Origin of the sequence: Rhizobium cauense (assembly GCF_019511525.1) — a bacterium.
Taxonomy (GTDB): domain Bacteria; phylum Pseudomonadota; class Alphaproteobacteria; order Rhizobiales; family Rhizobiaceae; genus Rhizobium; species Rhizobium cauense.
In genome coordinates, this window is sequence record NZ_JAEUAT010000024.1 from 56372 (window position 1) to 97014 (window position 40643).

A 40643-nucleotide genomic window follows, 5' to 3' on the forward strand; every position below is an offset into this window, starting at 1 on the left:
TCCTCTTGCATCGCGCGGGGGTATTTTGCATGGTCGCACTCTCAAGCGAAATGGACATGTCATGCAACGCGTTACCTCCTATCTCCCTGCCGGCACGCCATCATCCAACCCGATCGGCAAAGTCGTCCTGCCACACGATCTGCGACACTTGCGCAGGAAGCTGCTTCATCTCGAGAACGGCGAGATGGTAATGCTCGACCTCAAGGAGCCGGTTCTTTTTGCAAGTGGCGATATGCTGGTTCTCGACGACGGCGAGCTTATCGAAATCGTGGCCGCCGACGAGAAGCTCTTCGAGGTCAAAGGCCGGAACCGCCTGCACCTGATTGAACTTGCATGGCACCTCGGCAACCGGCATCTCGGCGCACAGATCGAGGAAGACCGCATTCTCATCCTGCGAGATCATGTCATCCGCTCCATGCTTGAAGGGCTCGGTGCGACGGTACGGGAAGTTGCCGAGCCGTTCCAGCCGGCTCGCGGCGCCTATCATTCGCATGGTCATGACCACGGACATCATCATCACTCGCACGACTGAGCCGATATGACTGATGATGCTGATCTGCAGGCGTTGCTGCGGCTGATGGCCTGGCTGTCGCCGGCCTTCCCGGTCGGGTCTTTCGCCTATTCAGGCGGTTTGGAGCGCGCCGTTCACGATGGGCTGGTCACCGATGCTCATTCCCTTGCGAGTTGGGCATCGAACCTGATCGAGCGTGGGGCTGTCTGGAATGACGCCATTCTCCTCGCGGAGAGCCATCGCTGCCTTGGGCAGCAAGGGCGCCTTGGCGAACTCGCGGAACTCGCGGAAGCGCTTGCGGGATCGCGTGAACGTCATCAGGAAACCATGCTGCTTGGCGACGCGTTTCTCTCCGCTGCCCGCGCGTGGCCGGATGAGGTGTTCGATCGATTGCCGCGGCACGTGGCATATCCGGTCGCCATCGGCGCCGTTGCGGGCGCGCATGGCGTTGCGGCGGAAAGGGCGATCGCGGCATTCCTGCATGCCTATCTTTCGCAGTTGGTTTCCGCGGGGATCCGTCTCGGCGTTGCCGGGCAAAAGGATGGCGTTGCCGTTCTTGCGGGCCTTGAGCGCGACATCGCCGATGTCGCCAAACGGGCAGCCGCTTCAACTGCGGACGATCTTGGCTCGGCAACGATCCAGGCCGACATCATGTCGCTGCGCCACGAGACGCAGTCGACGCGGCTCTTTCGGTCGTGAGCCGTCACGATCTGCGCTATTTGCCGGTGGTCGCTCCGGAAGCGGCGCGCTATCATCAGCTGCTATTGGAGTTCAGAACATGAAATCAGGAAACGGACCCCTGCGTGTGGGTATCGGTGGGCCGGTCGGCTCCGGCAAGACAGCGCTGACCGAGAAGCTCTGCAAGGCTATGCGTGACGAATACTCGGTCGCCGTTGTTACGAACGACATCTATACGACTGAGGATGCCGAGGCGCTGATGCGTATGCAGGCTTTGCCATCGGATCGGATTGTTGGCGTCGAGACAGGCGGCTGCCCGCATACGGCAATTCGTGAGGATGCGACCATCAACCTTCAGGCTATCGCTGGCCTCAGCGAACGGATTCCGGATCTTGATGTCGTTTTCATCGAGTCGGGCGGCGACAATCTGGCTGCGACCTTTTCTCCAGACCTCGCTGATATCACGATCTACGTAATTTCCGTGTGCCAGGGTGAGGAGATCCCGCGTAAGGGCGGCCCGGGCATTACGAAGTCCGATCTTCTGGTTATCAACAAGAAGGACCTGGCTCCCTATGTCGGCGCGGACCTGGATGTCATGGACCGCGACGCGACCAGGATGCGCCAGGCACGGCCTTTCGTGTTCTCCGACATGAAGCGTGGCGATGGAGTGAACTCCATCGTCAGCTTCCTGAAGGAGCAGGGCGGCCTCTAGGCTAGAAGACCTGCCTGAGAGTGTCGACGTCGGCGATCGCTATGGCGCGGCCGCTGACCGTGACACCCGAGCCGCGCAGCGCTGAGAAGGCGCGCGACAGCGCTTCTGGTGCCAGCCCGAGCTTGCGCGCCAGAAGACTCTTCTGGAATGGCAGGCGCAGAGTTGCCCGAGCACCTTCGTTGGTGCAATGCGTCAGCAGGTAGTGTGCGACGCGCTGCTGGCTGGTCTGCATACGATCTCGCGCCAGGCAATCCATAGTCGCCAGCAAATGTTGCGTGAGGCTGCGTGCGATCGCGCTGCCGATTCGCGGTTGCGCGTCTAGCAGAGCCTTGACCTGCGTGAGATCAAACCGGGCGAGGATGGCGTGTTCCATCGCCTGGGCGCTGTAATGGTATCCTTGTCCTTCAAGCACGAGGCATTCGCCGAAGCTGTCGCCCGGCTCGCAGATTCGGATATCGGCTTCTTGGTCTTCCGACCCACGATAGAGGCGGACATAGCCGCTCAGTACGCAGTAGAAATAGCGTGCTTTGTCGTGTTCGTAGAAGAGAACGTCATGCGGCTCATAACGCACCGCGACCGCGCAAGACATGAGAGCGTCTTGCTCCTGCCGATCAAGGCCGGAAGCGATCGAGGCACCACCAAGCACCGCACGCTGCGCGCCGCTCAGTTTCAAAGCTCTGGTCATTTGTTTCTCCCTGTGGCGCGGCGGGTGCCGCCCCTACCTGATGTTGGCAAGGGTAACCGGGAGATGCGGTTCAGAACTTGATCTCGATCAAATGTGGATCAATAAAAAAGCCGGGCTGAACCCGGCTTTTGATTGGCGGCTATTCCGCTGCGAAAGGCGGCAGGCGAACGACATTGCCCGATTTCCCGCGCTTTCCTTCCGGGGTCTCGATCGCCGTCACGCGGCCTTCGAGAGCACCAACGGCCTGCGTCAGTTCTTCGCGGGAAAGCGCCAGATCTTCCTTGTCCTTCCTGCCCACGAGGCGACCGAACATCCAGGCAAGCAGGCGGGACAGGTCGTCCATGATGAGGAAGAACGAGGGCACGACGACCAGCGAAAGCACGGTCGACACGATAATGCCGCCGATCACTGCGATCGCCATCGGCGCACGGAACGAGCCACCTTCGCCAACGCCGAGCGCCGACGGCAGCATGCCTGCGGACATCGCGATAGAGGTCATGATAATCGGTCGGGCGCGCTTGCGGCCTGCCTCGACCATGGCTTCCACCCGCTCCATGCCGCGATGGCGCATCTCGATCGCGAAGTCGACCAGCAGGATGGCGTTCTTCGTCACGATACCCATCAGCATCAGGATGCCGATCATGACCGGCATTGAGAGCGGGTTCTGTGTGAGCAGCAGTCCGACGGCAACGCCCCCGATCGCAAGCGGCAGCGAGAACAGGATGGTAAAGGGCTGGATCACGTCCTTGAAGAGAAGGATCAGCACTGTCAGTACCAGCATCAGGCCCATCAACATGGCGTTGACGAAGCTCTGCTGCATTTCGGTCTGGACCTTCGTATCGCCGCTTTCTGCCAGCTGGACCGTCGGAGGGATCTTGGCCTCATCGACAATCTGCCGGAACCGAGCGGATGCCGTATCGAGTGCCACGCCTTGCGGCAGATCGGACCCGATCGACACGACACGGTAGCGATTGTTGCGCTTGATCGAGCTGACGCCTTCTGAATAGTCGATATCGGCGACCGTGGAGAGAGGCACAGTACCCCCGCTCGCGGTCTGGATCTTCAGCGCTCGGAGGGCGGCAAGATCACGGCGCATGTCCAGCGATGCCTGCACGCGGATCGGAATCTGGCGATCGTCCAGGTTTATCTTGGCAAGGGCCGCATCGATATCGCCGATGGTGGCGACGCGGATCGTTTCGGAGATCTGCTGCGGCGTGATGCCGAGACGGGCAGCCTGGTCCTTGCGTGGACGGACCTGCAGTTCCGGACGCGGCAGGGCGCCTTCTGCACTGACGTTCGCCAGCAGCGGGTCGGCACGCAGTTTCGATTCAAGAATGCCGACAGCATCGTTCAGATCCTTCTCGTTCTTCGAGAGGAAGTTGAACGACAGGTCACGCTCGCCGCGATCGTTGAGTTTCAGGATACGTACGTCAGGGATATGGCGAAGTTTGGTGAACACCTCCTTCTCGATATCCCACTGTGGGCGAACGCGGCCATTCGGTTCCACCTTCGGCAGATAGGGGCCGATGATCGGCAGTTTCCCAAGGAAATCATCGACAAGCTTTTTCGAAAGCCTCTGGTCTAACTTGTGGAGCGTGAGCGTAACGGTCGCACGGCGCAGCTCGAGGTCTCCCTTCGGAGACGCCCCGCCGAGGACGAAGACGCTTTCAACGCCGTCGATATCCTTGACGTCCTTGTAAATCGCATTCGTCGTCGCGTCGGTATCGTCGAGCGTCGCGTTCGGCGGCAGCTCGACGGACAGCACGATGCGCGATGCATCTTCCGGCGGGAGGAAGCTGCCGGGCACCTGCGCAAGCAACATGACGGAGCCAACGAGGAAAGCGATCGCCGCAAGCAGCGTCGCGTAACGGGTCCACCAGCGCCGGGTCGTGGCACGCACGAGGCGAGTATAGCCGCGGAAGAAAAGGCCATCATTGTCGTGATGGTCTTCCATGCCATCTTCCGCACGCATGAGATAGGCAGCCATCATCGGTGTGATGAGGCGTGCCACCATGAGCGAGAAGAAGACGGAGAAGGCAACCGTCAGGCCGAACTGAATGAAGTACTGGCCGGGAATGCCGGGCATGAACGACACCGGCACGAAGACGGCAATGATCGTGAATGTCGTGGCAATGACCGCGAGGCCGATTTCGTCCGCGGCCTCAATGGCGGCGCGATAGGGCGTTTTGCCCATCTTGATATGACGGGCAATGTTCTCGATCTCGACGATCGCGTCATCGACGAGAATACCTGTCGCGAGCGTCAGGGCGAGGAAGCTGACGAGGTTCAGCGAGAAACCCATCAGGTCCATGATCCAGAACGTCGGGATCGCCGACAGCGGTAGCGCGACGGCTGAAATCAGCGTTGCGCGCCAGTTCCGGAGGAACAGGAAAACGACGATGATCGCAAGCACAGCGCCTTCGATCAGCGTGTCGATGGCCGCTTCATAGTTGCCGTAGGTGAAGTAGACGGAGTCGCTGATCAGCTCGATGCCGACGTTGGGGTTTTCAGCGCGCACCTTCTCGAGGCTCTTTGCGACGGTTTCCGCAACGCTGACTTCGCTGGCGCCCTTCGAGCGGAACACGCCGAAGGTAACGACAGGGGTGTCGTCGAAGCGCGAAAAGGATTTCGGCTCCTGATAGGTGTCCTTGATGGCGCCGAGGTCGGACAGCTTGACGAAACGGCCATTCGGCAGGGCGATCGTGGTATTGGCGAGTTCCGCGACGTTGCGGGCATCGCCAAGCACGCGGATTGCCTGCTCGCTACCTGCCACCTGACCACGACCGGAACCGAGGTCGACGTTGGTGCCTCGCAGCTGCTGGTTCACGCTTGCGGCGGTGATACCGTGGGCATTCAGCTTGTCCGGGTTGAGTTCGATGCGCACTTCACGCTCGGCGCCGCCGTAACGGTCGACGCGACCGATGCCGGCCTGGCCCTGGAGGGCGCGCTTGATCGTGTCGTCGACGAACCAGGAGAGCTCTTCGAGCGTCATGTCGGGCGACGAGACAGCGAAAGTCTGGATCGCCTGGCCCTCGACGTCGATCTTCGAGACGATCGGCTCTTCGACGTTTGCAGGCAGATCGCTGCGAATGCGGTCGATGGCGTCCTTGGTGTCCTGAACAGCCTGCTCTGTCGGCACTTCCATACGGAACATGACGACGGTCTGCGACTGGCCGTCTGTCACCGTCGACTGGATCTCGTCGATGCCGTTTATGCTGGCAACAGCGTCCTCGATTTCCTTCGTCACCTGCATCTCAAGTTCGGCAGGCGAAGCGCCGCTTTGCGTGACGATGATGGAAACGAGCGGAACGTCGATATTCGGGAAGCGCGTGATCGGCAGCTTGTTAAAAGACTGGATGCCGACGAAAAGCAGAAGCGCAAACACCAGAAGCGGTGCTACTGGATTTCTGATAGACCAAGCTGAAAAGTTCATCGGTCGTCTCTCAGTTGGAAGCCGGTGGCTGTTCACGGACCGGCGTGATGCGGTCGCCATCACGGACATAGGCGCCCGCCTTGGCTACGACCTCGTCGCCAGCTTTCAATCCCTTTACGATCTCGACATAGGCACCGTCCTGGATGCCCGTCTCAACCGCTGCGAATTTCACGACGCCGTCCTCGACCTTGCGCGAAGAGGAGCCCTCGCTGCTCGTCAGCACGGCCGATACGGGCAGGGCCACATTCTCGGTCGTGCGCACGACGATATCGGCGCTGCCATACATGCCGGAACGGGCCTTGCTGCTGTCGTCGATCAGGATGTGGACCAGGCCGAGGCGCGTGACGGGATCTACGGTCGGCGAGACTAGCCGCACCGAACCGGTGATCTTCTCACGGCTGCCGGAGAGCGAGAGCGTTGCCTTCTGGCCAGGTTCGATCTTGACGATGTCGCTTTCGCCGACTTCCGTCACCAGCTCGATCTTGTCGTCGCGAATAATCGTAAAGAGCGGATCGCCGGTGCCGAGCGCAATGGCTCCAACCTTGGCATTCTTTGCAGCCACGGTGCCGCCAACCGGCGTCTTGACGTCGGTGCGCGCCAACTTGAGATCGGCATCGGCAATCTGGCTTTCGGTGACCTTGATATCGGCAATTGCGACCTGGATTGCCTGCTGTGCGGAATCGACGCGTGCGTTTGCCGAAGCGGCGGCAGCGTCCGCCTGCTCGACTGTCGCGGTCGATACTGTTCCCTTCTTGCCCATTTCCTGGGCGCGCGCTTGCTGTTGGCGCGCCTGCTCAGCATTGGCCTGCGCTTCGATCAGCTGGGCGCGAAGCTGCGCAAGGCTAGCTTCGTTCTTGGCCTTCGTGGCCTGCATCTGGCTTTTCTGCAGGATGAGCGCGTCGTCATTCAAGGTCGCGAGTGTGCTCTCCGCCTGCACCCGGTCGCCGACATCGGCGTTCAAGGCACGGATCGACAATCCTTCGACTTGCGGCTGAATGTAGACTTCCTCGACGGCCTTGACGGTGCCCGTTGCAACGACGCGGTCGACGAGTGTGCGGGTTGACGCCTTGGTCACGACGATAGCAGGCAGGTTCTGTTGTGGCTTTGCAACCGGCTGTTCCTGGGCAAATGCCACTGAGGCAACAGCTGCCGCGATCAGCAGGGTGGAGGCGCGAAGTATTTTAACAGGCGTGCGTGCCATGCGTCGTCATCCAGTTTTGCTCGGCCAGACTCGCGCGGTGTCATCAGCTCGCGAATGGCCGGTTCCCGTATAGGTGTTCTCAGAAGTATTTCCGCATCCCCTGCCGACCTTACTTAAGAAGTCCCTCGTTCGGCAAACTCGACTTGTACGTGGTAGCGATTTGCCCATCGCGCAAGTCCGGCGGAAAATAATTCCTCATTGGAACACAATAATTACCATTGTGATGCAGATCAATCACTGTGCGGTTATGCAAGCATTCCGATAGTTGATCCAGCATCCCTTCCATATGACGTGCGAGCCACGTCCGATACGACATGGAACGCGAACTTTTCGTCAAAAAAGCAAAACGCGCGGAAGCTCCGCGCGTTTCATCCCTTGTCATCGCCGATTACTTGGAAGCAGCGTCCGTGATGTCGTGCGTCCAGGCGCCCGTCGGCTCCTTGTTGATGATCTTCTGGTCGAGGAGAGCCTTGGCCGTACGATCGTAGAGCGTCGTGTCGAGCTTGCCAGTGCCGTCACCGATCAGCTTGGCGACTTCGCCCATCATGCGCTTCTGGTGGTTTTCGTCCTGGCCGCCAGCGTCGACGACGATTTCGGCGGCTTCATCCGGGTTGTCGGTTGCGTACTTCCAGCCCTTCATCGAAGCCTTGACGAACTTGACCATTTTTTCCTTGAAGGCCGGGTCCTTCAGCTTGTCTTCCATGGCGTAAAGGCCGTCTTCGAGAAGGTCGTTGCCCATGGCGGTGTAGTTGAAGACCAGCAGTTCTTCCGGCTTGAAGCCTGCATCGATCGCCTGCCAGTATTCGTTATAGGTCATGACCGAGATGCAGTCGGCCTGCTTTTGAAGCAGCGGCTGCACGTCGAAGCTCTGCTTCAGCACGGTCACGCCATCGGCGCCGCCTTCGGTCTTCAGGCCGAGCTTGTTCATCCAGGCGAAGAACGGGTACTCGTTGCCGAAGAACCAGACGCCCAGCGTATGGCCCTTGAAGTCTGCTTCGCTCTTGATCGGGCCGTCCTTGCGGCAGATCATTTCCATCCCCGACTTCTGGTAGGGCTGGGCAATGTTGACGAGCGGAACGCCCTTTTCGCGGGCAACCAGCGCGCCGCCCATCCAGTCAACGATGACGTCAGCGCCACCGCCGGCGATCACCTGTTCCGGCGCGATGTCGGGGCCGCCCGGCTTGATCGTGACGTCGAGGCCTTCCTCGTCGTAATAGCCCTTTTCCTTGGCGACGTAGTAGCCGGCGAACTGCGACTGCGTCACCCACTTGAGCTGCAGCGTCACCTTGTCTGCAGCCATTGCATGGGCTGCCGCGAGCGACATCGCGCTCGCCATCATTGCAACAATCAGTTTTTTCATTTTCTTGTTCCCTCTGAAGTTATGCCCCAATCCCATTCGCGGGAATAAAGCGACGCCTAGCCACCACGGATAGACGGATGCCAGAAAGTCACCGCCCGTTCTGCGAGGGCGACGACGCCGTAGAAGATCGAGCCGACGAGCGCCGCAACGGCGATTTCGGCCCAGACCATGTCGACATTCATGCGCCCGATCTCCGTGGAGATACGGAAGCCCATGCCGACGATCGGCGTACCAAAGAACTCCGCGACGATGGCACCGATCAGCGCCAGCGTCGAGTTGATCTTCAATGCATTGAAAATGAAGGGCATCGCCGCCGGAAGCCGGAGCTTCAGCAGCGTCTGCCAATAGTTGGAGGCGTAGGTCTGCATCAGGTCGCGCTCCATCGGACCGGATGCGGCGAGGCCGGCGACTGTGTTCACCAGCATCGGGAAGAAGGTCATGATGGTAACGACCGCCGCCTTCGACTGCCAGTCGAAGCCGAACCACATCACCATGATCGGCGCCACACCGATGATCGGCAGCGCCGACACCATGTTGCCGATCGGCAGCAATCCGCGACGCAGGAAGGCGACACGATCGGCAAGGATGGCGACGGCAAAGCCTGCGCCGCAGCCGATGATGTAACCGGCGAATACTGCCTTGAAGATGGTCTGACGTACGTCGTCTGCCAGGATTGGCAGCGAACCGGCGATCCTGGCGCCGATGGAGCTCGGCGGCGGCAGCAGAACGAAAGGTATGCCGGCGCCGCGTGTCAGTGCTTCCCAGATGATCAGGATCCAGGCGCCGAAGATCGCCGGGATCAGCAGCCGCAGGAACGACCGGCCGAAACTGGAACCTGGCGTCATTGCCGAAAGCTCGGTAACGCAGCGCCATGCAAGCAGCCAGCAGGCTGCTATCAGCAGGAAGAAGGATCTGGTGGCCAGACCTTCATTTCCGGTCACATCCGCGAGCAGCACCCATGCCGCCCAATGTGCGCCGACCAGCAAGACGGCGGCAATGTATGGCTTCGGCAATCGTGCGAAGGAAACGAAGGCAAGGGCGACGATCAGGGCGATCGTCAGACCGACAGTCAGCGGTGACACGGGGTCCGGCGCGCCTTCGGCCATGAGCGGCAAGGTGATGATTGCGATCGCGGTCAGCAAGAGGGCAAGAACGCCTTGCCAGGAGAAGGACATCTTCTTCATGCCGGCCTCCCGCCCATCGAGCGATCGACGATCTTCGCAATAAGACCAACGACGGCGACAAGACTTGCGGCCAGCACCGAGCCTGCGACCAATGCCGCCCATATGTCGATCGTCTGGCTGTAATAGGAGCCGGCGAGCAGCTTCGAGCCGATACCGGCGACGGCGCCGGTCGGGAGCTCGCCGACGATGGCGCCGACCAAGCTTGCCGCGATCGCGACCTTCATCGAGGTGAAAAGGAACGGCACGGAGGCCGGAACCCGCAGCTTCCAGAAGGTTTGCGCTGACGTCGCGTTATAGGTCCGCATCAGGTCAAGGAACATGACCTCGGGCGAGCGCAGCCCCTTCACCATGCCGACCGTGACCGGGAAGAAGGAGAGGTAGGTGGAGATCAGTGCCTTCGGGATCAGGCCGGTGATGTTGATGGCGCCGAGGACGACGATGACCATCGGCGCGATCGCCAGGATCGGTATCGTTTGCGAGGCGATCACCCAAGGCATGAGGCTGCGGTCTAGCGCCTTGATATGAACGATGCCGACGGCGATCACGATGCCGAGCAATGTGCCGAAGCCGAAACCGAGCAGCGTTGACGAGAGCGTGACCCAGCTGTGATAGACGAGGCTGCGATTGCTCGAGAGCTTGCGCAGGAAGGTGTTCTCGAAGACGTTCTGCACTACCTGATGCGGCGCAGGCAGCAATGGCTTCGGCTGCGACAGCGTCTTTTCGATGAATTCCATGGTGCCGGGCGTCTGGTTTGCCCGCTGATCCATGTCGCGCTGGAAGGAGGCGTTCATCAGGACTGCCGCGACGTACCAGACTGCGATCAAGACCACGAGGATTGTCAGGACGGGAACGATTCTGTCTTTCAGAGAGTCCGCCTTCATGAGCACCCCCGCGCACCGGTCTTGGTGTTCAGCACCTCAATGCTCATAGCTGTGCCCCGCTCTCAGACCGTCGCGCACGCGATGGGCGATTTCAAGGAACTCGGGCGTCTCGCGAATATCGAGCGGGCGTTCGCGTGGCAGCGTTGAATCGATGATATCGGTCACGCGGCCGGGCCGGGGGGACATGACTACGATCTTCGTGGAAAGATAGACCGCCTCGGGGATCGAGTGGGTGACGAAGCAGATCGTCTTGTTGGTGCGCGCCCAGAGCTTCAGGAGTTCTTCGTTCAGATGGTCGCGGACGATTTCATCTAACGCGCCGAAGGGTTCATCCATCAGCAGCAGGTCGGCGTCGAAGGCCAGCGCGCGGGCGATCGAGGCGCGCTGCTGCATGCCGCCGGATAGCTGCCAGGGGAATTTCTTTTCGAAGCCGGAGAGGTTCACCAGATCGAGCGCGCCGGCGATGCGCTTCTTCTGGTCGGCCGAAGCGTAGCCCATGATCTCGAGCGGCAGGGCGATGTTCTTCTCGATCGTGCGCCATGGGTAGAGTGCCGGCGCCTGGAAGACATAGCCGTAGGCGCGAGCCTTGCGGGCTTCCTCCGGCGTCATGCCATTGACGGTGATTTCGCCCGATGTTTTCTTTTCGAGATCGGCGATCACGCGCAGGAAGGTCGTCTTCCCGCAACCGGATGGCCCGATGAAGGAGACGAAGTCACCCTTGCGCACGTCGAGATTGACGTTTGTCAGCGCGTGCACGGGAGCATCGCTGGCATCATAGGTCAGACAGAGGTCCTTGGCGGATACTACGGAGGCAGCTTGCGTCAATGCTTGTGTATCCTGTTTTCCCCGCGCTTCTGCGCTTTGCATGATAGTATGAGTAGCTGTTTTCATTGTTCCGGCAAGGTCCATGGAGGATGACGATGGACGCGACATCAAAGCCCACCTGTCACATTGTGCGTCCCAGTCATGCCTACGACGGCAAGCAGGGGCTGAGTTACTTCGAAGGCATCGCGGCCGAGACGGTCGGCGCCAAGGGCATCTGCATGCATCTGCTGACGATTCCGCCCGGCGTTCGCGCCAAGGCGCATCTGCACGAAGCGCATGAAACGGCGATCTACATGCTCTCCGGCGAGGCTCACACCTGGTACGGCGATGAGTTGGAGCATCATGTCGTCGTGCACACCGGCGAGTTGTTCTACATCCCCGCCGGGGTGCCGCATCTGCCCGCCAATCTCAGCAGTACCCCTTGCACCGCGATCATCGCCCGCACCGATCCGAATGAGCAGGAAAGCGTCGTTCTGCTTCCTGAGCTTGATCGGCTGGTGCAGGAGTGATGCCAAGGATCAGACCCCCGTCGCCGGAATGCCCGAGCGCTCGACCTTGCGGGGCGCGACGAGTTCCTTCCATGTCGACAGCGCCTTGTTGACCGCCTGGAACGGCTCGCGCTTGACGAACTGGCCGTGCCCTTCCTTGGTCTTGACGGTGCTCTCCTCGATCGCGACTTCGCCGCGTGTCAGCGTGTAGCGCGGCAGGCCGGTGACCTCTTTGCCTTCGAAGACGTTGTAGTCGATCGATGATTGCTGCGACTTGGCCGATATCGTCTTCGAACGCTTCGGATCCCAGACGACGATATCGGCATCGGCGCCGACGAGGATGGCGCCCTTTTTCGGATAAACGTTGAGGATCTTGGCGATGTTGGTCGAGGTGACGGCAACGAACTCGTTCATCGTCAGGCGGCCGGTATTGACGCCATGGGTCCACAGCATCGGCAGCCGGTCTTCCAGGCCGCCGGTACCGTTGGGGATCTTGGAGAAGTCGCCGACGCCGAAGCGCTTCTGGTCGGTGGTGAAGGCGCAATGATCCGTCGCCACGACCGAGAGCGAGCCGGATTGGAGGCCGGCCCAGAGGCTGTCCTGGTGCCGCTTGTTGCGGAAGGGCGGAGACATGACGCGGCGGGCGGCGTGGTCCCAATCCTTGTCGAAGTATTCGCTTTCGTCGAGCGTCAGATGCTGGATTAGCGGCTCGCCATAGACGCGCATACCTTTCTGGCGGGCGCGGCGGATCGCTTCGTGCGCCTGCTCGCAGGAGGTATGCACGACATAGAGCGGGACGCCAGCCATGTCGGCCAGCATGATGGCGCGATTGGTTGCCTCGCCTTCCACCTCGGGTGGGCGGGAGTAGGCGTGCGCCTCAGGGCCGTTGTTGCCTTCGGCTAGAAGCTTTGCCGTCATCGACGCGACGACGTCGCCGTTTTCGGCATGGACCAGCGGCAAGGCGCCGAGTTCCGCGCAGCGCTGGAAGGAGGCGAACATCTCGTCGTCGTTCACCATCAAGGCGCCCTTGTAGGCCATGAAGTGCTTGAAGGTGTTGATGCCCCTGTCCTTGACGACGGTCTCCATCTCGTTGAAGACGCGCTCGTTCCAGCCGGTGATCGCCATGTGGAACGAGTAGTCGGCGTTGGCGCGACTGGTCTTGTTGTCCCACATCTGCAGTGCTTCGAGCAGCGACTGCTCCGGTCCCGGCAGGCAGAAATCGACGACCATGGTCGTGCCGCCCGCAAGGCCCGCGCGCGTGCCGCTCTCGAAGTCGTCGGAGGAATAGGTGCCCATGAAGGGCATTTCGAGGTGAACGTGCGGGTCGATGCCGCCGGGCATGACATAGCAGCCCGTCGCATCGAGCGTCTCCGAGCCGGAAAGGTTCGGGCCGATCTCGACGATCCTGCCGCCCTCGATCTTCACGTCCGCCTTGTAGGTCAGGTCCGCGGTGACGATGGTACCGTCCTTGATGACTTTGCTCATGATCAGTTCCCTTGCATTGATTGCTCGCGGCTCTTCGTCCGCTGGTAAAAGAAAAGGCGGGGATGACCCCGCCCTTGATTATGCAACGATTTCAGCGGTCTCGACGACGGCGTGGAAGAGGACGTCAGCTCCAGCCGTTGCCCACTCCTTGGAGATGTCCTCCGCCTCGTTGTGCGAGAGGCCGCCGACGCAGGGGCACATGACCATGGTCGTGGGGGCGACTTTTGCCGTCCAGCAGGCATCGTGGCCGGCGCCGGAGATCAGGTTCATGTGGCTGTAGCCGAGCCGATCGGCAGCGTTCCGTACGCGGGAAACCAGCGTCGGGTCGAAGGTGACGGGTGCAAAGTGGCCGATCGCCTCGATCGCGCAGCCGACGCCGAGCGCTTCACAGATGGCAGGCGCTTCGGCCTCGATCCGGGCGCGCATGCCGTCGAGCTTGGCTTGATCCGGTGAGCGGATGTCGACGGTGAAGACGACCTTGCCCGGCAGGACGTTGCGGGAGTTCGGGGTAAAGAACACCTGGCCTACGCCGCCGACGGCGCCCGGCTGGTTCTCCATCGCCACGGTCTGCACCATTTCCATGATGCGCGACATGGCAAGCCCGGCGTTGACGCGCATGTTCATCGGCGTTGAGCCGGTGTGCGCTTCCCTGCCGGTCAGCGTGAATTCGAGCCACCAGAGGCCCTGACAGTGCGTGACCACGCCGATCTGCTTGTTCTCGACCTCGAGGATCGGGCCCTGCTCGATGTGATACTCGAAATAGGCGTGCATCTTGCGTGCGCCGACTTCTTCATCGCCGACCCAGCCTATGCGCTTCAGTTCCTCGCCGAAGGTCTTGCCTTCGGGATCCTTGCGGTCATAGGCATATTCCAGCGTATGAACACCGGCGAAGACGCCGGAGGCGAGCATGGCAGGCGCAAAGCGCGCACCTTCCTCGTTGGTCCAGTTGGTGACGACAATGGGGTGCTTGGTCTTGATGCCGAGGTCGTTCATCGTACGGACGACTTCGAGCGCGCCAAGCACGCCGAGGACGCCATCATACTTGCCGCCGGTCGGCTGCGTGTCGAGGTGCGAGCCGATATAGACGGGCAGGGCGTCTGGATCGGTGCCGGGACGGGTTGCGAACATCGTGCCCATCTTGTCGATGCCGAGCGTCATGCCTGCGTCTTCGCACCATGTCCTGAAGAGGCTGCGCCCCTCGGCATCGGAATCCGTCAACGTCTGGCGGTTGTTGCCGCCAGCAATGCCCGGGCCGATCTTTGCCATGTCCATGAGGCTGTCCCAAAGACGGTCCCCGTTGACGCGCATGTTCTCGCCTGGTGCTGCCACCATGTCCAAAATCCTCACCTGTTTTCTGCGGCCATGTTATTCACATGTCCGCCTGTTCCCGTGGTCAGTATCCGTGCGCGCTTGTTTGTTTTATTAGCGCCGGAAAATCGCCAGTTGCCTTTGTTTAGCATCTGATCGATAATTTGACCGATTGGTAAACATTACAACTTCCGGCGCTGGGCTCAAGACGAAAATCAGGAAAAATACAGACAAAATTACCGGCATCTGCTGATTTTTGCGGCAAGGTGTCATGCTTGCCCAATCTTGAGTGAAACGGTTGAATTTGAAGGGGAAAACAAGGTCGACATGACAATCCCGAGAGCAGCCAAAACCCAGCGGCGCACGCGCATTCAGGAAGAGAAGGAAGAGCAGATTCTCGAAGCCGCGCTCGATGTGTTTTCGGTCAGCGGTTTTCGCGGTTCCACGATCGACCAGATCGCCGAAGTCGCCGGCATGTCGAAGCCGAACCTGCTCTACTATTTTCGCACCAAGGAAGCGATGCATCGGGCGTTGATCGACCGTGTGCTCTTCACCTGGCTTGAGCCGCTGAGGGCCTTCGACGCCGACGGCAATCCTGAGAGCGAGATCCGTAGCTACATAAGGCGCAAGCTCGAAATGGCGCGCGATTTCCCGCGCGAAAGCCGGCTCTTTGCCAACGAGATGCTGCAGGGGGCGCCGCATGTCGAGGACGAGCTGAAGGGGCCATTGAAGCAGCTGGTGGATGAGAAGGCAGAAGTCATCCGGGCCTGGGCGAAGGCTGGCAAGATCGCCAAATGTGATCCTTACCACCTGATCTTCTCGATCTGGTCGACGACACAGCACTATGCCGACTTCGATGTTCAGGTGAGAGCAGTGCTTGGACAGGAGCACGCAGGCGCCGGCCGCTTCGAGGACGCTGCGCGCTTCCTCGAGCAGCTGTTCATCGACGGGCTGAAGGTCAAGCCGGTGCCGAGCGCTTCATGATGTGGCGGCTGGCATGATCCGGCCGAGCAGGGAAGCGACACTTTCGATCGTGTAGGGCTTTTGAAGCAATTCAACGTCAGCCGCGCTGCCGGCCCGGACCATGGCTTCGCCGTATCCTGTCGCGAAGATCAGACGTATCGATTTCGCCCTTAGTTTTGCCGCCACGGGCTCGCTGGTCTCGTCACCGAGATGCACGTCGAGCACTGCAAGGTCGAAATTCCGCTCTTCGATGAGCTCCAGTGCGTGGGCGACATTCGACGCCAGCGCCACCTCGGCAGCACCGAGCTGGAGGAAAATATCCTCGCCATCCATTGCGATAACCAGATTGTCTTCCACCAGCAGGATCTTCATATCAGCGAGCGGTTGCTTGGCGATCTGTGTCAGGACCTCCTGGGTGCGCTCGTGATGGCGACTGGGTACGGTGGAAACCGGCCCGGTGGCAAAGGTTACGAATTTCGCCGGAATGGTGAAATGCGCGCGCAGTCCGGCCGGATCGTAAATTACGTCGGCCTTGCCGCCGAGGTCGTAGGGGATCGAACGGCGGATAATGGTCGTGCCGAAGCCTTGGCGTTTCGGTTCACGAACCGGTGGGCCATCGCTTTCCTGCCAGTCGACCAGGAGATTTCCAGCTTCGTCCTTTCTCCAGGACGCTGCAACGGTGCCGCTGTCGCTGAGGCTGCCGTACTTGGCGCTGTTTGTCACAAGCTCGTGGACGACCAATGCGGTCGTTGAGAAAGCCTGTGGCGCCAGAAGTGCTTCGCCGCCATGCATGACAATACGGGCGGCATTCTTGCCGAGATAAGCGGCCGCCTCTGCGTGAAGCAACGAGCGCAGCGAAGCGGGCGCCCAGTGGTCGCGGGTGATCTGGTCGTGCGCTCGCGCAAGCGCCTGTATACGGCCCTCAAGGTGGTCGACGAAATCGGACACGTGCTCTGTCGTGCCTCGCGACTGGCGGACCAAGCCGTTGATGAGGCCGAGAATGTTGCGGACACGGTGGTTCAGTTCCGCGATCAGGATTTCCTGCCGCTCACTGGCCTGCTGGCGAACGGCGTTGGCTTCGTCGGTCAGCCGAAGCACGACCTCTATCAACGTCACGCGAATGGTTTCGGCGACGCTGCGTTCGGCTGGTGCGAAGGGCAGGGACCGACCGCGGACCAACTCCGACCAGGTCTCGAAGCTCTTTCTCGGTGTTAGCCGAGGGCCATTTGGGCCATATTCCAAGGGCTTGTGCGGATCGCCTGCCCAGCGAACGGTGCGGACAATCTCCTGCCGGAAAAGAACGACGTAATCCCGGGGTGATCGGGAGATCGGAATGGCAAGGAAGCCGGCGACGATGCTGTTGGGGTCAGCATCAGACCAGAAGCTCGCAATGTGGTCGGTTGCAAAAACACGGCCGGAAGCATTGCGATTGAGCAGCCGAACCAAAGCCGCGAACTGGGTTTGTGACGGCGTGATCCCCGTCAGTGCTGAGCGGCCGTTGATCCAGACGCCGATGCCATCGGCAGGGATGGCATCGGCAAGCGCTTCGATGAGCCAGGTCGGATCGTCAAGCAGGCTTGCATTGTCGGCAACGGAGGTCAGCAACCTGTCTGAAATGCGCCGGGCCTTGGTCTCGAAGTCCAGCGCCAGGCGACGCTCGCGGCTTTCCAGCCGCGATGCAAACATCTGACCGAACAGTTCCGCCGTCGTGCGCCGCTCGAAGGAGGGCAGGCGAGCGGAGTAGTGGTGGCAGGCGAACAGTCCCCACAGCTTGCCGTCGACCACAATCGATATCGAAAGGGAGGCGCCGACCCCCATGTTCTTGAGATACTCGATGTGGATCGGGGAGACCGAGCGCAGGATCGACATGGAAAGGTCGAGCGGTCGGCCATGTTCGTCCAGTTCGGGCAGGATGGGTACGTTCGGTGCATCAATGTCGGCGATGATGCGAAAGAGATTGCGGATGTAGAGCGCGCGGGCCTGAACCGGGATATCCGAGGCCGGATAGTGAAGGCCGAGGAATGAGCCGATCCCTGCGCGAGCCGCTTCAGCAACGACCTCGCCCGATCCGCTGTCATCGAAACGGTAGACCATGACGCGATCGAAGCCGGTCAGAGCTCGCGCCTGCCGGGCGCCCTCTCTGAAGAACGCCTCCAGTGTGTCGGCCTGGTCGAGCCGCGCCATCATGCTGCGGATCGACATCGTCGAACCACCCTGAGTGCCATCCTGCGACGGCTCGGCCTCGATCACAACCTGACCATCACTGATGTGAATTGCTATGTCGAAGATCGGCCCATTTTCCGACAGTGTCACCCCGAAGAGCCGCTCCACGACGTCAGGGCCGCGCATGATCGTCAGGCGGTTACGCAGGACGTGCATGGTTGGGGAATGAATGATCTTCGATATCGGCTGACCGAGCACGTCATGGTGAGAGATGCCGATGAACTGCTCCAGATTTGCGGATGCTCGCACGACCAGCCAATCAGTGGAGGCAACGATCAGAAATCCGAATGGCTGAATCGCCCCCAGTCGGTGAATGGGTTCGCGGTCGCAGTTGGTCAGATCGACCTTTTCACTGGGCTCGCTCACGAAGCAACGGGCTCCAGTTCCAGCTCCGCTGCACGGCGAAACAATCCAAATACCCTGCGGGCGGTGGAGATGGCGTTTTCTGGATCGGCGAGCTCGGCTAAATCGAGGCGGTCCATGAAGACCTTGATACTGCCGCGCGGACCATTCGGCGTCAGATATCGAGCGGGCAAGCCCCCCGGCACTGCCTTGGCGAGCATGGCGCCGCCGAGCTTGGATCCTTCCAGCACATAGGCGGCGCCCCAAAGCTGGGCGTCCCCGTGGAGAGTAAATTGCTGCAGCAGTACCGGTGGTCTTGCCCTGAGGTCAGTCAGGTCTGCCATCAACAGGTCGCGCCGACTGCGCTCTTTCCAATCCGGAAGATGTTTGTGGATTCCGGCACGCTCCAAGGCAGTCTCCACCACCGGAACAATCCGCGCATGAGCAGACAAGAAGGAAGCGTACTGCTGCGGATTTGACAGATCGAAGCGGCCAAAGATTGTGTCTACTTCAGCGTGGCAATCGCTGGTCTGTGCGCGAAGCGCGCTGCGTAGGGGCATACTGTCGAATTTCCAATGTGTGACGGCCTAAACCTTTGGCAATATTGGAGATATGCTGCACCGTGTCGGTAAATCCAGCCATGGTGAGAATTTTCTTTGCCCGTGTCACCGATGCCAATCGAAGACCGCGCTGGCTGCGGCGCGGGCTTTGGCGTGGCGGTCGCGATAAGCCTGCCGGATCGCCTCTCGTCGTGGTTCCCGCGCAGGTTCCGGCAAAAGAGCTGATAGCCAGGCCAGCGCGGTCGGGACAAACTCGCCGTTGGCGGGGACCAGCAGATCATGTTCGTCGACCTGCTTCCTGATGCAGCCGCGGTCGTAGGAAATGACCGCATTTCCAGCGGCTTTCGCCTCGAAGATCACCAGGGGCTGGGCTTCGTTGTCGTAGGTTGTTGGAAAGACAAACACGTCGATGTCCCGATAGAACGACACCTTTGCTTCGCCATAGAGCGGGCCACGATAGTCGAGCGCGCAACCCAGGTCGGCAACGGCTGTGTCTATGGTGAACCGTTCGACCTTCCCCGCCGGGCCGGCGAGGACCGCTTTGATCTGCAAGCCTTCAGCGCGCGCTTGCCTTGCAAGTGCGATGAAGGTGTCTAGACCCTTTTCCGGGGTGAGGTTGCTCAGCATGCCAATCGTGAGATGCGTACGATCCTTCGGAATATCGGGCGTTTCCATGGGCATGACGAAGGCGGCGTTGGAAACGATGCTGCAACTCGTTCGACGCTGGTAGGTGTCGGTGAAGCGATCCCTCATGACATCGCACGGGAAAATGTGTCGCAGGCGACCGCCGCCGAATGCCAGGGTGCATCGCATGAGCAACATGGGACGATGGATGTAGCTGAAACTGTGATGATGCAATTCGATGCGATAGGCCAGGAGTCTCGCGACAAGGACGACCAGCGACGTGTAGATCAGGCCAAGACCACCGTCGCAGGCAAGGTAGCAGGTCGGCTCGCCGCGCTTGCGATCGCGAAACAGCTGCAGACAGGCGCCAAGCACACGGATGAACCTGATGGGGTGCTTGAGCAGCGACAGCTTGCCGGATGGCGGGCCGATGTTGCAAACGGTGACGTTGCCTGCTTCCGAAAGAAGCGTCACCATTTCCCCGGTCGCGAGCGAAAATCCGTTGAGCGCAGGAGGCAGTTGCCCGATCGCAACAATATGATGTGTCATGCGGGAGGCTACCTCTTTGCGCCTCCCGACTATCGCATTGGTATAGGAAAATACAATGTCCCGCTCGCGTGCGGGATCTTGCATCACGCTGCTGCGGTTTCCGGGGCGCTCTCGAATACAAAGTCCTCGTCGGCCCAACCGGTTATACCGCCGATCATCACCTTCACCTGAAGCCCGAGCCGAGCAAGGCGCAGCGCTGCCTTGTCGGTGCCGTTGCAATGAGGGCCGGCGCAATAGACGACGAAAAGGGTGTTGGCGGGCCATTCCGACATGCGGTGGGCCGTCATCTTTCCATGCGGCAGGTTGATCGCGCCTGGAATGTGAGAGGCTGCATAGTGTGCCGGAGACCGGACATCTAGCAATACGAAGTCGCTGTGGCCGGCGGCAAGGGACGCGTGGACATCCCAGCAGTCGGTTTCGAAGGCGAGTTTGCGGGCATAGTAGCTGGCGGTGGCTTCGGGGGAGGCAGCAGGGGTTTCGGCGACGAAGCTCGGCATGACGTTTCCTTTCGGTTCGAGTTGCCGCCGACCATGGCCGATGTTATGGCTTGGCGAAATTGGCCATAATGACGGTTAGCGTAAAGATCATGCCAAACTCGCTGAAAGGTCCTCATGTCGTGGTGCTCGCCTATGACGGGCTCTGCACGTTTGAATTCGGCATCGCCTATGAAGTCTTCGGGCTGTCGCGCCCAGAGATGGGGGAGTGCTGGTATGGCTACTCGGTGTGCGGCATCGAGCCGGGACCGCTCGAGGCCGCGGGCGGCCTCACTGTTTCCGTCGATCACGGGCTCGATGTGCTTGCCGAGGCGGATCTGATCGTCGTGCCGGGCTGGCGGTCGATCGATGCCGAGGTTCCGCGTGCCCTGATCGATGCGCTGTGCGCGGCCCATCAGCGCGGCGCGCGGATCATGTCGCTATGCTCCGGCGTTGCTGTTCTTGCTGCAACCGGGCTTCTTCGCAATCGCCGCGCCACCACGCATTGGCGATATGTCGCGTCGATCTCCAAGCGCTATCCCAGCATCAAATTCGATGCCGATGTGCTCTACATGGACGAGGGCAGCCTCCTGACGGCAGCGGGCAGCGCTGCCGGTATCGATCTCTGCCTGCATGTGGTCCGTGGCGACTTTGGTGCTGAGGCTGCCAACAGCGTGGCGCGACGGCTGGTTCTGCCGCCGCATCGCGAAGGCGGACAGGCTCAGTTCATCCATACACCGGTGCTACAGGAACGCGAGGGCATCCGGCTTGGGCCGCTGATCGACTGGATGCGGCAGCGGCTGGATGAGGAACAGCCGATCAGCCTGCTTGCCGCGAAAGCGGGAATGAGCCAGCGGACGTTTCAACGCCGGTTCGAAAGCACCACGGGGCAAAGTGTCGGCGAATGGCTGCTGGGGGAAAGGCTGCGGCACGCGCGCGAACTTCTGGAAAGGACAAGCAGCTTATCTCTCGACGATATCGCCGCTGCCAGCGGGTTCGGAACACTGGCGACGATGCGACATCATTTTCGCAAGAGGTTGGGGACGAGCCCCGGGGCGTATCGGAAGATGTTTGCGGGTAGCGGCGCCTAATTGGAAGCAAGCGCACGGCTTGCCGCGCGCTTGCGATGTAGGTCAATCGCGCTCCCAAAAAGTAGTGATGGCGATGGATGCCGTCATAGCGCCCGGATTTCAGGCAGCAATTCTTGAAAGCGGCTCCGTGAACCACACGGGCAGGGATCATTGCGGCCAAGCTTCTCGATCAGCTCGATATCGCCATGAACAAACTGTTGGCCGGTTTTGACATGCGTTTCCGACGGATAGGATTTACGTCGTTTCGACGTGACCTCAAAAGCTGAAGTCGGTGAGGTGTTTGCGAGCCATGGCTGCCTCCTCTGGAAAGAGAGCTGCGACAGTGCAGTGAGGCATCGATATCACAAGGTCCGCCAAAGGCAACGCCGCGAGAGAAACTCGTCCGCGGCGTTGCTGAACACTTACTCAGCGGCCTGCCGCGCCATGGGGTTGTTCGGATGGCTCGTCCAGTTTGCGTAGTTCGGATCGACGATCTTACCGGTGCGCTTGTCGAGATCACCGACGGGGAGTTGCTCCATGGTGATGCAATTCTCGACCGGACAGACATTGACGCAGAGATTGCAGCCGACGCATTCCTCTTCCATCACCTCGAAGTGCCTGACGCCATTGACGAACTGGGTGATCGCCTGGTGCGAGGTGTCCTCGCAGGCGATGTGACAGCGGCCGCACTTGATGCAGGCATCCTGATCGATCTTCGCCTTGGCGATGTAGTTGAGATTGAGGTACTGCCAGTCGGAAACATTCGGCACGGCGCGACCGGTGATGTCGTCGAGGTTGCGGTGGCCCTTGGCGTCCATCCAGTCGGAGAGGCCCGTAATCATCTCCTGGACGATCTTGAAGCCGTAGGTCATCGCTGCCGTGCAGACCTGCACGTTGCCGGCGCCAAGCGCCAGGAACTCGGCTGCATCCCGCCAGGTCGTGACGCCGCCGATACCTGATATCGGCAGGCCATAGGTTTCCGGATCGCGAGCGATCTCGGCGACCATGTTGAGCGCGATCGGCTTCACCGCCGGTCCGCAGTAGCCACCGTGGCTGCCGCGTCCGTCGATCGACGGCTCGGGAGAGAAGGTGTCGAGATTGACCGAGGTGATCGAGTTGATCGTATTGATCAGCGACACGGCATCGGTGCCGCCGGCCTTGGCCGCGCGCGCCGGTTTGCGGATATCGGTGATATTTGGCGTCAGCTTGGTGATGACGGGCATGCGCGTGTATTGCTTGCACCAGCGCACGACCATTTCGATGTATTCCGGCACCTGTCCGACCGCGGAGCCCATGCCGCGTTCCGACATGCCGTGCGGACAGCCGAAGTTGAGCTCGATGCCGTCGGCGCCGGTTTCCTCGACGAGCGGCAGGATCGCCTTCCACGCATTCTCCTCGCAGGGAACCATGATCGAGGCGATCAGGGCGCGATCCGGCCAGTTCATCTTCACCTGCTTCATTTCGCGCAGGTTGGTGTAGAGGTCACGGTCTGTGATGAGCTCGATGTTGTTCAGACCGAGCAGACGTCGGTCGGCGCCCCAGATCGCGCCGTAGCGCGGGCCGTTGACGTTGACGACAGGCGGGCCTTCTTCGCCGAGTGTTTTCCAGACGACGCCGCCCCAGCCTGCCTTGAAGGCGCGCTCGACGTTGTAGGCCTTGTCCGTCGGCGGTGCGGAAGCCAGCCAGAACGGGTTGGGCGACTTGATGCCGACGAAATTATTGCGGAGATCAGCCATTGTTCATTCTCCCCTTCACGCGACGGCAACGGCCGGCTGCGCGCCGGCAGCAAGCATACGGTTGATGGATTCAGCGGCATCGCGACCCTGGGCGACCGCCGAGACGGTCAGGTCGTCACCACCGAAGACGCAGTCGCCGCCGGCCCAGACGCCATCAAGCGAGGTCTTGCCATCGGCATCGATGGCGATGCGGCCGGATTCCATGCGCAGCGCGCCGAGGCCCGACGCGTCGAAAGTCTGGCCGATCGCCTTGAAGATCTGATCAGCGGCAATGACGCCGGTCTCACCCGTCGTCGACAAACGGCCATCGACAAGCTTGGTATATTCCACCTCGATCGCGGCGACCTTGCCGTCCTGTGCAAGAATCGACTTCGGCGCCAGCCAATGGCGGATGATGACGCCCTTGGAGGTGGCGAGATCCTGTTCGAATTCCGAGGCGTTCATATGCTCCTTGCCGCGGCGATAACAGATTGTCACCTCCTCGGCGCCGAGGAGCTTTGCCTGCACGGCGGCATCGATTGCCGTCATGCCGCCGCCGAGTACGACGACGCGGCGGCCGATGGCAACTTCACCCTTATCGGTGGCCTGACGCAGACCTGCGATGAAGTCGACCGCATCATCGACGCCGGGCAGGCTTTCGCCTTCGACACGAAGTGCATTGACACCTGATAGGCCGATGCCGAGGAAGACGGCGTCATACTGCGACTGCAGATCGGCGAGCGAGAAGTCGCGGCCGAGCAGCTGATCGTGAAGGACTTCGATGCCGCCGATCGAGAGGACGTAGTCGACTTCCTTCTGCGCGAAGTCGTCGACGGCCTTGTACGTGGCGATGCCGTATTCGTTGAGGCCGCCGGATTTTGCCTTGCCGTCGTAGATGACAACGTCATGGCCCTTTACGGCTAGGCGGTGAGCAGCGGCAAGTCCTGCAGGACCGGCGCCGACCACGGCGATCTTCTTTCCAGATGAGGCCGCGCGGCTATAGAACTGCTTGTCTGCCTGCATGGCCGTATCAGTGGCGTAGCGCTGAAGGCGGCCGATTTCGACAGGGCGTTCCTCTGCCGTGTTGCGCACGCAGGCCTGCTCGCACAGGTCTTCGGTGGGACAGACGCGAGCGCACATTCCACCCAGAATATTCTGGTCGAAGATCGTCTTTGCCGATCCGATCGGATTTCCGGTGGCGATCTGCCGGATAAAGAGTGGAATGTCGATGGAGGTGGGACAGGCCGTCATGCACGGCGCGTCGTAGCAGAAATAACAGCGGTCGGCCGCGACCAGCGCCTCGTGCTTGTCGAGGCGCGGATGAAGATCGGAGAAGTTCGACTCGTACTCGGCGGGCGAAAGCCGGCCAGCACGAATCCCAGTTCCCAGTCGTTCCATTGAAGTTCCCTCATTATTGGTAAACGGCTAGTGAGGGAAAGCGTAACTCAGCTTCAAAAATTTATCAAACGGTAAAATTTTTGATCGCTTTATCAGTTATCTGTATGTTTCTAAAACGATATTTCTATCGAGGCCGCATCGTGCCGTTCAAAGAGCGAACCCGCAAAATAAAAGAGTGAAAAAATCGACATTTTATCGTCGATGCAAGGGAACCATTCGGATACTTGCCCGTTACTGCGGTATCCGAACGATGACCGCATCGACCCAACATGCGCGCCCCCAACCCATCGTTCGGATCTACTCACGGTCCCCTCCCGGTGAGTGAAAGAACAGCCGGTGCGCCGCCCTCGCACTGGCTGTTCTTCGTTTAGCGCATGGCGGCTCGCTGTGGGGGGCTCCGGAGGATCTCGAATTCGGCGTCGGGAATGGTCAGGTGATACTCGATCCGGCCAGGTATCAGTGTGAGCTCGGCATTGCCGCTGACGGAGGTGGGCACGACGCGTTCGAGAACCGTCCTGCCAAAACTATTCTCGCTAAATTCGTGAACTTCTGTAGGATCACAGAGCGTCTCAGCCCATGAGACCTCGATTGCCTTTCGTCCTGCCGATACCACTTCACGGCAATTCAGGCTGACTGCCGGCGTGCTGCCGGCGATTGCACCATAAGACGCCGAGTTGACGATCAACTCGTGCAGTGCCAAGCCAACGTGCACGGCGGCGTTGGGAGTGAGGTGGACGTTTGTTCCGGAGATCGGCAGCGGTCCTGCCGTTTCGGGCCAGTAGGGTGCAAACTGCTTTTCGGCAAGATCGAACAGGAACGCGCCGCGCCAACTGGAATCGGTGATCAGATCCTGAGAATTCGACAGCGATTGCAGTCGCCCACGGAACTTCACGAGGAAGCCCTCCAGGGTGAGGGTGTTGCGAGCCGTCTGCGTGGCGATGCCCTGGATGATGGCCAGGAGGTTCTTCGAACGGTGCGACAGCTCGCGAAGCAGTGATTTCAGGACTTTCTCGCGATGCCGCGTTTCGGTCACCTCGGAGATCACGGAAAGAATACCGGCGGTATGATCGGCGCCGACACGCTCGATCTTCAGTTCGAACGTGCGCATTTCTCCGTCGATCGAAATTTCGATCTCGGTGGTTGTCGGTTTGCCAGTCTCAAGCACCTGCTGTTTCAGCTTCTGCAGATTGCCGCCATGCGTGGCGCCAAAAAGATCGGCATCGCTGCCGCCCGGCGCCGCAAGCGGCTGAAAATGCGGAGGAAGGTTTTCAGCGTAAATGAGGGAGAGATCAGGATCCTGGTAGATGACGGAGATTCCGGCACTTGCGACCGCACGTTCCAGCAGCACCGCTCTGCCATCCAGCGCGGAGAGCATGCCGGGCAGTGGTCCGTTCCTAATCACCTAGTCGCCTTTCCCATTTGATCCTGTTTCCGCCGACGGTGAGACAGGTGCCCATTGAGAGGGGAAGCTCATCCTAGAAGAAAGCGTTGAATAAGGCCTTAAGGGCCGGAAAGCGTCCCAGATTGTCCGGAACGCTTTGCCGCTCCCTTTGTTCCTGATTCTTTAGGCCGCCGCCTTCGTGGACTCGTTGAAGAAAAGGGCTTGGCTGATCAACGCCTTGACCATGTCCGGATTGAACGGCTTCGTGACGAGGAAGGTCGGCTCCGGCCGTTCACCGGTCAGCAGTCGCTCCGGGAAGGCGGTGATGAAGATCACCGGTACGCTCGCTGTCTTGAGAATATCGTTAACCGCGTCGATGCCGGAGCTGCCATCGGCAAGCTGGATGTCTGCCAGAACCATGCCGGGTCGGGTCTTGTTATACAGCGCCACCGCTTCGGCATGTGTACGGGCGATCCCCGTAACGCGGTGGCCGAGACTTTCCACCATCTGCTCGATGTCCATCGCGATGAGCGGTTCATCTTCGATGATCATGATGTCGGTGGCCACCTGGCGAGAAATCTCGCGTGAAGCATTGTCGAGCAGGTTAACGACTTCGTCTTGCTCTACGCCAAGAATGTGGGCAATCTCGCCAACTCGGAAGTTCTCGACGGAAGCGAGGATGAAAGCTTGGCGAGCACGCGGAGAAACCTTGGCAAGGTTCAGCGTCGCACGCTGTTCCCACGCATATGGCGACGCGGGCTCGGGAATCTGAACGGTGGCGGAACCAAACAACGTCGTGAAAAGTTTGTAGAGTGCGACGCGGTCATCCGCCGTATCAGGAAAAATGGATATGTCCGTAATGATCGCTTCGAGTACGGCGGCGACATATGCATCGCCGGAAGTTTGCGTACCCGTAAGCGCACGGGAATAACGACGCAGATAAGGAAGGTGCGGCGCAATTCGAGCAGAAAGTGTCATTTATAGCTCCCACTGTAGCCGGTAAGCGGCCTCAATGGCGATTAGAACGCGACGGACAGTAAAAATGTTCCTGAGGAGGAGGAACTTTTTTTTATTAGCAACATTATCTTGCCTACAAACGGAGGGCTCATCGTACTTGGTTCACGATACGAGACGATCGCTGATGATCAAGCGATGGGTAGAACGGGCGGCCAACAAATTAGAAGTGACGATTTAATGACGACACGGAAGAACGAAAAAGATCGGCAGCGGTTGGAGATGCGTGCAAGCGATATCCTTGACCCAAACAGCCAGATCGGGGTGAAGTTGCGATCGCTTTATGCTGCCGTGCAGGAAGAAGCGATTCCGGATCGCTTTCTCGATTTGCTCGAGAAGCTTGACCAGGCGGAGCTCGTCGCTTCGGCCAAGACTGTCAAGTAAGGTGGCGAAATGGAAAAACAGCAACCAAGCTTCAAGCGCGAGCTCCTTGCGTCCTTGCCGAGCCTTCGAGCCTTTGCCATTTCGCTGATTGGCCGTCACGATCGGGCCGATGATCTTGTCCAGGATACCATCATGAAGGCCTGGGCAAAGCAGGATCATTTCGAGATGGGCACCAATATGAAGGCCTGGCTCTTCACGATCCTGCGCAATGAGCTTTACAGCCAGATGCGCAAAAGCGGACGGGAGATCCAGGACAGCGATGGCCTGTTTACCGAGTCAATGGCGATGCATCCGTCTCAGTACGGCGCCCTCGATCTTCAGGACTTCAAGAAGGCGCTGGACCAGTTGCCGCCTGATCAACGTGAAGCGATCATCTTGGTCGGTGCTTCGGGCTTTTCCTATGAGGAAGCTGCGGAAATCTGCGGATGCGCCGTCGGCACGATCAAAAGCCGCGTCAACCGCGCCCGCCAACGGCTGCAGGAGTTGCTGCAGATCACCGGCGAAGCCGATTTCGGGCCTGATGCGACATCGTCGCCGCTGACGTCGAAGGCTTTCGCCTTCTGACAAAGCCACACGTCGCCAAAATAAAAAGCCGGCCGCAACGGCCGGCTTTGCCATTTCTGGAATGTTCAACTCAGTCGTCTCGCTTGGAACCCATCAGATTTGCAGCAACGACGGCTGCGAGGACGCCTGCCGTTAACAAAGGCTGGGCGCGGATGAGGCCAATACCGACCGCAGCGAGGGATTCCAGCGCTTGTCTCCGTTCCTTGGCGCGGCGAGCTTCCTGGGCATTGATCACCATCATGATCACCAGAACGACGATCGCGACCAGCAGTGCACCAGCAGCCAGGAACAGTGCCGCGCCAATCGGCCCGTAGATCCCCGAGAGCCATATCGCGCCGGCAACGACTGCAAGCGCGTAAGCGGTCAACAGGAGGATGACGGCGATCGCTATGAAAATTCCGTTGCGCTTGGTGCGCGCAACGGTACGGTGAACACTCGTGCCTACCAGCATGCTGAGGATCGGTAAGAGCATCTAGCCTCCTTAGCGACGGGCAAGCAGGGCTAGCACCAGCCCAAAGGCTGCAGCCGCTCCAATGGTCGCGACAGGATGCCTGCGGACAGTATTGCGAACTTCATTCGCGCCGCGAAGGTAGCCCTCCTGCAATTCGTGGATCAGATCGTCGCTGCGGGAGAGCAGTTCGTCGTATCCCGCCGCTGCCTGATAGCGTAGCCGATCGCCGGACTTGCGCGACTGCTTTCCGGCAATCTTCGTAAGTGCCGCAATCTCTTCACGAAGAGACTCGATCTGCTCTTCTATCGTCGATTCGATGTTGTGGAGCGTGCCGCTGCCATTGCGTCGGCTGCGAATAGGGTGGAGGAGCGAAGAGGCCACGATTTTCTCCATTGGTAAGGCTGCGTTGAAGCTGCCTGGTTCAACACAGGGCCGTCACCGAAGTTCGCATGAAGATTGTCGCCCGGCAATGACCCACATCGTCAATTGCTTAACGCGGCCAACCGTCAAAGGTTCCACTACGCTGGATTGTGTCAGGTCTGGATCGCACTATGCGCAAGCACGAACGGCGTGCCGTCGAAAGGAACCTGATTGATCCGAAGAGCACAGCCGAAAACCGATTCCATCGTCTCATCGGTCATGACATCGCGGACGCTGCCGGCCGCGGCGACTTGACCGGACTTCATGAGCACGATCTGGTCGGCAAAAAGGGCGGTCAGATTGAGGTCGTGCATCACAGCAATGACGCCGCCGCCTGCCTCGCAGAATTTTCGCGCCAGGGTCATGATCGTCAGCTGATGGCTGATGTCGAGGCTGGAAACCGGCTCGTCAAGCAGAAGCCAGCATGGGTTTCCGTCGACTATGGGCTCGGCGATCTGGCAGAGAACCCGCGCGAGCTGTACGCGTTGTTGCTCGCCGCCCGAAAGCTCCTGGTAGAAGCGTCCCTGAAAGCCGTCGAGGTCTACAGCGGTCAATGCCTTTGCGGCGACCTGGTCCGCCTTGTCCGGGTTGCGATTGAGGCCGGTGTTCAACCCCATTCGCACAATCTCGCGCACCGTGAACGGGAAAGAGATGGCGCTTGCCTGCGGCAGCACGCCACGCATGGTGGCCAACTGCCATGGCTGGAGCGTGCTGACATCCTGTCCGTTGAGGCGAATGGAGCCCGCATAGGGGAGTTCGCCGGAAACAGCCTTCATAGTGGTCGTCTTGCCGGATCCGTTTGGGCCGGCAATCGCCGTGAGCTGACCAGCCTGGGCCGCAAAGCCGACCTGGCTGACGATGGTCTTGCCCGAAAGGCGCACGGAAACGCCTGATACTTCGATCATTGCTCGATACTCAAAGGGCAAGGCGCGCGCGATGCCGCAACAAAATCCAAAGGAAGAACGGGCCGCCGACTGCGGCCGTTATGATGCCGATCGGCAATTCGGCCGGTGCGACAATCGTCCTGGCCAGGACATCCGCGAAAATCAGCAGTGAACCGCCGAGAAGCGCCGAAGCGGGCAACAGGAACCGGTGATCGGGGCCGATCGACATGCGAAGCACGTGCGGAACCACGATGCCGACGAAACCGATGCCTCCGCTGACGGCGACCGAAGCGCCGGTCGCGGCGGCGACGGTGACGATGGCGATATTCTTCAACCGTTGTACGGGGATGCCCATGTGAAAAGCAGTCGCTTCGCCGAGCGTGATGGCGTTCAGGCCTCGGGCCATGAACGGAATGGCAGCGAATGAGAGAAGAATGATTGGCGCGGCAGCGGCAATCTTCGCCCATGTCGCTCCGGCAAGCGACCCCATGCCCCAGAACGTGAGGTCGCGCAGCTGCTGATCATTGGCCATATAGATCAGCAGCCCGGTGAGCGCGCCGGCCAGCGAGCCGAGCGCGATGCCCGCTAGCAGCATCGTGGCCACCGATGTCTGACCGTTGCCGGTCGCTATCCGATAAAGCAGCCAGGTGCTGGCAAGGCCGCCGCCGAAAGCTGCGATGGGCAGCGCGTAGATGCCAAGCAAAGTGTATAGCGGTGCGGCAAAGGTGCTGGCGAGCACGATGATGACCACTGCACCCAAGCTCGCCCCCGAGGAGACGCCGACAAGTCCCGGATCCGCGAGCGGATTGCGGAACAATCCCTGCATGATGGCGCCCGAGACGGCAAGCGAACCGCCGACGAGGAAGCCGAGGATCGCACGCGGCATACGGATATCGAAGATGATGATCCGGTCGCGTGCGTTCAGCGCCTCATCCGAGCCGGCCATGTTGGCGATGACATCGAGGAACGAGGCATTCGAAGCACCCGTGGTGACTGAAAACAGCAGCGACAGGACGGAGCCGACCGCAAGTAGAAGGATCGCCAACAGGGCGAGGCGACTACGATCGCCCGTCCTGTGGAGTTCCCGGAGACCTGTCAGCGAGAACATGCCGCGCTCCTGCCCCGTCGCGTCCTGCAGAGCCATCATCAGCTCCCGTAGATCGCCGCATTCAGTTCACGCACGGCGCTGGCCGTGCGGGGACCGAAACCCAGCAGATGCAGGCCATCCATACGGATAATCGCCTTGTTCTGCGCTGCCGGCGTCAAGGCCAGTGCGGGCTGCTTCAGAAGGTCTTCATTCTTGGTCGCCGAGCCGTCGCCACGGTTCATCATCAAAATGACGTCGGGCTTGGCTTCAATGATCGCTTCGTCGGTCAGCGGTTTGTAGCCCGGGAAATTGCCCACGGCATTGACGGATCCCGACAGCTTGATGATACCGTCGGCAGCCGTGCCGGTTCCCGAGGCCATGATCTTGCCGCCCTGCGTGCTAAGGATGAAAAGGATGCGCTTGCGCTCACCCTCGGGGCGCTTCTGGGCGTCTGCAATCGCCGCGTCGAGGTCCGCGCTGACCTTTTCCTCCAAAGCCTTTGCCTTGTCGGGCTGACCGAGGAGTTCACCGACGCGGTCGATCTTCGCGAGAATGCCCTCACGGGTATAGGCGTTCGGCACGGTCTCAAAGGGCACGCTTGCCCCCTTCAGCACGTTCAGGGCTTCGGGCGGTCCCGATCCCTCGATCGCGATGATGGCGGTGGGGTTCATCGCAAGGATGCCCTCCGGCGACAATGCCCGCATGTAGCCGACATCCGGGAGTTTCGTTGCCGCTTCCGGGTACAGGCTTGTCGTGTCGCGGGCGATCAGCTTGTCCTGCTCACCAAGCGCATAGATGATCTCGGTGACATCGCCGCCAACCGACACGAGGCGGGCCGTATCCAGTTTTTCTGCGGCCAGCGCAAATGGTGCGGGAGCCAGCGAGAGGGCGATGGCCGCCGCCGACAATGTCATTGCCCAGCGCCGCTTGTGGCGCGCTTCCTTACGCATCGTCATCCCCTTGCTCAAGCCGCGACGCTTGTTCCTGCACGCGGCAGGTTTTCCATGATCGAACGCCAATCGGTGCGCTCGTCGGTGCCTTCCTTACGCTTGCCGAAGAACTGGATGATCATTTCGCCCTCGGCATTGTAGGCCTCCAGCGACGTTACATGGCCGTCCTTGGTCGGCTTGCGCACGGCCCATGTCTCGGCAATGTGGTCTTGCCGCAGGTGCAGATGGAAGGTCGGATCGAGGACGTTGATCCACGGACCCATCGGCTGCACGTTGAAGATCGGTCCGGAATGGATCTGCACGATGCCGTTGTTGGCCACGAAGCACATGATCGGCAGGCCCGCCTTTACCGAAGCATGCATCATCTCTGCCGTCGCCGTATTGTCGAGCTGCCACGCATAGTCGTCGCCGACGGTGCGCACGGCGGCCTGACGGCCGATCTTCAGCTTGCGCAGCATGCCAAAAAACTCATGCGTATCGGTGAGCTTGCTCCAGTGCTCGCGCAATTCGTCACGCGTAACCTCGCCGCTTTCATCCGCGGATGAAGACGCCGGATCGGCAACGAACTCCTGCGACTGATCCTCGAGCTTCAGATCGCGGACGATGGCGTGATAGGCTTCGACATTCGAGTCCGGGCGAAGATGCACCTTGTGAACCGCGTTTCCGGCCTTGTCGAAATACTGCAGGCTGAGACGCTCTTGGTCGCCATCCTTTTTGGAAACGGCAAAGGCATGCGCCCAGCGATTGGGGAAAATGCGCAAATCGATGTTTTCGCCAAGCACGATAGAAGCATGCGGTCCCGCAGTGATGTTCTCGTAGACGCCGATCTTCTCGTGAACGGCGCTTTCGTTGCGGGAAAGGGCCATGACCTCGCCGAGTTCGGCGACCCGCTCCAGAAGCTTCAGGGCGCTGCCATCGATACGGGTTGCGCTGATGCCGACTTCGGCCGCTACGAGCGCTGCCTCAGAAATCTTGAGCTGAGCTGCGATATCGCGCTCGCGCATCTTCGGATTTTCTGCGCGGAATGCGCGAATGTCGGCCGGAGCCGGTTTTGTCGTTTCAGTCATGTCCTAGCCCTACTTATTGAGAATGAGTTTGCCCTGACGGGTGATTTTCATGCGGTAGACCACGCCGTCGTGACGGATCATGATTTCGGTCGCTCCGCGAAAAATGTCTGCACTTTCCAGAACGCGCATCTCTGCCGTTGGTTCGCGCTGCAGCGACGCATGGCTTAAGGTATTTGGCTTCTCAACCATCATCTTCGGTTGGTTTTTTCCACTCGTTCCGCAGCGTCCAGGCGCCCCGAAAACCATAATTATCTTGACTCTCATAGTCATCATTTTTTAATGACGCAATAGCGGAGTTTGTTCGTCAAGTTTTAGAGTCTACTGATGGAAGGAATGGCAGTGAGCAAGGTTGCAGCGCTCTTGGTGAGCGGTCTGATCGTGGTTGCAGGCGCGTCGCAGGTTTTTGCTCAGGATGCGGCGGCAGCGTCACCGGCGAAGGGCCTTGAAGTGGAGCTGAACGGTCTTGCGCCATCGCAAAAGGGCTGCATGATGACCTTTGTCGCGCTCAACAACCTTACCGCGCCGATCAACAAGATTTCCTTCGAGCTTGCGTTCTTCAACGACAAGAATGCGGTCGACCGGGTGACAGTCCTGGACTTTCGCGATCTGCCGGCAGGCAAGAAGCGTGTGCGCCAGTTCGACATGCCGAACGTCAAGTGCGAGAGCGTGACGCGTTTGCTCATCAACGATGCACCGGTCTGCGACGGACCGGCTGCTGGCGAGTGCATGAAGGGTCTTGTGACCCGCTCCCAGGTTTCGATTCCCTTCGAGGGTTGATTGGTTCGCCGGCATGACGCCGGCGAATTTCTGTTAGCGGTCCGAGGCAGGCGTAAATGGCAGTTTCAGCAAAATCCAAATCGAGAGTCATTCTCGTTGAGGAACCGGTCGCTGAGGGCGGAATGAACGACAACAGCCCAGGGATGCACCCAGGCCACGAATTGTCCGACCTTCGCAATGTGCCGCGCCAGCCCGCTGCCGAGGCTTCTATCCACTACGCCCGCCTGGCATTGATAGAGTCCTTCCCACAGGATCCGCAGAGCGCGAGCAGGACCGTTACTGCCGCGCCGTCGATGGATGCGAGCGTCGAAAAGGACGGGAGCGCAAAACCGCGCCAACGCAATGTGGTGATGGCGTGCCTTAGTTCCTTTGGCTTTCACGCACTAATCGCCGTTCTGCTTGTTTTCCTGGTGGTTCCGCCGCCGGATATGGCTGTCGAAGAGGCCGGCGAAGTGGTGAGCGTCATCATCCTCGGTGATTCCGATGCGGACCAAGCAGCAGCTGGCGAGGAGGCTGAGGAGCCGCAACCCGAGCAGATCGTGGCCGAAACCGTGCAGGCGCAAACAGTGCAGCCGACGACAACGACGCCGATCGAGACGGAGCCCACGGAAGTGATGCCTGTCGCGCCCGCTCAGGAAGTAACCCGCGTTTCCCCGGAGAATGTGACAGCCGCCGAACCTGAGGTCCTGACCTCGATGTCACCTGCGGAAACATCCGTCGTTCAGCCGATGGCAATGGAAGTGCCTCCGGTAAGCGCTACGGAAATACCTCCTGTTGCCCACGCCGCACCTGCGGAGGTGCAGCCCGTTGAGCCCGTGGAGACGGCAGCGCTCGCTCCGGAACCTGACAAGCCGACGCCCGAGCCTAAGCCAAAGGTCGAAAAGCCCGTCAAGAAGCCGGTTGAAAAGAAGGAGCCGCCGAAGAAGGCCAAGCAGAGTGCTGGTTCCGGCGGTGAAAACAAGCAGGATTCGAAGAAGGGCTCCGTGGACGGAACCGAGACGGCAACGTCCGGCCAGAACTCGCGAGGCGTCGGCAGCAGTGGCGGTGCGGGGAGCGCAGCCGTCGCTAACTATCCCGGCAAGGTCCAGTCGCGTATCAAGCGCGCCATCAAGGTGCCGTCGGAATACAAGCGCATGAGCGATACGATGAGTGTGCGCGTCCGCCTTACAATCGGGGCCAGTGGCGACCTGAACGGTCTGTCCGTTGTGCGAAGCTCAGGAATTTCCGCGCTGGATCAAGTCGTTGTCGAGGGTGTTCGCCGGGCGGCGCCATTTCCTCCGCTTCCCGCCGAATGGGGTAAGCCAGTCTGGTCGTTCACCCAGGATCTTCAGGTGACAGGCCGTAGATAAAATATGACTGTTATCATCAACTTTATACTTTACTCTAAAAATCAAGTTTAATAAGGTCCCCCGGCACACGCAGGAATCGTGTGACGATCAACGAGCGAACGGGTGGGCAATGGCTCGAAAGACGAAGAAGGGTTCTAACCGCGAGATCCGCGTAAGCGCTGGGATCGAGACGGTTCAGGAAACGTCCGGACGGTCCAAACTTGATGGACGCAGTTTCCTGTATGTCGGCGGCCGGGACTGCCAGGTGGCGCATCTTCGCCAGATTGCCAGCAACTTCGGAGCGGAACTGATCCATCATGACGGCGGTTTGCGCGAGGCGGTCTCTCGCATCGATACCGTGCTGCCTTCGGTCGACTGCGTCTTTTGCCCGATCGACTGTATCAGCCACGATGCCTGCCTGCGGGTGAAGACCGGCTGCAAGAAATTCGGCAAGGCTTTCATCCCCCTTCGAAACGGCAGCAAGTCCAGCCTGGAACGCGCGCTGCAGACAATGAACGAACGAGACAATTCCCGATGAATGAAGAACGCCCTGACGGGGTCATGATGATCGGCCTGCACAAGCTCGCCGCACAAAGAGGTGACGGCCTTGTGCCGGAGCTGTACGATCTGCTGGTCCGGAATGCTGAGCGGCGCCGAGACTATCCCAACGTATCGGAGTTTCCCCTTTGGGAGGCGCGGATGCCTGGCCAGAATCCCGAGAAGCCACTTGGACTGGAAGCCGCGAACGGCAATAATGTCGTTGCTTTCGCGCCAGCGCGCGCCGGCGGGAAGAACAAAGCGTAGGGATCATTTCATGTATATTGCGATGAATCGTTTCAAGGTCGCGGTTGGATCCGAGGGAGACTTCGAGGACGTCTGGCGCAATCGCGATTCCAGCCTCTCGCAGGTTCCCGGTTTCGTCGAGTTCCGCCTGCTGCGGGGCAAGACGAATACGGAAGAGGACTACACGCTGTTTTCCTCGCACACGCTCTGGAAGAGCGAGGACGATTTCGTGAACTGGACGAAGTCGGAAAACTTTCGCGCCGCGCACCGGAGTGCCGGTGAGCGCAAGGCCATGTACAAGGGGCCTCCTGTGTTCGAAGGCTTCAATGTGGTGGCCGGCATCTGAATGACCGAGCTTGACCCCGATCGTATCGAGGTCATGCCGGTGTTGCCATCGCTTGATCTCGACGAAACGCTTGCCTTCTATCGTGACGAGCTTGGGTCTAGCGGGATCATCTAACCGGTCTCCAGACTATCTCCTGCGCCGCGACGAGATGGAATTGCATTTTGGCTGGTGCAATCGGGCGCTATGCGAAGCGACTTCCGTCTGTTCGCGAAGGTCGGATCGGCGCTCGCCATGCGGAGTATCAAGAGCGAACGGCGGCTCGCCTGACCGCTATCGAGCCACGGCCATGGGGCATGGAGAATTCTATGTCCATGACCCGCACGGCAATCTGCTTCGGCATCGACGTATACCCGTCAAGTGAGCGATCGGCGCGGACGCACGAAGGCGCCAACAGCAACCGCAAGCCAGCCGAACATCATCGCAAATCCACCGGTGGGCGCAGCCATCGGAAACAGGCCGGAACCTGCATAGCGCAAGACGACGAGATCGCCGGCGAAGAGCAGCGTACCGATGCCGATGAGCGTGCCGGCGAGCCATGCGGTCCGCAGCTTCTCGGCACCGATCGCCAGAGCGAGCAGAGCAGGGGCGTGCGCCAGGCACATGGCTGAGGCGGACGCGACCAAATGCGCGTCACCGCCACCATGAGCGGCTGCGGCGGCCAACGCCACGCCCGCAAAACCGAGCAGGCCGGCGAGGAGATAGAGAAGCGGCGCAATGCGCTCGTTCAGCGTCATGGTTGTTCCTATTCCTTGTTCTGCATGTGGTAGGCGAGCCGTTCGATCGGCGGAAGGATGATCTCGCGCAGCTTCGGATTGGCGACAGTTTCTTCAAGCGCTTGGCGAAAGCAGGCCAGCCACTCGTCACGTTCGAGAGGGCCGATTTCGGCAACGAAATGGCGGCTTCTGAGGCGCGGGTGGCCGCGCTTGTCGGTATAGAGCGGCGGGCCCCCGAGATATCCTGTCAGGTATTCGTAGAACTTCTCTTCACTGCTCTCCAGCGTGGGCGGATGGACGGCGCGGACATGATGCGCCTCCGGCAGAGTGTCCATCAGTTCATAGAAGCGGCGGGACAGCGCTCGCACGGTCGCATCGCCGCCAATTGCCTCATAAAGCGTGATGACTTGTTCGCTCACGGGTTCCAGTCCTCAAGAATGATGCTCTTAATGCACTGCGAGCAAGAGGACTGCAACTGTCAGGATCAGCACGCGGCAAATCGTCCGATGGCAAGCGGGCAAGACAAAGATCTTGACAAAACCGTCTGGACGGTATCTTCTAAGAGCATGTCTACCGCTCATCATCGCCGCAAGCAACCTCTCGTCGTTCGCCAGCAACTGCTGGACGTGGCCGCGCGTCTGACGAAGGAACTGGGGATGGCGGCTGTCACACTGGATGCAGTCTCCGGCGCGTCAGGTGTGAGCAAGGGTGGACTTTTGCACCATTTCCCGACGAAGAATGCGCTTCTGGACGCTCTTTTCGAGAGCCTTCTGGATCGCTTCGACGCCGATATCAATGAGCGCATGCGCGAGGATCCGCTGCCGCATGGCCGCTTCAGCCGCGCCTATCTGCATGCCGTCTCGGATCTCAGGGACAGCCCCGACGAGGCCGCTCATTGGGCGCAGGTTACGGTGGCGCTGCTCGCCGAGCCTCGGCTTCGACAGCGCTGGCGTGTATGGGTGCAGGAGCGGACGGAAGAATATGTGGGCACGGATTCGTCGATCGACGCGCAAATCGTCCGGTTCGCCGCCGACGGCCTCTGGCTGGCCGATACCTTGGGCAGCCATGACAACGGCGGCGATCGCCCTGCGCTGATTGCCCGTCTCGTCGAGCTGGCCAACAAGTAGAGTAGGACTCCCGCCATGGCTCCAGTCGCTGTCTATGCGCTGCTCTTTGCTGCGATCGTGCTCGAAGTCGTCGGGACGACGGCATTGCAGCTGTCACAGCAGTTCACCCGCGTTGGGCCGACGATTGTCCTGGTCGTCTGCTACGTGGCGGCATTCTATTGCCTGTCGATGACGCTGAAGATTATCCCTGTTGGCATCGCTTATGCGATCTGGAGCGCGCTGGGCATCGTGCTGATTTCGGCCGTTGGGCTTATCTATTTCAAGCAGCGGCTCGACGCGCCGGCAATCATCGGACTCGGGCTCATCATTGCTGGCGTGCTGGTGGTGAACCTCTTTTCCAAATCCATTTCCCATTGATTTTAATGGTGCGCGGCGTATCTCGTCCGTAAGCTGGCATTGCCGCGACATTTCACCCTTCTGCGCGAGCTTGCGAAACGCGCCGTCATGTCCATATCCTTTGGACTTTCGAACGCATTTATACGCATTGGACAGCCCATGACCGACCACACCGCTGATGCAGGAATCCCTGAACGCTCAACACAGGCCGTAAATCAATCGTTCGGCACTGCCGGGATTGCGCCGATGGACCGGCCGAGCGCAATTACGCGCTTCTTCATGGGCATCGTCGCCTGGGCGGAAGGACTGAACTTCAAATACGCCAAGCTCGGCAACCCGCCGGTCTACGATACGGCGACGTTTCCCTGGGCAGCCGAGGTTGAGAAGGCGTGGCCGCAGATCCGGACCGAACTGGACCGCGTGCTCGCACGCCAGAGCGAATTGCCGACATTCCAGGATATCTCGACCGACGTGAAGACAATTTCCACCGACGCCGGCTGGAAGACTTTCTTTCTTGTAGGCTTCGGCGTGAAGTCGGAGCAGAACATCAAGGCGTGCCCGCAGACCTGGCAGGCGGTGCAGAAGATACCGGGTCTGAAAACCGCGATGTTCTCGATCTTCGAACCGGGCAAGCATCTGCCAGCCCATCGTGGACCTTACAATGGCGTGCTGCGCCTGCATCTAGGCATGATCGTACCTGAACCCGCGGACAAGCTGGCTATCCGGGTCAAGGATCAGATCTGCCATTGGCAAGAAGGAAAGGTGCTGATCTTCGACGATGCCTACGAGCACGAGGCCTGGAACCACACCGACAAGACACGGGTGGTACTTTTCGTCGATTTCGTGAAGCCGCTGAAATTTCCCGCCCGCCTCGTCAATTGGGCTTTGATGAACCTTGCGGTGTTCACGCCCTTCATTCGTGAGGGGTTGGATAACCACAAGGAGTGGGAAAAGAAGTTCTACGCGGAGGCGGAGGTCTTGCGAAACAGGCCACAAAGCTGAGGTGGAACCCGGCGTGGTGGGAGGATAAGCCGCATCTGAATGGAGCCGACCCCGACCCCTCAGTTGCTGTTTGCCGCCATCCATCTTCGTTTGGCCTTGGTGGCCAAATACATCACGTAGTTCTCTGCAGCATCCGCGAGATGAAGAGCAATTTCCTCTTCTCTCCATCCCGCCGCGACAGCGCGATGGACAACATCGGTGATTGCCGTTTTGCAGACGGCTTCGCATTCTCGCGAGCGTGCCAGGTCTTCGGCGCTGTGTTTCGGAGAAGTGATGTTCGACATGGCGGCAAGATGCCACAATTCGCCGTGTTTTCAACAGGATGCTGATGGCGTGGTTAGCCGGTATGGTTAAATGCAGGCTGTCGGATAAGACGTGACCGCGGTGGCTGCATCAAAAAGAAAATGGCGGCCGCGCATGCGCCAATGTGATACTTCCAGCGTGGCTAATATGTGCCGGTTTCGTTCAGTAGCGGTTGATGTTTTTTGAGTTCTCTTGCTAGCAAATGAGAGCTCGGTCACGCGACGCTCCGGCATGCGGGCTCGACATGGACTAAACTGTGATTAGTGGCGCAGCGCCAATAAAAAAGCCCCGCGTTTGCGGGGCTTTCTGTCTGGTTCTGCTCAGCTTGCCTTTGGCGGTGCTGTTGTGCGCGGCGCGCCTGGATTGTATCCGCCGCCGATGGCGACGTTGAGGGAGACGTAGTCGGTGGCCATCTGCTGGATGGCAGCGGCAAGGCTTGCCTGGGCCAGCGACACCTGGCGCTGCGCATCGAGCACGTCGAGCAGCGAGGAGGCGCCGTCCTTGTAGCTGGCGGTCGACAGTTCGAGCGTTTCCTGGGTGGTCTTCACCTGGGCGCGCAGCGCTTCCACCGTCTGGGCGTCGCGGCGTACCGCCGACAGCGCGTTCTCGACCTCTTCGACGGCTTCGAGCACCGTCTGCTTCCAGGTCAGATACTGCGTCTTGGCATCCGACTTGGCGATGTCGACATTGGCGCGCAGGCGGCCGCCGTCGAAGATCGGCAGCGTCAGGGTCGGGCCGAACGACCAGGTGGTCAGGCTGCCGCCGGAGAAGCCGGCCGGCTTGACATAGGTTGGCGAGATCGAGCCCGACAGGGTGATCGTCGGATAGAGCTGCGAGATGGCGACGCCGATATTGGCGGTGGCCGCCGCCAGATTGCGCTCGGCGACGCGAACGTCGGGCCGGTTTCGGATCAGGTCGGCCGGGATGCCCGAGGTGATGCCGCCGCGGAAGATCGGCTGCGGCGCGCCCTTCAGGAGATCGCCGAGCAGCGAACCGGCCGGCTGGCCGAGCAGCGTGGCGATGTGGTGGGCGGCGACGCGGATGTTGGTCTCCAGCCC

The 40643-nt window shown here is 60.2% G+C and carries 44 protein-coding genes and 1 pseudogene; 17 read left to right on the forward strand and 28 right to left on the reverse strand.

Translation table 11 applies throughout. From position 1 onward, the window contains the following. Window positions 1-61 precede the first annotated feature (61 nt). From ureE to ureG, 3 genes are all read left to right on the forward strand, one after another. Window positions 62-532: an urease accessory protein UreE gene (ureE, locus tag JNB88_RS29640; RefSeq protein WP_220358581.1), complete on the forward strand. Its 471-nt coding sequence runs from the start codon at window positions 62-64 to the stop codon at window positions 530-532. Between the two features lie 6 nt (window positions 533-538). After that, window positions 539-1210 carry an urease accessory protein UreF gene (locus JNB88_RS29645; RefSeq protein ID WP_220358582.1) on the forward strand — a complete coding sequence of 224 codons (672 nt, stop codon included), beginning with the start codon at window positions 539-541 and terminating at the stop codon, window positions 1208-1210. Window positions 1211-1289: 79 nt separating this feature from the next. Further along, window positions 1290-1901 (forward strand): urease accessory protein UreG, encoded by a 612-nt coding sequence (gene ureG / locus JNB88_RS29650; RefSeq protein WP_037137155.1) that lies wholly within the window; start codon window positions 1290-1292, stop codon window positions 1899-1901. 1 nt (window position 1902) lies between these two features. Here ureG and JNB88_RS29655 read toward each other — a convergent pair whose 3' ends face one another. From JNB88_RS29655 to JNB88_RS29685, 7 genes are all read right to left on the reverse strand, one after another. After that, window positions 1903-2586, reverse strand: a complete 684-nt coding sequence (locus JNB88_RS29655) for a Crp/Fnr family transcriptional regulator (protein ID WP_220358583.1) — start codon at window positions 2584-2586, stop codon at window positions 1903-1905. Between the two features lie 139 nt (window positions 2587-2725). Then, window positions 2726-6019: an efflux RND transporter permease subunit gene (locus tag JNB88_RS29660; RefSeq protein ID WP_220358584.1), complete on the reverse strand. Its 3294-nt coding sequence runs from the start codon at window positions 6017-6019 to the stop codon at window positions 2726-2728. Between the two features lie 10 nt (window positions 6020-6029). Further along, window positions 6030-7220, reverse strand: a complete 1191-nt coding sequence (locus JNB88_RS29665) for an efflux RND transporter periplasmic adaptor subunit (RefSeq protein ID WP_220358585.1) — start codon at window positions 7218-7220, stop codon at window positions 6030-6032. Between the two features lie 388 nt (window positions 7221-7608). Continuing rightward, complete coding sequence (locus JNB88_RS29670) at window positions 7609-8580, reverse strand: ABC transporter substrate-binding protein (RefSeq protein ID WP_037137159.1); 972 nt, start codon at window positions 8578-8580, stop codon at window positions 7609-7611. A gap of 56 nt (window positions 8581-8636) precedes the next feature. Further along, window positions 8637-9764 carry an ABC transporter permease gene (locus JNB88_RS29675; RefSeq protein WP_220358586.1) on the reverse strand — a complete coding sequence of 376 codons (1128 nt, stop codon included), beginning with the start codon at window positions 9762-9764 and terminating at the stop codon, window positions 8637-8639. Continuing rightward, window positions 9761-10645, reverse strand: a complete 885-nt coding sequence (locus tag JNB88_RS29680; RefSeq protein ID WP_220358587.1) for an ABC transporter permease — start codon at window positions 10643-10645, stop codon at window positions 9761-9763. Before JNB88_RS29680 ends, JNB88_RS29675 begins: the two co-directional genes overlap by 4 nt. 36 nt (window positions 10646-10681) lie before the next feature. Next, complete coding sequence (locus JNB88_RS29685) at window positions 10682-11512, reverse strand: ABC transporter ATP-binding protein (protein ID WP_194273701.1); 831 nt, start codon at window positions 11510-11512, stop codon at window positions 10682-10684. Between the two features lie 53 nt (window positions 11513-11565). On the opposite strand from JNB88_RS29685, the gene JNB88_RS29690 reads away from it, so the two are divergent. Then, window positions 11566-11979 (forward strand): cupin domain-containing protein, encoded by a 414-nt coding sequence (locus JNB88_RS29690; protein ID WP_153271138.1) that lies wholly within the window; start codon window positions 11566-11568, stop codon window positions 11977-11979. A 9-nt stretch (window positions 11980-11988) separates the two neighbouring features. Here the strand turns inward: JNB88_RS29690 and hydA are convergent, their stop codons facing one another. Further along, window positions 11989-13443 (reverse strand): dihydropyrimidinase, encoded by a 1455-nt coding sequence (gene hydA, locus JNB88_RS29695; protein WP_220358588.1) that lies wholly within the window; start codon window positions 13441-13443, stop codon window positions 11989-11991. A 78-nt stretch (window positions 13444-13521) separates the two neighbouring features. Beyond that, window positions 13522-14775, reverse strand: coding sequence for a Zn-dependent hydrolase (locus JNB88_RS29700; RefSeq protein ID WP_220358589.1), 1254 nt, complete (start codon window positions 14773-14775; stop codon window positions 13522-13524). A 303-nt stretch (window positions 14776-15078) separates the two neighbouring features. On the opposite strand from JNB88_RS29700, the gene JNB88_RS29705 reads away from it, so the two are divergent. Next, a complete protein-coding gene (locus JNB88_RS29705; protein WP_037137166.1) occupies window positions 15079-15735 on the forward strand; it encodes a TetR family transcriptional regulator C-terminal domain-containing protein in 657 nt (218 codons plus the stop codon). Here JNB88_RS29705 and JNB88_RS29710 read toward each other — a convergent pair. The 4 genes from JNB88_RS29710 to JNB88_RS29725 all read right to left on the reverse strand — a co-directional run bounded on the left by JNB88_RS29710 (window position 15730) and on the right by JNB88_RS29725 (window position 20509). Continuing rightward, a complete protein-coding gene (locus JNB88_RS29710) occupies window positions 15730-18303 on the reverse strand; it encodes an HWE histidine kinase domain-containing protein (RefSeq protein WP_220358590.1) in 2574 nt (857 codons plus the stop codon). The two genes, JNB88_RS29705 and JNB88_RS29710, sit on opposite strands and share 6 nt — an antisense overlap. Continuing rightward, the gene (locus JNB88_RS29715) at window positions 18300-18839 is read right to left on the reverse strand and encodes a biliverdin-producing heme oxygenase (protein ID WP_220358591.1); all 540 of its coding nucleotides are present in this window, start codon (window positions 18837-18839) and stop codon (window positions 18300-18302) included. The genes JNB88_RS29710 and JNB88_RS29715 overlap by 4 nt, the downstream gene beginning before the upstream one ends. 105 nt (window positions 18840-18944) lie before the next feature. Beyond that, the gene (locus JNB88_RS29720; protein WP_220358592.1) at window positions 18945-20012 is read right to left on the reverse strand and encodes a glycosyltransferase family 4 protein; all 1068 of its coding nucleotides are present in this window, start codon (window positions 20010-20012) and stop codon (window positions 18945-18947) included. 83 nt (window positions 20013-20095) lie between these two features. Next, window positions 20096-20509, reverse strand: coding sequence for a rhodanese-like domain-containing protein (locus JNB88_RS29725; RefSeq protein WP_220358593.1), 414 nt, complete (start codon window positions 20507-20509; stop codon window positions 20096-20098). A gap of 68 nt (window positions 20510-20577) precedes the next feature. Between JNB88_RS29725 and ftrA the strand changes: the two genes are divergently transcribed. Next, a complete protein-coding gene (gene ftrA / locus JNB88_RS29730) occupies window positions 20578-21576 on the forward strand; it encodes a transcriptional regulator FtrA (RefSeq protein WP_220358594.1) in 999 nt (332 codons plus the stop codon). 83 nt (window positions 21577-21659) lie between these two features. On the opposite strand, the gene JNB88_RS34455 is transcribed toward ftrA, so the two are convergent. The 5 genes from JNB88_RS34455 to JNB88_RS29755 form a co-directional block, all read right to left on the reverse strand. Further along, on the reverse strand, window positions 21660-21899 hold the full coding sequence (locus tag JNB88_RS34455; RefSeq protein WP_220358611.1) for an SEC-C metal-binding domain-containing protein: 240 nt from the start codon (window positions 21897-21899) through the stop codon (window positions 21660-21662). Window positions 21900-21977: 78 nt separating this feature from the next. Continuing rightward, the gene (gene preA, locus JNB88_RS29740) at window positions 21978-23291 is read right to left on the reverse strand and encodes an NAD-dependent dihydropyrimidine dehydrogenase subunit PreA (protein WP_220358595.1); all 1314 of its coding nucleotides are present in this window, start codon (window positions 23289-23291) and stop codon (window positions 21978-21980) included. Window positions 23292-23306: 15 nt separating this feature from the next. Continuing rightward, complete coding sequence (locus JNB88_RS29745) at window positions 23307-24668, reverse strand: NAD(P)-dependent oxidoreductase (protein WP_220358596.1); 1362 nt, start codon at window positions 24666-24668, stop codon at window positions 23307-23309. 367 nt (window positions 24669-25035) lie between these two features. Further along, a complete protein-coding gene (locus JNB88_RS29750; protein WP_220358612.1) occupies window positions 25036-26043 on the reverse strand; it encodes a sensor histidine kinase in 1008 nt (335 codons plus the stop codon). Window positions 26044-26232: 189 nt separating this feature from the next. Then, the gene (locus tag JNB88_RS29755) at window positions 26233-27027 is read right to left on the reverse strand and encodes a response regulator (protein ID WP_220358597.1); all 795 of its coding nucleotides are present in this window, start codon (window positions 27025-27027) and stop codon (window positions 26233-26235) included. A 258-nt stretch (window positions 27028-27285) separates the two neighbouring features. Between JNB88_RS29755 and JNB88_RS29760 the strand changes: the two genes are divergently transcribed. Together JNB88_RS29760 and JNB88_RS29765 are read left to right on the forward strand one after the other, a co-directional pair. Continuing rightward, window positions 27286-27447 (forward strand): NepR family anti-sigma factor, encoded by a 162-nt coding sequence (locus JNB88_RS29760; RefSeq protein WP_220358613.1) that lies wholly within the window; start codon window positions 27286-27288, stop codon window positions 27445-27447. Window positions 27448-27456: 9 nt separating this feature from the next. Further along, window positions 27457-28011 carry an RNA polymerase sigma factor gene (locus JNB88_RS29765; protein ID WP_037137185.1) on the forward strand — a complete coding sequence of 185 codons (555 nt, stop codon included), beginning with the start codon at window positions 27457-27459 and terminating at the stop codon, window positions 28009-28011. Window positions 28012-28081: 70 nt separating this feature from the next. Here JNB88_RS29765 and JNB88_RS29770 read toward each other — a convergent pair whose 3' ends face one another. From JNB88_RS29770 to hemP, 7 genes are all read right to left on the reverse strand, one after another. Next, a complete protein-coding gene (locus JNB88_RS29770; RefSeq protein WP_220358598.1) occupies window positions 28082-28483 on the reverse strand; it encodes a hypothetical protein in 402 nt (133 codons plus the stop codon). 9 nt (window positions 28484-28492) lie between these two features. Next, window positions 28493-28855, reverse strand: a complete 363-nt coding sequence (locus tag JNB88_RS29775) for an ElaB/YgaM/YqjD family protein (RefSeq protein WP_220358599.1) — start codon at window positions 28853-28855, stop codon at window positions 28493-28495. A 140-nt stretch (window positions 28856-28995) separates the two neighbouring features. Then, window positions 28996-29787: a heme ABC transporter ATP-binding protein gene (locus JNB88_RS29780; RefSeq protein WP_220358600.1), complete on the reverse strand. Its 792-nt coding sequence runs from the start codon at window positions 29785-29787 to the stop codon at window positions 28996-28998. A 10-nt stretch (window positions 29788-29797) separates the two neighbouring features. Next, the gene (locus JNB88_RS29785) at window positions 29798-30910 is read right to left on the reverse strand and encodes a FecCD family ABC transporter permease (protein WP_037137188.1); all 1113 of its coding nucleotides are present in this window, start codon (window positions 30908-30910) and stop codon (window positions 29798-29800) included. A gap of 2 nt (window positions 30911-30912) precedes the next feature. Beyond that, complete coding sequence (locus JNB88_RS29790) at window positions 30913-31809, reverse strand: heme/hemin ABC transporter substrate-binding protein (protein WP_220358601.1); 897 nt, start codon at window positions 31807-31809, stop codon at window positions 30913-30915. 8 nt (window positions 31810-31817) lie between these two features. After that, complete coding sequence (locus JNB88_RS29795) at window positions 31818-32870, reverse strand: hemin-degrading factor (protein ID WP_037137190.1); 1053 nt, start codon at window positions 32868-32870, stop codon at window positions 31818-31820. Window positions 32871-32879: 9 nt separating this feature from the next. After that, window positions 32880-33062 (reverse strand): hemin uptake protein HemP, encoded by a 183-nt coding sequence (gene hemP, locus JNB88_RS29800; RefSeq protein WP_037137191.1) that lies wholly within the window; start codon window positions 33060-33062, stop codon window positions 32880-32882. A gap of 141 nt (window positions 33063-33203) precedes the next feature. Here hemP and JNB88_RS29805 point away from each other — a divergent pair, with 141 nt between their 5' ends. The 6 genes and pseudogenes from JNB88_RS29805 to JNB88_RS29830 all read left to right on the forward strand — a co-directional run bounded on the left by JNB88_RS29805 (window position 33204) and on the right by JNB88_RS29830 (window position 36465). Then, window positions 33204-33647: a hypothetical protein gene (locus JNB88_RS29805; protein ID WP_220358614.1), complete on the forward strand. Its 444-nt coding sequence runs from the start codon at window positions 33204-33206 to the stop codon at window positions 33645-33647. A 56-nt stretch (window positions 33648-33703) separates the two neighbouring features. Continuing rightward, complete coding sequence (gene tolA / locus JNB88_RS29810) at window positions 33704-34996, forward strand: cell envelope integrity protein TolA (RefSeq protein WP_220358602.1); 1293 nt, start codon at window positions 33704-33706, stop codon at window positions 34994-34996. A 109-nt stretch (window positions 34997-35105) separates the two neighbouring features. Next, the gene (locus tag JNB88_RS29815; RefSeq protein WP_037137194.1) at window positions 35106-35513 is read left to right on the forward strand and encodes a DUF2325 domain-containing protein; all 408 of its coding nucleotides are present in this window, start codon (window positions 35106-35108) and stop codon (window positions 35511-35513) included. Next, complete coding sequence (locus JNB88_RS29820) at window positions 35510-35779, forward strand: hypothetical protein (RefSeq protein ID WP_037137195.1); 270 nt, start codon at window positions 35510-35512, stop codon at window positions 35777-35779. Before JNB88_RS29815 ends, JNB88_RS29820 begins: the two co-directional genes overlap by 4 nt. 10 nt (window positions 35780-35789) lie before the next feature. Next, a complete protein-coding gene (gene hmuQ, locus JNB88_RS29825; protein ID WP_220358603.1) occupies window positions 35790-36104 on the forward strand; it encodes a heme-degrading protein HmuQ in 315 nt (104 codons plus the stop codon). After that, window positions 36105-36465 (forward strand): annotated as a pseudogene (locus tag JNB88_RS29830) (VOC family protein). It abuts the gene before it with no gap. Here JNB88_RS29830 and JNB88_RS29835 read toward each other — a convergent pair. Both JNB88_RS29835 and JNB88_RS29840 read right to left on the reverse strand, forming a co-directional pair. Next, window positions 36458-36838 (reverse strand): DUF423 domain-containing protein, encoded by a 381-nt coding sequence (locus tag JNB88_RS29835; protein ID WP_220358604.1) that lies wholly within the window; start codon window positions 36836-36838, stop codon window positions 36458-36460. The pseudogene JNB88_RS29830 and the gene JNB88_RS29835 sit on opposite strands and share 8 nt — an antisense overlap. Window positions 36839-36846: 8 nt before the next feature. After that, entirely contained in the window at window positions 36847-37236 is a 390-nt protein-coding gene (locus JNB88_RS29840; RefSeq protein WP_220358605.1) for a group II truncated hemoglobin, read from the reverse strand. Between the two features lie 147 nt (window positions 37237-37383). Between JNB88_RS29840 and JNB88_RS29845 the strand changes: the two genes are divergently transcribed. From JNB88_RS29845 to olsC, 3 genes are all read left to right on the forward strand, one after another. Then, on the forward strand, window positions 37384-37944 hold the full coding sequence (locus tag JNB88_RS29845) for a TetR/AcrR family transcriptional regulator (RefSeq protein ID WP_220358606.1): 561 nt from the start codon (window positions 37384-37386) through the stop codon (window positions 37942-37944). 15 nt (window positions 37945-37959) lie between these two features. Further along, window positions 37960-38301 carry an SMR family transporter gene (locus tag JNB88_RS29850; RefSeq protein WP_037137200.1) on the forward strand — a complete coding sequence of 114 codons (342 nt, stop codon included), beginning with the start codon at window positions 37960-37962 and terminating at the stop codon, window positions 38299-38301. Between the two features lie 138 nt (window positions 38302-38439). Beyond that, window positions 38440-39282, forward strand: a complete 843-nt coding sequence (gene olsC / locus JNB88_RS29855; RefSeq protein WP_220358607.1) for an ornithine lipid ester-linked acyl 2-hydroxylase OlsC — start codon at window positions 38440-38442, stop codon at window positions 39280-39282. Between the two features lie 623 nt (window positions 39283-39905). Here olsC and JNB88_RS29860 read toward each other — a convergent pair. After that, window positions 39906-40643: efflux transporter outer membrane subunit (locus JNB88_RS29860; RefSeq protein ID WP_220358608.1), on the reverse strand; the 738-nt coding region annotated here is incomplete at its 5' end.

Excerpts from the sequence above, each read along its gene's own strand:
- JNB88_RS29775 (WP_220358599.1), bottom strand. The coding sequence starts at position 28,855 with ATGGAGAAAATCGTGGCCTCTTCGCTCCTCCACCCTATTCGCAGCCGA.
- JNB88_RS29660 (WP_220358584.1), bottom strand. The coding sequence starts at position 6,019 with ATGAACTTTTCAGCTTGGTCTATCAGAAATCCAGTAGCACCGCTTCTG.
- JNB88_RS29845 (WP_220358606.1), top strand. The coding sequence starts at position 37,384 with ATGTCTACCGCTCATCATCGCCGCAAGCAACCTCTCGTCGTTCGCCAG.
- JNB88_RS29690 (WP_153271138.1), top strand. The coding sequence starts at position 11,566 with ATGGACGCGACATCAAAGCCCACCTGTCACATTGTGCGTCCCAGTCAT.
- tolA (WP_220358602.1), top strand. The coding sequence starts at position 33,704 with ATGGCAGTTTCAGCAAAATCCAAATCGAGAGTCATTCTCGTTGAGGAA.
- JNB88_RS29795 (WP_037137190.1), bottom strand. The coding sequence starts at position 32,870 with ATGACTGAAACGACAAAACCGGCTCCGGCCGACATTCGCGCATTCCGC.
- hydA (WP_220358588.1), bottom strand. The coding sequence starts at position 13,443 with ATGAGCAAAGTCATCAAGGACGGTACCATCGTCACCGCGGACCTGACC.
- JNB88_RS29760 (WP_220358613.1), top strand. The coding sequence starts at position 27,286 with ATGCGTGCAAGCGATATCCTTGACCCAAACAGCCAGATCGGGGTGAAG.
- JNB88_RS29815 (WP_037137194.1), top strand. The coding sequence starts at position 35,106 with ATGGCTCGAAAGACGAAGAAGGGTTCTAACCGCGAGATCCGCGTAAGC.
- ureE (WP_220358581.1), top strand. The coding sequence starts at position 62 with ATGCAACGCGTTACCTCCTATCTCCCTGCCGGCACGCCATCATCCAAC.
- hemP (WP_037137191.1), bottom strand. The coding sequence starts at position 33,062 with ATGATGGTTGAGAAGCCAAATACCTTAAGCCATGCGTCGCTGCAGCGC.
- JNB88_RS29680 (WP_220358587.1), bottom strand. The coding sequence starts at position 10,645 with ATGAAGGCGGACTCTCTGAAAGACAGAATCGTTCCCGTCCTGACAATC.
- JNB88_RS29745 (WP_220358596.1), bottom strand. The coding sequence starts at position 24,668 with ATGGAACGACTGGGAACTGGGATTCGTGCTGGCCGGCTTTCGCCCGCC.
- JNB88_RS29705 (WP_037137166.1), top strand. The coding sequence starts at position 15,079 with ATGACAATCCCGAGAGCAGCCAAAACCCAGCGGCGCACGCGCATTCAG.
- hmuQ (WP_220358603.1), top strand. The coding sequence starts at position 35,790 with ATGTATATTGCGATGAATCGTTTCAAGGTCGCGGTTGGATCCGAGGGA.
- ftrA (WP_220358594.1), top strand. The coding sequence starts at position 20,578 with ATGACGGTTAGCGTAAAGATCATGCCAAACTCGCTGAAAGGTCCTCAT.
- JNB88_RS29750 (WP_220358612.1), bottom strand. The coding sequence starts at position 26,043 with ATGCTCTCCGCGCTGGATGGCAGAGCGGTGCTGCTGGAACGTGCGGTC.
- JNB88_RS29820 (WP_037137195.1), top strand. The coding sequence starts at position 35,510 with ATGAATGAAGAACGCCCTGACGGGGTCATGATGATCGGCCTGCACAAG.
- JNB88_RS29785 (WP_037137188.1), bottom strand. The coding sequence starts at position 30,910 with ATGGCTCTGCAGGACGCGACGGGGCAGGAGCGCGGCATGTTCTCGCTG.
- JNB88_RS29790 (WP_220358601.1), bottom strand. The coding sequence starts at position 31,809 with ATGACGATGCGTAAGGAAGCGCGCCACAAGCGGCGCTGGGCAATGACA.
- JNB88_RS29665 (WP_220358585.1), bottom strand. The coding sequence starts at position 7,220 with ATGGCACGCACGCCTGTTAAAATACTTCGCGCCTCCACCCTGCTGATC.
- JNB88_RS29670 (WP_037137159.1), bottom strand. The coding sequence starts at position 8,580 with ATGAAAAAACTGATTGTTGCAATGATGGCGAGCGCGATGTCGCTCGCG.
- JNB88_RS29675 (WP_220358586.1), bottom strand. The coding sequence starts at position 9,764 with ATGAAGAAGATGTCCTTCTCCTGGCAAGGCGTTCTTGCCCTCTTGCTG.
- JNB88_RS29715 (WP_220358591.1), bottom strand. The coding sequence starts at position 18,839 with ATGCCCCTACGCAGCGCGCTTCGCGCACAGACCAGCGATTGCCACGCT.
- JNB88_RS29655 (WP_220358583.1), bottom strand. The coding sequence starts at position 2,586 with ATGACCAGAGCTTTGAAACTGAGCGGCGCGCAGCGTGCGGTGCTTGGT.
- olsC (WP_220358607.1), top strand. The coding sequence starts at position 38,440 with ATGACCGACCACACCGCTGATGCAGGAATCCCTGAACGCTCAACACAG.
- JNB88_RS29700 (WP_220358589.1), bottom strand. The coding sequence starts at position 14,775 with ATGGTGGCAGCACCAGGCGAGAACATGCGCGTCAACGGGGACCGTCTT.
- JNB88_RS29725 (WP_220358593.1), bottom strand. The coding sequence starts at position 20,509 with ATGCCGAGCTTCGTCGCCGAAACCCCTGCTGCCTCCCCCGAAGCCACC.
- JNB88_RS29835 (WP_220358604.1), bottom strand. The coding sequence starts at position 36,838 with ATGACGCTGAACGAGCGCATTGCGCCGCTTCTCTATCTCCTCGCCGGC.
- JNB88_RS29780 (WP_220358600.1), bottom strand. The coding sequence starts at position 29,787 with ATGATCGAAGTATCAGGCGTTTCCGTGCGCCTTTCGGGCAAGACCATC.
- preA (WP_220358595.1), bottom strand. The coding sequence starts at position 23,291 with ATGGCTGATCTCCGCAATAATTTCGTCGGCATCAAGTCGCCCAACCCG.
- JNB88_RS29850 (WP_037137200.1), top strand. The coding sequence starts at position 37,960 with ATGGCTCCAGTCGCTGTCTATGCGCTGCTCTTTGCTGCGATCGTGCTC.
- JNB88_RS29805 (WP_220358614.1), top strand. The coding sequence starts at position 33,204 with ATGGCAGTGAGCAAGGTTGCAGCGCTCTTGGTGAGCGGTCTGATCGTG.
- ureG (WP_037137155.1), top strand. The coding sequence starts at position 1,290 with ATGAAATCAGGAAACGGACCCCTGCGTGTGGGTATCGGTGGGCCGGTC.
- JNB88_RS29765 (WP_037137185.1), top strand. The coding sequence starts at position 27,457 with ATGGAAAAACAGCAACCAAGCTTCAAGCGCGAGCTCCTTGCGTCCTTG.
- JNB88_RS29645 (WP_220358582.1), top strand. The coding sequence starts at position 539 with ATGACTGATGATGCTGATCTGCAGGCGTTGCTGCGGCTGATGGCCTGG.
- JNB88_RS29720 (WP_220358592.1), bottom strand. The coding sequence starts at position 20,012 with ATGACACATCATATTGTTGCGATCGGGCAACTGCCTCCTGCGCTCAAC.
- JNB88_RS29770 (WP_220358598.1), bottom strand. The coding sequence starts at position 28,483 with ATGCTCTTACCGATCCTCAGCATGCTGGTAGGCACGAGTGTTCACCGT.
- JNB88_RS29685 (WP_194273701.1), bottom strand. The coding sequence starts at position 11,512 with ATGCAAAGCGCAGAAGCGCGGGGAAAACAGGATACACAAGCATTGACG.
- JNB88_RS29755 (WP_220358597.1), bottom strand. The coding sequence starts at position 27,027 with ATGACACTTTCTGCTCGAATTGCGCCGCACCTTCCTTATCTGCGTCGT.